Raw genomic sequence first — 54,993 nt, forward strand, 5'->3', positions numbered from 1 at the left:
GCACGGCATCGATCCGCTGACCGCCCTACGTGACCTCTTCGCCGGGCGGCCGTGGATGCTGCCCACGGCCAGCTGAGACCCCTAAATAGTTACCCCATGGCTACCCAGGCCCAACTGATCGCCGCCGTCAAGGCCGCCGGTGCGTCCGGCTGGACGATCGAGCAGCAGAGCACCGGATACCTCGTCAGCCGGACCACCGAGCACGACACCCCGGACTACATCCCCGCCGACTGGTGGCCGGAGCCGACCTTCACGCGCCTGTACCAGCTCGGCCTCGTCGTCCATGGCGGCAAGATCATCGCCGTCACCAAGCGGGAGGGCCCGGCACCCTGGGTGGGCGCGCGCGAGAACTCCATCTCCAACAAGGCCGCCATCTCTTACCTCACCGAAGCCGGGAGTCCGGACATCGTCACCTCCGGGGCGATCGCATGAACACTCCGGAGCCCACGGAGTGGACCGTCTTCTACGTTCCCGTCGACGGCAACACGTCCCTCAGCATCTGCGCAATGAGACTGTCCGGCCCGGACTTCCGCACCGCCCTGATCGCCGAGTTGCACGCCACCTGGGACGAGAATTACGGGGGCCTCGCGGACGCACTGGTGCCCCCCAGGCTCGACGGTGACGAGCTGATCGAGGAGTGGAAGGACGAGCAGCACGGGATACGCGTCGTCATCGGACACCACGAGTCCGAGGCCCTCGGAGCGTGCTTGTCCACCGGTGACGCCGCCTGACCCCTGCACGCCGCCAAGAAGCGAGCCGAAGCGGGAGGGCGAACCCGCTGCGGCCACCACGACCACCCAGCGCAAGGAGCTGACCCCTGTGCCCGACATCCTTCCGCACACCGGCCTGGCTGTCCCCCACCTCCGTTTCGCCATCACGTTGCTCGAATCTACGAGCGACCTTGCCCACTACCGGGGCGTGCTGACCTACGACGGCCGCACCATCGGCACCGTCGAGGACTCCGGCACAGGCGGGAGCCCCGTGCTCCACCACCATTCACACGCCGACCTCGGCGTTGTGCGGGACTTCGTCGCCGGGGCCCGACAAGATGGTGTTCCGGTCGACGCCGACGAGGTCTACGAAACACTTGTCCGCGAGTTCGACACCGAACGCAGCGTCCGCGCCGCGATGCGGTGCGGCCAGACCCTCGCCCGCGGTTTCGCCGAGAGCGGGTCCGTGTTGGTCTTCGTCGCCGTCCACGGGCGGCCCAGCGTCTTCGCCGAAGCCCTCGCCGACCAGATCGCCGTCCAGGCGCCGCAGGCCGTGCGCTGGGAACTGTGGACCGGTGACCGCTGGACGCCCCCGGCAACAGCGGGCCCCCGGTGAACCGGCCAGCTGTGACAGACGGCGCGGCACTCATCCTCGCCACCGCCGCCGGCGAGAACATCCACGTACGGCGTGTCGAGACCGACTGGGCCTTCGGTGTCACGTCGTACGAAGTCGCCCAGTTCGAAGGCTGGTTCACCCTCACACCCTTGCGCGGCGAGCCGGACGCCCTCCTCCTGGACTACGGCCGCCCGGTCTCCTGCACCCTCAACCGTTCCACCGGCACCCTGTGGGAGGACCGGCCGGTATTCAACGGGATGGAGGTCCGCGGAGGCTCCCGCGTGAAGATCGCCGACATGGAGGAACACCTCGCCGATCCCCAGTGGCGAGCCGAAGAGCTGTGGCACCACTGGATGAGCCGGCCGCGCCGCGTCTACCCGCGCCCGTCCGGGAGCGACCCCTGGGAGCGCAAGCAGGTCACCGACAACGCCTACCGGCGCGCCGCGTCCACCGTGGCAGCTCTCGTCCGCCATTACGCGGCCCGGGAGGACCGTGCCGAACTGAGGCACGCCCGCCACGTCGCGTACGCGCCGCTCGACATCACGAACCTTCGGAACCAGCGGGCGACCGCACTCCGGGAGGTGCGTGAGCGCCTGGAGCAGGCCCGGGAGTGCGGCCGACGGATCGCCGAGCTGCGAGAACTCCGCCCCGTACGGCCCCCCGCACGAAGCCGTCACCGGCCCGAGAGGGGGGTTGACTTCTCCCAGCCGGCTAGGTGAATTAGTACATGTCGAAACGAGGAAGGCAAGCCTCGGGATCGGCCACCACGACCGTCTCTTCACCAAGGAGTTGCATCCTCATGCCGCACCAGCCTCACGCCCACGGTTCGTGCGCGGCCTGCGTGGCCACGGGCCTGCCCGCCGTCGCGGCACGGGATCTCAGGGTCGGCATGCTCATCCAGGACAAGTTCTCCCCGGGCCCGTACACCGAATACTCGATCGGTGAGATCGGCGCGGTCAACGTCGACGAGAGCAGCTGCTTCCCCGTCGCCTGGTCCTTCCGTTGGGAGCGGGTCTACAGGGGAACCGAGGAGATCTACGCCTACCCCGACAGCAGCTTCTGCACCTACAACGTCGGGGGTGACCACGAGTACCTCCCGCTTGAGCCCGGCAGCGCCGAGCCTCCGGCCGAGAAGTACGCCAACCCGACCTACCCCTAACGGCGGCGGCGCGCCCCGGTACCTGCCGGGGTACGTGGCAGCCCACCGCGCTCCGGGACGGCAAACCCGGGGCCGCCCACCACGACCACCACCAAGGAGGCGTCCCGATGGGAGCCCGCGCCATCATCGAATGGCACCAGTCAGACAGCGATTCCCCTGTGCTCTTCCAGCGCAACCCCTGGCTGAGCCCCAGCACCTTTTTGCCCGCGCTCGCGGACTTCGTACACGCCGCGCGGGAACTCGGAGAGGCCCCCGCTGCGGACCTCTTCCGGAACTGGGCCGCCGGTCACGCCCCTCACGTCCTGGGCGAGGACGAAGGAGGCGACCGCATGGTGTTCCTGCTGCCAGGCTCTGATGTGCAGTTCCACTACCTGGTGCAACTCACGACGGGGCGGCGGCCTTCCGGGCGCACGCTGCTGGTGACGACCCGAGAGCGGGAGACGACCCTGCCCGGTGCCCGGGGCCGCTGGGACGTCACCCACCAGGCCGGCACCGACGACGAGCTCTACGACGTCGCCGCTGACCTGCTCTCGCGTCAGGCTGCCCACATCCGCCGACTGGCGGCCGGAGGCCGGGGTGGCCCCATGCCTTCGCCTGACGAAATCGCAGAGCGCGGGGAGCGAATCCGCAGCCGCGTCGGCCGGTCGGTCCAGGAGGCGGACAAGGCGGCCCGGACACCGGGCGAGGGCGCGAGCCGGTGAACAGCGTGAACACCCTCTGGAATCCTCCGCGGACGCTTCCCCTGCAACGCGAAGGCCTCGCCGTCCTCGGCCACGCCCACGGCCCGACCCATTCGCCCTGGACCGTTCAGGGGCGGGTGGCGGAGCGAACCCGGTACAGCGTCCACGCCGTCGACGCCGACCGGAACAGGATGCTCGTGTCGATCTGCGGCGTCGTCTCCGCAGACGGGGCCACCGGGTGGCCGCACCCACGGCGGGGCGTCACGGGCTGGGCCAGGCCCGCGGACTTCGAACTGATCCTCCTCACCCACCCGCGTACCAGCGGTCCCTACGACGGGTACCGATGTCATCACCACGTCGCGACCCACCCCGGCGCCCGGCCCTGCTGGCACTGCGCAGCCCGCCCGTCCGAGGACGGCTGCGACTACTTCGCCACGACGCGTTACGCCTTCCTTCCCTCCTGACGAGCCGGTCATGGGCGCCGGCCGTGCCCTCATCCACCGGGCCAAGCCTGGATAGCAGTGCAGGCTGGAGCGGGGCTCCGCCCCGGACCCCGGCCTCACTCCCAGAGGGGTGGTCCCCGTCGTCGACTGCGGCTGGTCGGTGGTCGGGGAGCTGTGGGGCCGCGCGGTGTCCCTCCGCCCGATCGACGTCCGAACCCTGCCACCCCCGGCCGGGAGCGGCAGGCCAGGCCGCTACGCGGTCGCTGCGCGAGCCCACCGCTCCCGGCCGGGCGCGGCACCCACCGCGCCGCCGACCGACCGGAGGGACACCCCGCTACGGGCAGCGCCAACCTGCGGGCGCAGGGAAGCCGCGCGAAAAGATCATGAAAACCCGCAGGTCAGGAGTTGACACCCACGCCCTGAGCGGGTAAATTAGTACATGTCGGAACGGGGAGGGCAAACCCCGGGAACGACCACCACGACCATTCCTTCCAAGGAGCGCATCATGGCATTCGAGACCACCGAGTTCACCCGTCGCGCCGCCGCTGTCATCCCGACCGACGCCGCATCGGACGCCCGGAACGCCTCTCTCGCCGACCTCGCGCAGATCCTGGAGCGCCAGCAGGCCGACAAGATCGACATGGTCGCCCCGGCCTCCGCCCTCACCGTCCACCACGGCAACATCACCGTCCAGGGCCTCCCGCCCATCCTCACCGAGCACGGCGTAACCATGGCGGACGGCACCTACCGCCCCACCACCGTCGCCGACGAGGGCATCTCCGCCAAGCTGGGCATCCCGCTCGCCTACCTGCGCCGGATGCGCGCCGACAAGGTCGACCTGTACGACGCCAACGTCTCCGGATGGCTGGCCGAGGACCCGGCCCGCAAGTTCCTCCTGCGCGGCTTCAGCGGCCAGCAGGGCGGGGAGGGCATCCTCCGCGCGTTCCTGTCCGACAGCTACAAGATGATCGACAACTTCGATGTCCTCATGGCCGCGCTGAACGGCGTCCGCGCCTCCGGCCACGAGGTCAAGATCACCGGATGCGACCTCACGGAACGCCGCATGATCGTGCGCGTCGAGTCCGAGCACATCAAGGTGCTCGCCCCCAGCCTCCTCAAGGGCTACCGCTCTCCCTTCTCCGGCCAGACCGGCGACGAACTCCCCATCGTCAGCGCCGGATTCGTGCTCGCCAACAGCGAGGTCGGCGCGGGAGCGTTCACGATCACACCGCGCATCGTCGTCCAGGTGTGCACCAACGGCATGACCGTCACCAAGGACGCACTGCGCGCCGTCCACCTCGGCGCGAAGCTGGACGAAGGCGTCATCCGCTGGTCCGGCGACACCGAGACCAAGAACCTCGAACTGATCACCGCCCAGGCGCGCGACGCCGTCGGCACCTTCCTTGACCGTGAGTACGTCGAGGCGAAGTTGACCGAGATCGAGAAGGACGCGGGCCGCGAGATCGCCGACCCCGTCAAGACGGTCGAGGTCGTGTCGAAGAAGCTCAAGTTCTCCGACAGCCTCCGCGAATCCATCCTCGGCCACTTCATCCGGGGCGGACAGACCACGGCGGGCGGAGTCATGCAGGCGATCACCGCCACCGCGCAGACGCTCACCGACGCAGATGCGGCGTTCGAGCTTGAGGGCCAAGCCCTCACCGCGATGAGCCTCGCAGCCAACGCGTAACCACCAGCCGCCGCCCGGAGCCCACCCCACCCGCTCCGGGCGGCTTCCCCGCCCGGCCCGTCCCCCCCGGACGGGCCGGGCCCCAGGGCATCAGCCGCCCCGGCGCGCAGCCGCGAACGCGGCGGCATCGAGCCGCCGCGTTCGCGAACGCCCCCGCCCGCCCCACTTCCGGCCGTACGGCGGCCGACCCCAGCCACCGCCCAAGGAGCAACACGCCATGTCCCGCCTGATAGCCGTCGACCCGATCGGGTGCGGCTGCACCGAATGCTTGATCGGCGAGTACGTCCCGCTGGACCGCGCCAGCGCTGCCCATGTCGCCGCGCTGCTGACCGGCAGGCTCCGCAACCACACCGGAGCGACGTTCCAGGTCAGCGCCGACTATGAGCTGGAGTCCGGAACCAACCTGCTCACGGCCACCCCGCACGCCATCCGCGTGCAGTGTGAGGACCTCACCTGGGAACTCGAAGCGTGGCAGGTGGCCGCGATCCCCGCCCCCTGAACCCAGGGAGGCGGACGCGGACCGCGCCGTTGGCGGCATCGAGCCGCCAACGGCGCGAACGCCCCTCTCGCTTCTCCCGCCGGCCGTACGGCGGCTGACGCTCCGTCCCGGGGCGCGGTCGCGACGGCATCGAGCCGCCGCGACCGCGTACACGACCGCCGCCCCGTACGCGACCGCGGTCCCGCCTCCACCCCGCAACCGAAGGAGTCCCATGTCCCCCGAACGTCAGCACCTCCCGACGGACCAGGCGGAGCAGCACCTCGGCTGCTACGGCCTGCTGAAGATGGAGATCACCACCGATCACGCGGACGGCACGGTCGCTTACCGGCTCACCGGTCCCCATGTTCGCGGTTCCGTGGTCCTCTCCCCCGCTACCAGGACCGCCGACCCCACGGTGCCGACCTACTCCTGGTCGCCGGACCTCCTGATCATCTTCGGCACCGAACCCGTCTCGCCGGCCCTCCCGCGCGGGGATCGGTTGACCATCAACGGCGTACCGCTCGCAGGCCCGTCCCGGGTCAACTTCGCCCGGCTCGATGAAGACAGTCCGGTCCCGACCTCCCGGCGCAACGAAGCCGGCAACCCCATACCGCTGCCGCCCGCCACACAAGCCCACGCCCACGCCGTGCTCGGTGCCGTCGTCGAGCACTGGCGGGCCCGGAGCGACCTCCCCGAACTCGAACACAGCGCGCAGCTGGCCGGCGCTCCGTACTGGCTCGCCGCCCACCAGAAGCAGCTGGCCGAACGCGAGGAGGCACTCCTCCGCGCCACGCAGGCCCGCGACAAGGCCGGCGCGCACGTCCAACAGCTCCGGACCCTGCTGGACGACCGGACCCTGGCCGCCGCTTGAGGCGGCGGCGGGACGGGCACCTGCCCGCTCCGCGGCCACGCAGGGGAGGCCGGCGCTCCGCGCCGGGTGGAGCCCGGCTGACGCCGGGCGCTGCAACCTGCCGGACCTCCGCTGCGCTGCGGTCCGGCAGGGATCTCCCCCTCCATCCCGGCTCTTCGATTGTGGGTCCGCGCACACGGACCTCAAGCGCTCCGGTCCGTGTCCTCGCCGGCCCGCTCCTTCGTGGCTATACCGGCTGCGGTACTCCCTCCCGCGCTTGACCTCCGCGCACGCGGACCCTGTTTCTTTTTTCGCGGGAGGGAGGGGGAAATGGTCCCCGGGCAACGGCACTGTGGGGCCGAGGCCGGACCCCGGCTGACGGACCGTTTGGGGCTTGGCCACACCACAGGGACACGCAGCCGCTCCGCGCCCGCCACCCCGAGCAAGCCGAGCCCGTTCATAAAACCGCAGGTCAGGAGTTGACACCCCTAACTTTATCAGGTAAATTAGTACATGTCGGAACGGGGAGGGCAAACCTCGGATCGGCCACCACGAACCACCGAGTCGAGGAGCGATCCCATGACCGCCGTCATCACCGAGGCCGCACCCGTCCATATCGAGACCGCGCCCGCCGTCATCGAGTTCGACGAGATCACCTGCGACCAGTGCGGGGATCGCTCCGGCTTCCCCGACGACGCCGACGCGGGCGCATGGGACGCCCACGACAAGGGCTGGCACATCTTCAACCGCGACGACTGCGGCTGTGCGCTGCTGTGCGGCGACTGCGCCGAGGAGTGGTGCGGCGTGAAGGACGACAGCCCCCGCCTGTTCGGGATGCGCGTCATCTGACCGGCCGGAGCGGCCCCGTAAGGGGCCGCCCCCGCCCCGCCCCCGAATTCTGCAAGCCAAAGGAAATCGCCATGTTCGCCATTTACGCCGCCTCCCTGTCCGACTACAACGCCTGAACCTATCACGGAAAGTGGATCGACGTTCAGCAGGATACCGAGGAGGTTTACAAGGAAATCGGCGACATGCTTGCGAAGTCCCGTCGAGAAGGTGCGGAAGAATTCGCCATTCACGACTACGAGGGATTCGACGGTATCCCGCTCGGGGAAAATGAGAACATAGAAGACCTGGTGATGCTGGCCGAAGCACTGGACGAATACCCCGCCGCCGTGGTCGGTCACTTCTACGGAGAGGTAGAGGCGAAGGATATTGCGGAAACTTGCCAAGGGAAATTCATCACAACCGTACACGGCCACATCGGGGCGGAATCAGCGGTAACGGAACACGCCCTCGAATACCTCTCCGACAGCGGCGCGGAAGGCGTTCCCCAGTTGTGGCGCGATCACATCGCCGCCGTTGCGGGATCGCTCGCCGTCGACTGGATTGCAGCATCCACCGTAAGCGCGATTTACGACGGAGCCGGAACCTGGCACCTGGTCCGGGGGAATTCTTGAGATGTCCAAGAATCGCGTATGCAGGAGTTGACAGCCTTACCCCGAACAGGTAAATTAGTACATGTCGAAACAGGGAAGGCAAACCCCGGGACCGGCCACCACGAACCACCGAGTCCAGGAGACGAACATGCCCGCCGTGATGCTCACCGCCGCCGACCAGCTCGACACCATCCGGGAGATCGCACAGGAGCTGTACGGCAGCCGCGCCGAGACTGTCGACCGGGTCGGATACGGCTACTTCCGCGCCGACGACTACGAGTACGGCGCGGAGTTCGTCGCCCGCCCCCTGGATTCGCTGGACAGCATCAAGGCGACCGAGTTGCGTCACGAACTGTCCCTGCACGTCGCCGAGTACGCCGACGACCCCGAGGCAGACCCGGACCGGGTCCAGGACAAGGGCGACACCGTCCGGCTGTAGCAGCCGCCCCCGCGCCCTCACCGGGCGCGGGGGCCCGCCCGCCGCGCCCCAGGACAGCCCGGGGCCGGCCGCCCCCGCACCCCCGCGCAGAACGGACCGCCAGTGAACGCCCAGCCCGTCACCGACCCGCTCATGTCCCTGCTCGCCCGCGCAGCCGCCGGAGACCGCGCCGCCATGATCGCGTTCGACGCCGAGCGCGCCGCCCGTATCCGCGCTCGCGAACGCGCCACCGAGAGCGGCCGGGCCGCCGCATGGCGCATGATCCGCCACACCGCCGAGGAGCGCACCGACCGATGAGCCCCCACCCCGCCGCGCCGCCCCTGGACCCCGATCCGTACACCGACCCCGCCGCCCACCTCCACGCGCACCGCCGACGACTCCATCAGGCCAACACCGACATAGCCGGGGCGTTCCTGTTCTCCGCAGCCCCGGACGTCCGGCTCCACTGGCCCGCCGCAGCGCGCGTCATCCTCGACCGGACCGACACCGACCGCATCCCGGGCCGCCCCGCGCGGTTCCTCCGGCTGGAGGACGCGAACGGGGCCACGGTGGCCACCCGTGAGGACATCGACGCGCTACACGGACGCCGGGCGGATCTCTGGGCGGACGCCATCAGCGAGATCACAGCCGCCGTACGCCACTGGGACGCGGGAGCCGTCCCCGGTGACCGGCTGTGGCGGATCGAGTCCCGCCACAGCTTCGAGCACCAGGCCGAGCCGCCCTACCTCTGCACGGTCACCCTTCCCCCCGCCTCCCCCATCGACCGCAGCACCCCGCCCCCGCCGCTCGCACCCGTCCGGTTGCCGCCCGGGGCCCGGTGCGCCAACTGCGGCACCCGCGCGGCCGAGCCGTTCCCCGTCGAGGCCAACGACTGGCGACAGGGCGACCGGCTGTGCGCCCGGTGCGCGGCGAGCTACATATGGCGCGCCGAGGACTGGGAGCGCATCCAGGTCGACGGCGTCACGGTCTACGTCCACCGATGAACAGCCCGCATCCACGGGGGCGGGGAGTTGACACCCCCGCCCCGGTCGGGTAGATTAGTACATGTCGAAACAGGGAAGGCAAACCCCGGGGCCGGCCACCACGAACCACCGAGTCCAGGAGTGAATCCCATGGGTTACACGCACTACTTCTCGTACGCCCCCGAGGCGGAGGGGTTCCGGAACAACTGGCTCCAGCTGCGCCTGGACGCTGCCGCGATCACCGACTACGTCAAGAAGCAGGGCGTCGCGCTCGCCGGAGGCATGGGCAAGGGGGCACCGCTGATCGACGAGGACGGAATCTGTTTCAACGGCCGGGGCCCGGACAGCCACGAGACGTTCTACCTCGGACTCAGCCCCGGCGACTACGCGCGGCGCGGAGGTCCGTTCGTCTGGGACTTCTGCAAAACGGCCGCCAAGCCCTACGACATGGCCGTGTCCGCCCTACTGCTCCGCGCCCACACCCTCAACCCCGCCCACGTCGCCATCGGCAGTGACGGCGAGTGGGACGCCGATTGGCTGGAAGCCCGCACCATCCACAAGATCCTTTTTGGTGATCCGGGCATGACCGACCCCTTCACGGACACCACCGTTGGCCCCATGGCCGTCCAGCGCTGACCAGCGGCCCCACGCCGCCGCCCGGGGCCGTCGCGCCCCGGGCGGCCTGCCCCAGGACCCCGCACATCCACCCGAAGGGCCCGCCGTGACCGCCACGCTCGACGCACCCCCCAGCGCCACCGTCTACGCCCGCATCGTCGCCAGTACCACCCTGTACGCCGCCACGTGCGACCACTGCCCGGCGTGGCTCGGCCCGGTCACCATCGACCAGGAGCAGCACAAGCGGGACGTGTGGGCGCTCGCGGCCCGGCATCCCCAGCCCCCGGCGCGCCCGTTCGAGGAGTGGGGCACGCCCGCACCCCTCCCCGCCACGCGAGGCGAAGAGGTCGGCGAACTCCCGGTGTACGGCGTCATCTGCGCGGACTGCCCGAACTACCAGGGGCAACGCACCGTCGAGCGCGAGCGGCTTACCGCGTACATCGCCGCACACGAGGCCGTGCACCAGGCCCACGAGCGCAAGCGGTACGACTGGACCACCGAGGCGCACCGGGCCCACATGGCCGCAGTCAAGGCCGATTCCGGCCGCTGGATCTAGCTCCGCCCGACCGGGGCGGGGAGTTGACACCCTCGCCCCCGATCGGGTAGATTAGTACATGTCGAAATAGGGAGGGCAAGCCCCGGGCCGGCCACCGCGAACCATCCGCTGCAACGAGGAGCACCCCATGGTCAGCACCGACCGCGCCGCCCGAGACCGCAAGGCGTTCAAGGGCCGCCTGGAGACCGCCGCCGAGGCCGGCCGGACGAACGCCCGACGCTATGCGAGCGACTGGTGGGACCGGCTCCACGCCGAGGGGCTGACGGCGGAGAGCGTCCGCATGGACAGCTTCTTCGAGACCATCACCGGCTACCAGTTCCAGATCGAGCTGTGGGCAGACCTCATTGACGCGCTGAGCATCAGCAGGGATGCCGTCGCGACGTGGCACGAGAAGATCGCGCGGGCCGAGCAGAGTTCCACCCGGACCGAGGGGAGTATGGGCAACCCCGTCGCCGACGCCCGGCAGCACCTGTGGCGCGACGCGAATGAGAAGTTCGCCCGGTACGCCGCCGACTACTTCCGGCGCGTCAGCTAACGCCGTCGCTCCCCGGTTGACGAACATGCCCAAATGAGGTAGATTAGTACATGTCGAAACAGGGAAGGCAAGCCCCGGACTGGCCACCACGAGCCACTGAGCGAGACGAGGACGTCATGCAGACCGCCACCCGCTTCACGATCGGCCCGCGCACGCTGGAGTCCACGGAGGAGAGCGCGTACGGCGAACTGAGCAGGGAGCACGTGCGCTACGTCAACGGCCAGCCCTACCGCTTCGTCTGGTGGGAATACCGCTCCGGCGACACCTTCGTTGATGTCTACCTCCCCGCCGTCTCCACTCAGGTGATGATCGACACCTTCCCCGACTTCGCCGAGATGCCCCAGCATTTCGAGTGGGAGCTACACCGTGAGTTCAGCAGCTTTATGTTCGACAACTGACCCCGAAACCAGCCGGGGCGGAGGTTGACACCTTCGCCCCGAGCAGGTAAATTAGTACATGTCGCAAAGAGGAAGGCAAGCCCCGGGCCGGCCGCTACGAACCACGAGAACGAGGAGATCCCACCCATGGCAGGCGAGACCGTCATCACCCTGATCGGCAACCTGGTCGACGACCCGGAGCTGCGCTTCACCCCGTCCGGCGCGGCCGTCGCCAAATTCCGCGTCGCCTCCACGCCCCGCACCTTCGACCGGCAGACCAACGAATGGAAGGACGGCGAAAGCCTCTTCCTCACCTGCTCGGTATGGCGCAACGTCGCCGAGAACGTCGCCGAGTCCCTGACCAAGGGCATGCGCGTCATCATTCAGGGCCGACTCAAGCAGCGGTCCTACGAGACCAACGAAGGCGAGAAGCGGACGGTCTACGAACTCGATGTCGAGGAGGTGGGCCCGAGCCTGCGCGGCGCAACCGCCAAGATCACCAAGGTCCAGCGCAACGGCAACCAGCAGCCCCAGCAGCAGGGCGGCGGCGGATGGGGCCAGCAGCCCCAGCAGGGCGGTACCCCGGCCGCCGACCCCTGGGCGACCGCGCCGACCACCGGCGACGAGCCCCCGTTCTGACGCCCGCCCCGGGTGGCCGCGCCCAGCGCAGCGCGGCCACCCGGCACCCATTACGACGCCCGCGCAGCCCGGCCGTGGCCGGGCCGGCATCGAGCCGGCCCGGCCACGCGCGCCCCGCTCGCGCCACCTGGCCGCCGCACGCGGCCTCAAGCCCGCCCCCACTCCGGACCCCCAACAGGGAGAACCGCCTCGTGACCATCAGCAGCGAGATACCGCCGCACTTCGCCGTCACCTTCCACACCGCCGCCAACGGCCGCTCTACCGCCGTCGAGGACCCCGTGAGCCTGGCGGAGACCCTGGGCATCGCCCAGCCACCCGCCGAGCCCGTACGCACCTACGCCAACGACGGAGTCACCCCGCAGCTCAGCGTCGTACCGCTCGACCTAGCCTGGCAGACCATGACCGGCGAACAGGTCCGCGAGGCGACCGCCATGCTGACCGGCACCGAGTGGTGGAGCAGCAGGCCCGGGCGCATGTCCCTCCAGCAGAGCCGGTTCACCGGCGAGGACATCGGCGAAATCGTCCGCGTCTACGCGAGCGAGGGAGAACTCGTCGCGGTCGCCCCGCACATCGTCGGCATCACGATCCGCGGCGAACCCCAGATCTATCTCCCGCACTACGCGCCAGCCGCCTGGAGCCGCGCCGAGCGCGTCCCGGCCGCCGGCGACCCGGCCGCCGTATCGGCAGCCCTCGTCCGCGCCGGCTTCCGCCCGGCCGCCGGCTCCACGGGGCAGTTCACCGCCGACGGCGGCGCCGCGTACGGCCGACCGGAGACGGTGCTGCTCACCGCCACCGGGCAGAGGTGGTTCACCGACAGCGTGGGGATGGCCAACGCCCTGGAGCGCGACGACTTCACGACCGAGCAGACCGAGGAACCCGAAGTCCGCGCCGTACGACCGGCCACCACCGCCGAGATCGCACAGCGCCGGTCCCGGGAACAGCAAGGAGCCGATCCGGTCTGGCTGCCGACCGCCGCGGTAGGACGTACGTCCCGGTGACACGGGACGCTGCGCCTCAGGAGTTGTATCTTGACGACTCGTAAGGTAAATTAGTACATGTCGAAAAAGGGAGGCAAGCCCCGGACCGTACACCACGACCACCCGCACCACGGGGCGGACACATTCCGCCCCCGGCTGCACCCGCAGCCGGAGAGTGCCCTCAGGAAGGAAGCGGCCCATGACCGCTACCACCGTCGGCGGCGTCGCCGTCATCGAAGAGCAGAGCGTGGAGTCCCCGCTCAGCACGCCCGAGAAGCCCGTCTACTTCAAGCAGACCCTGCACCTGCTCCTGGCCGACGGCACCGAACGGTACGGGTGCCGCCACTGCACCTACACCTCAGAGAGGATCGGCACCGTCCGCTCACATCTCGCGGAGCACACCATGCCCAGCACTCCGGTCAGGCGAAACGTCAAGGCGCCGAAGGCCGTCACCGCCCCCGCCCGGTCCGTACGGAACCTGAACCGGTCACGGCGGCGGGCTCCCTGGAGTCCCTCAACCTGGGCGAACTCGTCCGACAGGCCCAGGCCGCGCGAAAGATCGCCAAGGAACGCGACCTCGCCCGCAAGGAGGCCACCGTCGCACGCGAAGCCCTGGACGGGTGGATCGGTCGGGCCAAGAGGGCCGAGCAGCAGCTCGCGGCCATCGAGAAGATCCTCCAGCCGTAGCCCGAATCGCCCACGCAGGCTCCCACCCGCGTTGCGCGGGTGGGAGCCTGCGTGGCAGCCGCACCCGCCAGGAGCCCCTCGCGCCCGAGCGCGCCATCATCGACTGGACCGGCCCCGACGGACAACCGCAGGCCCGGATCTACTCCCGCTGGTCCCCGCCCGCACAGCAGATCCCCGCCCTCGCCGACTTCCTCTCCATCCACCCCGACCCGGCCGGCCGTGACCTCGCGACCTACCGGGCCTGGGTCACCGAACACGCCCCGCATCTCATCACCGCCGTCGTACCACCATCCGCCCCTGAACGATCGACAGCCATCGACTACCGCTACCGCGTCCGACTCCGCCCCCTGGCCATCCGAGCCCTCAGCCACCGTGACGGAAAGTGGACAACCACCGTCCACGCAGAGAACGCCGGCGACCTGTTCGCCGCCGCGGCCCAGCTCCTCACCGAACAGGCCGCCCGTGTACGCGTGCTCGCCGGAGCCCTGCCCCGTCCGCCCTACGCCGCCTACCTTGCCGACCCGGCCTCCCTCGAAGCCGCTGCTCGGCACCACGAGATCAACGCCGCTGCCGCCGGATGGTGGCCCGACGACCATGGCGCACAGCTTTCCGCTTGACCTCCCCCATACCGCTAGGTAGTTTAGTAAACGTCGGAAAAGGGAGGGCAGGCCCCGGACCGCACACCACGACCACGTACGGAGATCAGCCGACATGAACACCGCCCTCGCCCTGCTGCCCGACGCCACCAGCCACGTACTCCACGCGGCGGCCACGACTGCGCCCTGCGTCGCTGACGCGGTACGGCACATCGGAACCTGCCAGCACCTGCCGGACTGGCCCACGGCTCCCATCACGATGCCCGCGAACCTCCGTGACCACCAGCAGGTCGCCCGGGCCGTCCACGCAGCCGTCACCTCCGGCACCTGCACCTGCCTCCACGGGCTGCCCGAACAACTCCTCGCCGATGTCGTTCACCGCTGGGCCAACGCCCTCGACGCCGGAAGCTGGTACGGCCAGTCCGCCCACCGCTCCTCCGACGAGGTTCGCGAACACAGCCGCCGCCAGTACGACAAGGAGATCACCGACCTGCGCCGTTTCACCGACTGGATCACCAGCGGCACGGCAGCACACACCGCCCAGGGGACATGGTGACGGGCGCGCCGACGCGCAACGGCCCGAACGCGGCATCGAGCCGCGCCCAGGCCGAACCCCCGCCGCCGCTTGACCCGTCCGTCACCGCGACCAGGAGCACCAACATGACGACCCCAACCACGGCCAGCCCCGAACTCGCCTACGGCCTCTTCGACGGTCTGCGCCGCGAAGCCGCCGAATGGGCAGACGACACCTCCTGGATCAACGCCCTGTGGGACCTCGACCCCGCTCAGGCCCTCACTCTGATCGAGAACAGCAGCTACGCACCCAGCCAGATCGCCAACCCCGCCGCAGCCGCGATCCGACACCTCGACCCGACGACCTTCGACCCGCCCACCGATCCCCCGTGACGCCCCAAACCCGGCGCCCCGGCCGGCGACGGTGCGGTGCTCCCACACTCTGCTGTGTGGAGAGCACCGCACACGTCGCCGGCCTGTCGGCGTCTCCACCTCTTTCCAGCAGCCCGCGGCCGGACGCCCCGCCCGCGCACCGGCCCCCGACCAGGAGCACCCACCCATGAAGACCACCGACGAGATCAAGGAAGCATTCGCCAAGCTGCCGAAGCGCATCACCATCGCGGACATCGCCAAGGCGACCGGCCGCACGGTGTTCTCCGTACGCAACTGGGTCTACGACGAAGCGGACTTCCCCGCCGACGAGCCGCCCCCGGGCCTCCGCGGCGTCAAGTACCGCGACCGCGACAAGGTGCTGGCCTGGTACATCGACCAGCCGTTCGCCAAGAACGACACCGCCAGCGGACCCCGCGAGGTAGCCGAACGCGCACGTATCGCCCGACCCCGCAAGGCGCGGATGGACACCAAGGACCTGGCGCGCACGCTCAAGATCACCCCAAGGGGAGTGAACTACTACGCGAGCGCGTACAGCACCGACAAATCCGAGGACCCCTTCCCCGGCGCGGACGAGAAGGGAGAGCGCGACTGGCCAGCCGTACGCGAATGGATCCTGCGGAACGCAGAACGAGACCGCAAGCCGTCGAACCCCCCTACCCGCTCCCGCGACGAGAGTGGCCTCACCGCCCGCGAGCGTGAAGCCCTCGAGTTCGTCCGAGCGGCCGACGAGGCCGGCCAGGCAGTCACCCCGGAGGCACTCGCCGAGCACCTGGGCGTGAAAACCCTCGACTCAGCGAACCGGATTCTCCGGTCGATCGCGCCGCACCGCAACGCGAAGGCGAACCGCCTCCGCCCGACGGCACTCGCCCGGGAGATCGGCACCACGGCAGACATGGTGAAGTACTACGCCCGCACCTACGCCGGCGGCGACGACCCGTTCCCGACCCGCGACGAGAACGGCGAGCGCGACGTCGACGACGTCCGGGCGTGGATCAAGCGGCGCGAGGCCCTGGTCGCCAACGGCCAGGGCCAGCGCGACAACCCGACGACGGACCCGAAGTAACACCCACGGACACGACAACGGCCCCCACCCCGCACCCCGCAGAACGCCATCTGCAGAATGAACGGGCTGGGGGCCGTTCGGCGCCGACCACTACGCGGCCGCGCTCTCCCGCTCCCCCTCGTCCGACTTGCCCGCATCAGCGGAAGCAGCCGCTTCTGTCGCCACTCCGTCCGCGGTTCCGGCGGCCGACTCGGTAACCGCAGCCGCCGGGCGCACCACAACCGTCGGCTTGTTCCCCGCATCCGCCTCCACCTCCGGCTCGTCCTCACCCTGGCTCAGGTACCGGCGTATGTCGCGCAGCGAGAGCCCGAGCTCATCCGCGGCACTCTGCTGACTGCCGAACACCTCGATCGCCTCCTGGACCGCCGCCGACATCTCGGCCTCGACCCCCGCGACCTCCTTCGCCGCGTCCTTCTCGATCACCGCGATCTTCTGCTCCTTGGCGGTGTCGATGCCTTCGAGCTTCTTCTCCAACTTGTCGACCGTCTCCAGAGCCTTGAGCTGGCGCCGCTGCTTGTCGCGCAGACGCTGCTTCCGGTCGAGCTTCAGTTCGTTGTTCCGTGAAGTCATGTCGGGATCTTAGGCAGACAGGACAACTCCGAGTAAAGCCCCATAGGGCCCCACGACCTGCGGTGATGCTCACACCGCGCCTCGGGCGCACGCGGCGGGAGACGAGACCGCCGTCCCCATCGCTGGATCGCGTAGGCAGACGCCCACACGGCGTTCGCCGCCCACCGGGGCCGCGGCAGGCAATCCGACCGGACAGGCGGCTCAGCGCCCGTCCCGGCCGACGGCCACCCCACACTCGAACTCGAGGCCCGCTTCCGATGCCGCGGCCGGCCAGCCGGCCGCCAGCAGCCCGGCCGCCTGCAGCTACCCATGAGCCCTCCGCCGTGCCTGTCAACGCCCTGGTGACCGGCACCAGCCATGTTCGTACGCCACGATCCCTCGCGTCTTAATCGTTCCACCGCCTGAGCAGCACTACCTCTGACGTTCTGTCGTCCCCGCAGCACTCATCACTACCACCCGTTGATGAGGGCGGAGGCCGTCACGCTCCCTGCTCTCACGCGTTCGGCGCGGAGGTACCAGTCAGGGCTGCCCTTCATCGCCGCGGAGCTTCCGCAGCCACTCGGTGGGGTCGGTCTTGTACACCTTGCGATCGGTGATTTCGCTCAGCAGCTCGACGTTGCCCATGTCCATCGCCATCATCATCGCGCTGCCCCGTAGGGCGGAGGCGACGGTGAGCAGGTCCTCGCCGCTGTGTAGGGCGGAGGCGACGGTGAGCAGATCCTCGTCGCTGTAGTCGTTCATGCGCAGGCCGACATCGTTCATCCGCTCGACCAGCAGGCGGAGCGCACCCGCAGTAGAGACGGCCTGGCGGACAAGGGCAGCGAGTTCCTCGTTCCGATTCCCCATGTCTTCAGAATGACGCTGGCCGGCCCGATGTTCTACGCGACAGGCTGCGCCGACCACGACCAGTCCTGGCGCCCCCCACCGGCCCCTGGAGCGCGACGTCCTCGCCGACTTCGACGCCGTGGTGCTCTTCCAGGCGCACCACGGCGGCAGCGTCTCCCCGCACGACCGGGACCCACCAGAGTGGGCCGCCGCCATTGTCGCGCGACCCGAAAGTGGCAGTGCCCGGCGACATGAACGTTGTCAGTGAGACGCTGCCATCTATGGGAAGGATCAAGAAGAACAAGCCGCTCGTCGAGGCGGTTCCATATCAGCCACGGGTGATGTCGTCCGAGTCGTAGAACAGGCTGCCGACACCCTGTTCCTGCTCGTCGGTGCGGTAGAAGTACTTGTACGGGGCAGCGCTGAGCGGACCGGATTCGTACCAGCGGTTGTTGACGAAGGAGAATTTTCCTTCGGTGTGCCCGACCGCCTTGCCGTCGAGACAGCTGCCTTGCGGCCAGACCGAGGCGGTGGGGACGAGCTGTTCACCTTCGCCGGAGCTGTACGTGCGGTAGTACTTCGGAGCTCCGCCCTGCTTGCTGACGGTGACATGGCAGTTTGCTGAGCTCTGCGCTGCCGATGCCGTGGCGGTCGTCGTTGCCAGGGGCGACAGGGCAAGCGGAACGGCGATGAGGGCGGCAAAGGTGCGGGGGAGGCGCATCGTTCTCCGTACGTTCGGATGACGAGATTGGGTGGGGACACGGCTGGTCCGCAACTCTCGCGGGACGGGGATGTGGTGCAGCGGGTGCTCAAGCGTGCAGACCTCCTCGGGAGAGGTCACACGATGATCAAACGGCTCTACCTGAACCAGGACACGGGTTTACACGGAGTCTTGCTCCGTGTCGGACCGCACGAGAGTGTCGATGTCCTGCGCCCCGATCAGGCGGAGGCCATCGCCGGGAGAACGAATCCCCGCCCGGACGTTCCGGCCCGTTGAGTACCTGACGAACGCCTTATCCAGCACTCCGAGACTCTGATCACTGGCCAGCCATCACCCTAATGACCCGCCGCATCGATCGCGGCAAGCAGAGCCTGGACCCCCTGGCCCTCGCCCCACGTCACCTCGCACGCGTGTGACTGAGCACGAGAGTTGACGGGGTTCGCCAACTGCCGCGCTCAGGGTTCGCGGAGCGGGAGCCAAGGCTGTTCGGGTGTTAGGGCATGTCGCGTGGCCGCCCGGCCAAGTTGGGCAGCCTGATCGCCGCTTGCGTCACTGCCCTGTCCGTGACCGCTCTCGCTGCCGGTGTTCTGCTCGGTGGATCCGGAGTTGCGATGGCCAACCCGGATGCCGACTTCGAGCAGGGCTCCGCGGGAGCGACCCGTGGCTTCGCCAACTGCGACATCGCCGCCGCGATTCCCACGCACTTCGGCCCCGCCTTCACTTCGCCCTGCGCCAAGGACATGGAGACGGAACACGAAGCCTTCACGCAGTTCAGGGGCTGACCCCTGCCGTACCGGCCGGCCCCGGGGAATACCGGGACCGGCCGGTCCACGTCCCAGCCACGCTGACCGGTTGCGTACCCTCCAGCCGAAGCGCTCAGTCTCAACAAGCCGACCTGCTTGTTCTCCTCGCGCGACCCTCTGACCTCGCGCTTCAGGTGTCGACGGCGGCATCGACACCGCCGACGCCGCGCAGCGCCGGGCCCTCGAAGACCTCGCCGCCGCCGACATGGTCGCCCGCGGTGAGCTCGTCCACGTTCTCACCGACAACGTCGCGTACAGCCTGCGGATGCTCTCCGAGCCGTCACCGCCTACTGACACACCTCATGTCGCCGTCCGCTGACATTTCGTGTCGCCAGCCACTGACGTTCTGACGTCGTCCGACACAAGGTTCGCCTTCACAGGACAACGACATGTCGTACGCCAGTCATCGACATCTGTCCCAGATAGATCAAGCACACCATGTGCATTGCCTTTGGCATACTCCGAACGGTCGAATACGATCACCTTCATGCACGCTTCGATCAAGCCCCTCCGAGCCCCTGAACAGGGGCTCAGAGGGCAGGTCCGGAGCAGCGCGTGCTGACCATCCACCCGGTCAGCGCCGGACAGGGAATCGACTACCTCCTGAGCACCGTCGCCAGCGGCGACCGGACCCTCGGCGTCAAGGCGAACGAGGAGAACTGGGCCGCAGGAGCCGACACCCCGGGCCAGTGGATCGGCCGCGGCGCCGCCGCTCTCGGCCTGTCGGGAGGGGTCAGCCAGGAGCAGGCCGACGCCCTGTTCAAGTTCGGCGAGGACCCCCACACCGGCCGTGCTCTCGGCCGGAAGTGGCGCCAGTACAAGACGGTCGACGAACGTTACGCGGAGCGCCTGCGCCACGAGCCCAAGGCGTCGGAGGCCCGCAAGGCCGAGCTCCGCGCCCAGGTGGAACGCGCCGGCGAACGATCGGCCAGGGCAGGCTGGGAGATGGTGGTCTCCCCGGTCAAATCCTTCCAGGTCATGATGGCCGTGGCAGACGAGGAGGGCCGCGAGAAGCTCACCAAGATCGAGGAACGCGCCTTCCAGAAGATGTGGCGGCGCATCGAGGCGGACGCCGCGTACGCCCGCATCGGAGCCAACGGTGTCGCCCAGATAGCCACCGACGGACTCACCGCCGCCATCTTCACCCACCGCTCAAGTCGTGCCGGAGACCCGGCTTCCCACCGCCACATCGCGATCAGTTCAAAGGTGTACGCCGACGGAAAGTGGCTCGCCCTCGACGCGCGGCCCCTGCACCGTCAGCGCGTCACCTTCGGCGAGATCTACGCAGCCGAGATCGAGCGCGGCATGGCAGCCGACCTGGGAATCACGGCCACCGAACGCAAGGACAGCATCAGCTTCGACAAGCGCCCGATCCGGGAATTCCACAGCGTCAGCAAGAAGGTACGGAGCACATTCAGCACCCGCCGCCACCAGACGGAGCACCACCTCCGTGACCTGCTCGCCGCCTTCCGGACCCGGGAAGAACGCGAACCCACCCGCGCCGAGACCTACCAGCTCGGCCAGCGAGCTGCCCTGACGGCACGACCCGACAAAGAGCTGCGTAGCGCGGTCGACGAACGGCAGCACTGGCGCGAGCGCGCCCGATCCGCCGGCCTGCGCAACCCCGAACGCATCCTCGAAAAGGCCCGTCACGAGTCCGCTGAAGCCGCCCAGCGCACCCCGAAGACCGAAGCCGAGATCGCCCTCGCCCTGCGACGCTCCACCCGGCTCGAAGACATCCCTCGCTCCGTGGTCGCCGTCCTGGAGCGGAGTAGCGAGACCTGGACCCGCCCGAACGCAGAAGCCGAAGTCATACGCCAGCTGGTCACCTGCGGACTGCACATATCCCTCGGGGACCGCTTCGACGGCACCGTCCAGCAGCTGATCAACGCCACGCTGGCGCCCGCGTACTGCGAGCTCGTCGACATGCCCGACCTGCTCCCCGTGCCCTCCGCGTACGTGCGCGCCGACGGTACGAGCCTGTTCCACGACGCGGGCTGCACACGCTTCACCTCCCACGCCATCCGGGCAGCCGAGACGGCAGTGGTCGAGGCCGCGAAGGTCCCCGCCGCGGTGCGCATACTCACCGCCCAGCAGATCGACGCCGCCCTAGAAATCGGGCGAGCCGAACGAGGCTTCACGCCCTCCCAGGAGCAGCTCGACATCGTCCACGGCGTCTTCTCCGGCGACCGCCGGGTGCAGGCCGTCATCGGCCGGGCCGGTTCCGGCAAGACCACGATCATGGCCTTGCTACGGGAGGTGGGAGACGTCTACGGCATCCCCGTCATCGGATTCTCCAACGGCCAGGTCCAGGCCGACAAGCTGGGCGAAGAAGCTGGGATCAGGACGGAAAACATCCGGCGCTGGCTGACGATGAGCGAACTCATCGCCCCCACAGACCCCGAGTGGAACCTTCCGGACGGTGCCATCGTCATCGTCGACGAGGCGGGACAGGCCGGCTCGATCGACGTCGCGGACTTGCTCAAGCAGGCCACTGCGGTGGGCGGACGGGTGTTGCCCGTCGGCGACCCCCTGCAACTCGGCGCCCCGGGCCCCGGCGGACTCCTCGCTCAGATCGAAGCCGACGCCGGAGCGCTCTACCTCACCGAGATCCGACGCTTCCGCGACCACGACGGCACGCTGCGCACCTGGGAGATCGAAGCATCCAAGTCCCTCGCCGAAGGCGACTCCGTCACGTCGTTCGAGGCGTACAACTCCCGCGGCCGTATCCACGCCGGCAGCGCCGACGCGATGGCCGCCCAGGCATACGACGCGTGGCTCGCCGACACCCGCGACGGCATGGTGTCGATCCTCATCGCCCCGGACAACGCCGCCGCCGCCGGGCTCTCCGCCCGAGCCCGAGACGACCGGATCGCCGCCGGGCTGGTCGACACCAAGAACACCATGCGCCTCAAGGACGGGAACCAGCTCGGCGCCGGCGACCACATCGTCACCCGTGCCATCGACCGCAAGCTCCCCGTCCGGGGAGGCAGGGGCTACGTTCGCAACGGCGACCTGTGGTCCGTCACCAAGGTGCGCCGCGACGGCAGCCTCGTCGTGAAGTCGACACAGTCCAAGGCCCGCGCCGTACTCCCCGCCTCCTACGTCGAGCAGTCCGTCGAGCTCGGCTACGCCATCACCAAGGACCGCGCACAAGGGATCACGACCGACACCGCCCACGCACTGTTCGCCCAGGGAATGAACCGCAACGCGGCCTATCCCTCAGCCACACGCGGCAAGTATGCGAACCACATGTACCTGGTGGTCACCCCCGACGTCGAACCGATCGTCGGTGAGCCCGACCCCGTCCGCACCGCCCGGCAGGCATGGGACCAGATCGTCAGTCGGGACGGCACCACCCGTTCGGCAACCGTCGCCCAGCGAGAATCGCTGGACGCCACCGAAGCCCTGCACACCCTCGTCCCCCGCCTGCGCTACGTGCTGGACGACATCGCAGGGCAGCGGCTCCTCACCGTCCTGCGCGAGCGCGTACCCATGGCCGAGAGCATCGTCAACGCGGAAGCCTGGCCTGCGCTGCGCGACGTCCTGACCCGCATCGACGCCGGTGGAGCGGACTCCGTCGCAGCCCTTCAGCGGGCGATCCCCACACGCGGATTCGGGGACGCAGACGACATCGCCTCGGTCCTCCACTGGAGGCTGCACACCGACGATGCGGTGCTCGCCGCGCTCGACGCCGCCGAAGCCCGGGCCCTGGCCGAACCGGCCGGACCGCGCCTGCTCGCGCAGCTCCACCTGCTGCTCCCCGAGGACGACGGGACCGAAGAGAGCACCTACGCACACGGCCTCGCACAGGCCATCACCGCACGCGCCGAAGACCTGGCCATCACCGCGGCCGACGAGGCGACCCTCGGCGAGGGCTGGGCCGCGGCCTATGGGCCCGGCCCGGAGAGCGCCGACCAGGCGAAGGAGTGGCGCGACCGGCTGGCCTCCGCTGCGGCTTACCGCGACTTGGCCGAACACAGCGACGCCGACCCGTTGGGCCCTGCTCCAGCCGCCGGACCCGATCACCTCCGCCGCGTCTGGCACGACGGACAGCCGGCCGTCGAGGAAGCAGTGGCCATTGCCCGCGTGCTGGGCGCAGCCGAGGCAGGGGCCCGCTGGCTCGACACGCTCGGCCCCGTCCCGGCCGACAGCGACACGCGTCGCACCCTGTGGTTCGACGCCGCCATCGCAATCGACACCTACCGCGCACGATGGGAGTACGGGCGCGAGGACGTCTCTATCGGCACCCGGCCCACCGAACCTGTACAGGCCCTGGACTACGACGCCGCCCACGGCGCCATCAACACCTACTACCAGGCCACTCCCCCGCGCGGAGCAAGCAGCGAAGCGGACCGGCGCACCCTCGAACACCAGGCGCGGCGAGGTGAACTCGGCACGATCCGTGCCGCCGATGCGGCCCGTGCCAACGACGACGCGCACGCCGCCCGGCGCGAAGCGCAGTCCGCTGCACAGGCCGCCGGTGACGCCGTGAACCGGGCAGAGACGGTCCGGGAGGCAGCCCGCCAGCCCGAGAACCACCGTGAACAGCCGGCCCTCGCAGCTCGTGCCGAGCAGCTCGCCGAACTCGCCGCCCGTGCGACCGAGGCCGCGCGGGACTCCGAGCAGCGCGCCCAGGCCGTAGAAGCCGAAGCCCGGCGACACGGGGCGCGCGCTCTCGAAGCACGAGCCGACAGCCGGACCGGCCGGGATGCCGAACGCGCCCTGGACGTACTCGGCCCAGAGCCGATCCCCGGCCCGCTGGCGTGGCGGCAGCGCCCCTTCGGGAACCTCACCGACAGCGCGCTCCAGACGGCCCAGGCATCAGCACTCGCCCGTGCCCGGCTGGCCGACACCGAAGCCGACGAGGCGACGCGACGCGCTGAAGCCCTCAGCGCGGATGCGGCCCCCGGAGGCCGGATCGACAGCGACGTCACCGCGCGAGCGGAGCACGTCACCGCCATCCTCGCGCTCCGGTCGGCCCGCAGCGAGCTGGCCGGAGCCCAGACCGAGCATGCCCAGGCCGAGGATGAGGTCACCCAGGCGACTGCTCGACTTCAGGAAACCGGGCGCCTCGGCCGCCTCGTCCTGCGCGGTGACGACCGCCTGGCCGTGGAAGAACAGGCCCAGCAGGCGATGACCCGGCGCGATGGCGCTGCACTCCAGCAGTCGACACTGCACACCGAGATCGAACGGCTCGGCGACCTGGCAGGCGACGAGGACGACCACGACCGGGCGCTGACCGAATGGGAGCGGCTGGGCGGCGGCGCCGAAGCCGTCACCCTCACCGAGAAGGGCGTCGCGGCCGGAGACGCGACGCAGGCGCGAACCACCGCCGAGCGAATGCGACGCCGCGCAGAGGAGCAGCGTCGGCGGGCCGCCGGGCTGCGCCGTGAGGTCAGTGTCCGCGCCACGATGGATCCCGAGCAGAACCGCGTCGAAGACGTCGAACGGATCCAGGCGGCCCGTGATGCACAGCAGCAGCGAGCCCAGGACGGAGCGCAGGCTGCTGCGCGCCAGCAACAGGAGGAAGAGCGGAACCGGCGGGACGGCAACCGCTACTGACCGCGCCTGGTTAGGGCGGTCGACCCCGACCCTCAGCAGGACATCCGAAGCTGGCCCAGCCAGTCCGACCGGTACGAGTTCATCATCCTCGACGTGCCTGGCATCCCCAGCTGACGCGGGCGGGAGAGACGGCTTCTGCCCAGAGGTCGGGAGCACACCTAAGGCCGGGGCTGACTGTGCAACCCCGGCCCTGGAACCCTGCTTACGCCGAGCTCAGCCGGCGGCCTTCACCTTCTCAACAGCTTTCGCCAACTGCTTGTCCACCAGGCCTGGGGAGCCGGTGAACATCACGACGACGTTGCCCACCCGCACCCCTGCCTGCTTGAGGACGGTGGACGAGGCGCCGCTGGAGATGGTCATCGTGTGTGCGTACCGCTCGTCGCCGAGCTCCGGCACCGATGTCTTGGCGATCTGGATCTGCACGGGCGTGGTGCCCGACGTCATTGTGTAGCTGGGGCAGGAGGCGTACGCGTCGAACAACGCCCTGGTGCCCTCGGAGAGCTTCGCCGGGGAGTCACTGTGCAGCTCCTCTTCCAACTCGGATCCGCTGGTGCTGCCCCCGGTGTAGGCGAACGAGGCCTTCGTCTTCACGGCGAAGTTCAGGCTGCCGCCGCCGTCGCTCCCGCTCAGTTTCTCCAGGGCGGGGCAGCCGGTGATGCCGACGTCCTCGTGGCTGGAGGTGTCCTTCTCCGGCTTGACCACGTAGCCCTGGCCCAGGTTCGCTGCGGTCAGCATCCGCTGGTGCAGTTGCGTCTCATCGAGCGGCGGTGTGGTCGTATCGGGCTGGAGCGCACCGGCCTTCTTCGTGCTGTCCTGCTGGCCCGCGTCGCTTCCCGAGCTGCCGCATCCGGCTGCACCCACGCCGAGTACGAGCGCGGCCAGGGCGAGTCCGGCTATCGGCTTGTTCATGGAAACCCCCTGGTTGGTGTAGGTGGCCGACTCTACCTACCAGGTCCGAGAGCTCCTGAGGTCAGGTCCCCGGGCTGGAGCAGCACTTCGTGGCCAGGATCATGAGGCGGATCGGCATCTCGTCGCTTCCATGGATGGGACAGCTGCGCAGCAGGTGTGTGATCCCGCCGCACGGGGCGCGCGGACAGGGGCACGGCGGGTCCACCTGTCCGTTGATCAAGAAGCTGTGGATGTCAGGGAAGTCGGCGGGGCGGGGGATGAACATGGGGGCCTCTCCGTGCAGGCTCGGGCGATTTCTGAACGGCTACGCGCGGGCGGCGTACTGCTGGTGAGGAGTAGGAGCGGTCGCCCGCGCGGTGACCGAGGCCCGGGTCGGTTCCTGCTGGGCCGTGACCTGCCCGCGGATCTCGCGCCGGATGGTGGTCTCGGCGGCCCGATCCTGCGGAGTCAGCTCGGAGCGGCGTTCCACCTCGCCTTGGGCGACGTCGGCCCTGCCGCGAAGTTCGGCGGCCTGGCCGCGGAGTTCCCCGGCCTGGCCCTCCTTGTGCTCCACGTCCTCACGTTCGCTGTTGGCCGCGCGGGCGACCACGTCATCGTCGGCACCCATCTCCCTGAGCGAAGCCGCCAGCGAACCGCCGCCGGACGTCTCGTAGTTGTCACGCATCCACAGAGCCTCGCGCTCCGACTCCCCGGCGACCTTCTCCGCAGCGTTGGCAAGGCCGCGGCACTTCGCGTTCTCCACCATCAGCTCGTGGTCGGTCATGAGGGACTGCGGCGAGTTCTCCGTGATTCTGTCGGACGCCTCCTCGGCCTGCTGGGCCGAGAGCGCCTCGACGCCGGCGGCCGGCCCGAAGGCGTCCACCGCCAGCGGATTGGGCTTGGTCGGCGCGAGCTCTCCGGCCCACGACAAGATGTTCTGACGGACCTCAGCGGCCTTGTACGCGTCCACGTCGTACTGAGCGAACGCCTCGTCGGGTATCTCGGCGACCTTGCCCAGCTGCGACCTGAAGACCACTTCGCTGACGGGGTTCGGGTTCGCCGCCAGGTATTCGTCGACGGTCTCCGGGCCAAGGATCGCGTTCATCTCCGACAGATCCACGTAGTCCTTGGCCTCGGTGCGCCACGTCACCGATTCGGACTTCATCTGGACACAGTCCTGGACCGACATGACGCGGATCCCGTTCATGTCGCTCGGGTAGTACCGCATCTCCATCGGCACCATCTGGATGGTGACCGGATCGACGTCCGGCCGCTCCGGGTCGTGGACGGAGAGGTTCGCAGCCTGGTCCAAGCCCCAGACCTTTTCGACGTCCACCTGGTAGCCCGCGTCGGTGAGCGCCGTGATGACCTCGGCCCGGGCATCAATGGCCCTGACGCCGATATCGGGCATGTTGAAGATGTCGACGTCGTCCACCGGCCGTTCGGCGAGGCCGTGGGCACGCAGCGCCATGCTGCCGGCCAGCGCGTAGTCGTAGCGTTCGCCGACCGCGTCCAGCGCGATCCGTGCGATCCGCCACTTCTCCTCTTCCTCCATGGACTACTCACCGCCTCCGGCGAGCTGCGGGAAGCGGGTCTCCCAGACGCGCATGACCGGCCCCTCGGCCAGGCCCTCGCTCCACAACGTGGCGAGGAGGCTGGGATTCAAGAGGGCGGCCTGCTGCTCGGCGGTCCCCTCGGCGAGCACCACCCGGTACAGCTCCCAGGCCGCGCGGCGGTCGGAGACGTCCACCCCGGCCGGCACCGCTTCCCGGACCAGGTCCTCGGGGACGCGGACCGGTCCGGCACCGGGGCCGGACAACTGGGCGAGGTCCTCGACTACGGCGAAGCCAGCCGACGCACGCCACCTGCTCAGGCCCGGATCGCTCATCGCCTCGGCAATATCGGCGGCAAGGAGACCGCTGGCGACGGCCTGCTGAAGGCGCTGCTGCTGCGCCGCGCGAACGCGCTCCCCGCGCTCACGGGGAATCGGGGTACTCATCATGGGCTCCTCGCGAAGGGAAACGGGCAGTTCAGCGAGCCTAGGAAGCACGGAGCATCGCGTCAGGACTGGCCAACCATTGATACGCCTGCCGGTGCGCGGCGATGATGTCGGCCTCAACGAGCCCGTCGTCTTCCTCCAGGAAGCGCCACAGAAGCGAGCGCAGCTCGGCTGCCCCTGCGGCGGCTACCTTTCCGGTCGCGCGGGCGGCGCCGATCAGGACGTGCGCCACTGCGGCGACATCGGTCTGGACGGCGTCCAGCTCGATCGTCCCGGTGCGCTTACCGCGCAGCGCGCCGCCGCTCGGCCGTTCGACGGTCACCGCGGCCAGGGTCCGGGAGACGGGTGCGTTGCGGGCGGGATAGGGCACCGACCAGTGCGCGGTGAGCCAGGGAGTGATGGTCTCCGGAATACGGATGGTCCAGGAGTCCTGGGGCCCGTCGTGCTGGGCGACCGCACTCGACAAGGCCCTGCGCCGGGCCCGGTGCCATCCTTCCTCCTCGTCGGCGAAGGCGACGGCAACAGGATGGTCCGGCAGCACGGCGAACAGAGGGAAGGTCGCGGCCAGATCCAGGATGTGGAGCAGGCCGTCTCGGCGTGGCCAGTCCGCTTGTGCCGGTTCGGCGTCCGCCGTACGCCACCACTCGATCGGGCTGTTGAGCAGATGGCGGGCGAAGGGCCACGACATCACGCGGGTGAACGGGGTGCCGACGGCGTCCCGTCCGAGCAGCAGCGCAACGGACTGAGCGTACGGCGGCAGCCTGAGCCGCAGCTCAAGGTTCCGGCGGAGCTGCTCTCCGCGGTCGCCGGTCAGGTCGGCGGCCGCGGCCCAGCGCGGCCAGACACGTCCGACCGGTATCGCGTGAGGATGACGGGGGGCACCCGGGTCCGTCGAGCTCATTCCTCTACTCCTTGGCGGATCATCTCGGTCATGCCGGGATGCTTAGCTGGTGCGGTCATCTCGACCGAGGTCTTGCTGTGCAGCGTGAACACGGCGTCGGAGTCCTTGAACTCCCGCTCGACCGGCTTGGTGTGCTTCTGGGGGCCGCACTCCTTCAGCGCCAGGCGTGGCAGCGTCCGGTACAGCGCGTCGATCCACTCCACCTCGGCGGTGTCCCGCTTGCTTCCCGGGCTGTACACGCGCACCCAGGACACGAACAGCGCGGTCAATGCCTCCCGCACGTCCTTGTGTTCGTACCAGCACGGCGTGATGTTGGTGTGGGCGACCGGATAGGTGTCCACCAGCCAGTGCAACCAGGTCCTCAGCTCGGCCAGGCGCTCCCGGCGTACCGGGGGTTCCATCGCCACCCACACCCACCCGGAGAGGTCGATTTCCTCCCCTTTGAGGATCTCGCCGGTGTCGGTGTCGACGAACGCCGCACCGGTGTCCGGCTCGTCGGTGTCGAGGACTTCGAGATCGTCAGGCACGGGCCAGCTCCTTGCGTACGGGGGCTTCGTTGATGAGCTGCTGCAGGTCCTTGTCGCGGAAGACCATCCGGAGCTTGACCCGGATCGGCTTCTGGTTTCCGTACTGGACGACGGCGGTCTCGTCTTCGAGCTGCTGAAGTTCGTGGACGGGCGCCAGGTCGCGTTCGCTGGGTGACGTCGTACTGGACCGGCCGCCGTCGCTGCCCTGTGTCACCGTGGTGCGCTTGACCTCCGCGCGGCCGAGCATGGTGTTGAAATATCGGAGCGTCTCGGGGTCGGCGACGCCGGGCAGCAGCATGCGCAGGGGTGACGCGGAGAAGACCGTGTTGGCCTTGTCGTCTCCCAGCGAGGTGCGCAGCTGGCTGAGGTCGTGCCAGATGGTCAGCATCACGATGCCCTGACCTCGGCCGGTGGTGAGGACCTGAGCCAGGTCCGGGTAGCGAAGGACGTTTCCCGCTTCGTCGATCAGCAGCCCGAGCGCGGGGGACAACGGCTTGCCGGTCCGCCCGTACTGGGTCTCGGCGGCGTGGATCACCGAGGCGATCAGCGCGGTGATCAGGGGGGCGAACCGCTTGCTGTCCGACGCGGACGCCACGATGGCGATCGTGCCCCCCTTGGCGAGCACCTCCTCGGCGGTGAAGTCGGACCCCGAGCTCGTCTCCCGTACGGCCTTGTCCTGGTAGACGCGGGCGATCACGTTCAAGGTCAGTTGGACACTGCCTGCTCCGTCCGCGTGCAGGCGCCTCCACGGGGAGGCGTAGTCCTCGGCGGCCTCGGTGAAGCCGGCGTCGAGGAGAACCGCCTCGACGGTGTCGACGGCGTCCTTGCCCAGGGACAGCCATCGCCGGAACGCGGTGATCCCCTCCCCGGACACGCGAGCGGCCAGCAGGATTCCCTTGATGATGGGCTGCGCCTGCTCCAGCCACGTCTGGGCCTTGGGGTCGTTGCTGTTGGAGGACGCCTCCGCGAGCCACGTCGCCATCTCGTCGGCGTTCTCTTCGGTCTTGCAGTACTCGACCGGGGACCACCGCGCCGTCTTCCGGCCGGGGATGCCCCGGGGCGCGACGACGTGCACCGGCCGGCCGCCTGCGGCGCGCCGGGCGTAGATCATGTCGAGGTCGGAGGCCTTGACGGTGGTGATGACCAAGGGGCCGGACCACTCCAGCGCGTTCGGCAGGAGCAGGCCCATCGACTTGCCGCTGCCCGGGACGCCGAAGGCCAGGCCCGACAGGCACGGCTCCGCCGCAACGAGCTTCTTCGACGCGAGGCCGCGGCCGGCTATCAGGCGGTCGGCGCGTGCCAGCGGATCCTGTTCGGCCCGCAGCTTCTTCTCCACCTTGCGACCGCCCCAGGTCGCACCTTCCTGCTGGCGGTCCCACGGCTTGAGGACCAGCGCGGCAACGGGGGCGGCCACACCGAGCAGGGCCCAGGGGGCGTACTGCACCAGGCCCCCGCCGAACGTTGCGGGCAGTTCGATCATGAGGTGCTCCACGGGGCGATGGCGGGGGGAAGAGGGGAGGGCTTCGAGCGGGCATCCTTCGCAGCAGCCAGGGCGGCGCGGGCGCGCGCCGCACCGGCGGCACTGGCCGCCGGATCGGCGGAGGGGCCCAGGTCAAGGGAGTCGTACGGCGGCGGGAGCGGGGTGGCAGGCGGCGGCGCCGACGCGCTGGCAGGTGTCGACGAGGCGGCTTCAGCCCGGGTGCGACGCCGGTGGTCCTCCCGGCGCTCGGCGCAGCGCGGGCAATCCTCCCCGCTGTCGAGGCGCGTTCCGTCCTCACACACCGGATCGGGGCACTCCCCCGGCCTGATCAACGTGATGGCCACGCCCACGGGGCTGGTGAGTGAGCCGTTGGCCGCCTTGGCCATGTAGCCGTGGCCCCACCACCGGCGCGGGATCCGCGCGCAGATGTCGTCGACGGTGCGCCCCGCGGACAACGCAGTGCGTACGGCGGCGGGAATGGCTGCCGGCAGTGGGCTGGGAAGAAGCGCGGTCAACTGTCCGGGCAACGCGGCGAGGACTTCGCGGACGGCCGCCGAGGTGGCCTGCCCGGAATCCTCCGGCAGCGAGCTGGCGGTCACCGTGGCCGGATCCGTCGAGGGGGCCGGCACGGCGACCTCTGACGCGGCCGGGGGGCCCGGCTCCAGCGTCAGCACCGCGGCGTCGGCATAGCGCATCCGGACGGCTTCGAACTCCTCCATGGTGGCGGGGGTGTCGTACGCGAACAGGTCCGTGCCCCACCTGCCGGTAAGCGCCTGATGCTTGGCGCGCACGAGGTACCCGGCGCCGATCAGGGTCCGGGTGGCCTCGTAGAGCTGCTGGGGGTGCTGCCCGCGCTGGGTGGCGAGCCGGTCCATGGTGATGCTCTCCCCGTCCCGGCAGCCCAGAAGGACCGCGAGCAGACCGACCGCCGCCACGTCCAGGTGCTCGTCGTGCGAGGTACCGGCCGGGACGGTGACATGGCCGGGCCGACCGTGGAAGACCTTCACGCGACACCTCCGGCGGGATAGACCGCGTAGCCGTCGCGAAATGCCTTCAGCACACACGGCTGGGACCAGAGCTTGAGGGCGTAGGCGGTCAGCTCCTCTTCGCTCGCATCGAGCGGTATGTCGGTCAGCGGGTCGTACTGCTGCTCGTGGCAGCAGTGGCAGGTGAAGAACGCCCACCATCCGCCGGGCACGGCCGGGTCGTAGCCGTGCCCGGCGGGAGGCTGGGTCTGCTCGAACACCATCTGGCCGAGCAGCGGGGCACCAGGCGCGTGGTCGCGCGCGCCTGCGGAGGCGGGAGTCGTCATGAACAGTCCTCAGCAGATCGTGGTCAGGTCGCGGTGAACGCCAGCTCGTCCGAGGTCTCGTCGAAGGCGAGTTCGGACATCGCGTTGGACGAGAAGCACAGCTGCTCCTCGGTACTGGTCAGCAGGTGCTGAACGCCGGGGTAGACGGTCTCGCCGACCTTCCACAGGGCGACGCCACGGCGCAGCCTCGGAATGTGCTCGGCGGTCCAGGACGGCAGGTCGAGCCGGTTGACGACTTCGCGGGCCTCGTCGGCCTTCATCGAGTACACGACGAGGGTGTCCGCCATCTTCAAGGCGGCGGCCGTCTCGGTCGAGTCGTCCACGTCCGACAGATGGTGGACGATGAAGATGCAGCTCAGGCCGTATCCTCGGGCGAATTTCAGGAACTTCTCCAGCAGCTTGGCGAGCTGTGGAGTGCCGAGGATGTGCCAGGCCTCCTCGAAGATGAGGATCCTCTTGACCTGGTTGTAGCTACGGCAGCCGGTCTCCGGGTTACCGCCGCGCTTCCACGCGCCCGAGGCGGTGTCGGTGGTGATCCGGACGTGCGCGTCCGGCGGGGTGCCGCACTCGCACTCGCCGCGCAGCCAGACCTCTTCCAGGAAGACCGAGATCACGGCCATCAGGATGGTCATCGCCGCGCCGCCGGAGGGGACGCGCGCCAGGTCGAAGACGATCATCAGGGCGTCGAGGTCGACGCTCAGCGAGGTGGGTCCGTCGAGCATGCCGACCAGGTCCCCGCCGCCGGCCGCATCGTCCTCGGTGCCGCCGCACAGCCGGTCGAGGACGTAGGAGGATTCGAGGCCGTCCGCCAGGAGTTCCGCCACGGTCCGCTTCTTGGCTGCCGCGTCCTGGTCGGTCGGGTGTCGAAGGGCGTAGGCGACGTCGGGCAGGACCGCGACCCGCTCTTCGGCCGTCGCGCGGTCGTTGGCGCGGCGCACCGCGATCCGCAGTGCGGAACCGGCGAACTCGTCCAGCGTGCGGCCGAGGCCCAGCTCGACCACGGTTCGGACCAGCTCCACCTGACGGCGGCCGGAGATCGCCGGGTCCAGAGGGTTGATGGAGGCCGAGCCGGGGCCGCCGCCCGGCACGAACTTGATCGGGTCCGAGCCGGTCAGCGCCCGGCATACACCGGCCCACTCGCCCTCGCCGCTCTCCTTCTGCTCCTTGGTGTCCAGGACGGCCAGGCGGCGGCCCATCCTGGCCTGCCGGAGCGCGTAGGTCTTGTTCAGGGCCGACTTGCCGCGCCCGGTGTCGCCCATGACCAGCATGTTTCCGCCCGGCAGTCCGTCACCGAAGATCGAAAATGGGCAGTAGATGAAGGCTTTGCCGCCCACCAGCTCCCGGCCGACGACCACGCCGGCGGTGCCGAGAGTGGGGGGTGCGATCGGCAGGTACAGGGCCTGGGAGGCGCGGGTGGTCGTGTAGAGCGGACGACCTGCGGACTCCTTCGCCGGTCCGAAGATGCTCACTTGATGCCTCCTGCGAAGGGCAGCGTGTTGGCGAACGCCCGATCGTGCTCCAGGTCGAGCCACTCGATGCCCAGGTGAGAGGAGCGCGCCTTCGCCGAGGTGTCGCGCTTCGCCTTGGTCAGTTCCTTCTCCGTACGGGCGGAGACGGTGATGTAGCCGACGATCGCTGATCCGGCCGCGCCGGAGGCGGCCAGCTCCATGCCCCGCTTGGCCGTCGCCTGAGTGGCGATCAGGTCGCGGGGGTCGATGTTGCGACCCATCCGGGAGTTGCGCTGGATCTCGGCCTGGTTGTTCGTGTCCTCGCTCAACATCCGCTTCACGGCGGCGTCGTTCGGCTCCAGGTGGGACGTGATCGCCACGGTGCGGATGATGTCCGGCAGCCCGATGAGCAGGGGTGCCATGAAGTCCGGGCCGACGGGTGTGGTCGGCCAGCTGACCACCGCGGCGGTGGAATGGAGCCAGCCGTCCGGTGAGTCCGCGGCGCGGGAGCGGAACCAGCGGTCGTCCCGCACGTCGACCTGGCGGGGGAACGCGTGCTGCATAGGGATCGAGTCGTCCCAGATCAGGTGGTCCGGGTCGTACGAGTTCCTGATGACGGCGGTGAGCGTGCCCAGGTTCATCGGGGCGACGACGCGCAGCTCGGCGTCTTCGCAGCGTGTCCACAGCTCCTCGGCCGCCGCCGACATCACGGCGGCCACGCCCTCGTCGCCCTGGCCCTGTTCGTGCGATTCGGCCGCGAAGTCCTTGTTCCAGGACGCGTAGGCGATGACGTAGTACCGGTGTTCCTCCGCACTGGTGCTCACCGCGTTGGACAGCGCGTCGTAGGACTGGGTCAACCACTCCGGGACCTTCGCGGTCGCTGGCGACTGGGAGCGCATCGTGATGTGCTGCTGGTGCGCCTCCGGGTCGGACTTGAGCTGGCGGGCCAGCACCGAGATCCGGTCGATCGGGGCGTCTGCGGAATTCCCGAAGGAGTCGAGGAGGTCGCCCCAGCGCTCCAGCGCGAGTGCCTGCTCGGCCCGGTCCTTGCCCGCGTGCCCCCGGGACGCGATCTCCAGGGCGATCGTCACGCAGCCCAGTTCGGGCTGGAGCACGACTGCGATGTCCTGGCCGCGCACCGAGGCGGTGATCGGCCGCATCCGGTTGATGCCCGGCGCCGGGGTCATCGCCTTGTCCGGGGCGGTGCCGTCACGGCGTACCCCGGCCTCGACGGCCGGAGAAGTCCACACGCCGCCGGTCGCCTTCAGCGTCCGCTTGTGGTCGCGGTTGATGCGCCACCACTTGTAGAAGGTGCGGCGTGCCGCCGCGCCCTTGGGCTTGTACGGCACGAACACCGCTGCGGCTGCGGCGCCGACGGGCAGGATGATCGCCATCACCGCGAGGAGCGGTACGGCGGAGAAGATCCAGCCGAACAGGACCGCCGCCGCCGCCGCGCTGACGAGCAGGACCTGCTCGCCCAGGTCCCGGTTGCCGACCAGGCCGGTCGGCCTGGCCTTACCGAAGACGTAGGTACGTTCTGTAGCCATTAGCTACCACTTCCTCGGGGAATCGGAGGCCGCGGGGCCGCGGACGGCGTCGGAGTCGTAGGGCTGGAGGGGATGGTCGACGGCATCGCCCGGGAGGCTGTGCCGGTCTGGCTGCTGGAAGCCGGGGCCGAGGGTGCCGGGGTGGAGGGGGGTGCGCCACCGGGAGTAGGTGCGCCGCCGGAAGTGGGCGCGGGTGAGGGGATGGTGGAAGGCCCCGCCGGGGCGTGTGGTACGCCCGTGGGCGCGGGGCTGCCCCCTTCATCGCCACCGCTCGGCACGACCGAGGGCCCGTTCGGGCTGGCGGTGCCGTTCCCGTTCGGGGAGGGAGCCGCCTGGGGCGAGCCTTCGCCGCCTTCGCCGCTCGGTACGACGGAGGGCCCGCTCGCGGTCGAGGACGGGGTGCCGCTCGGTGTCCCCGAGTCCTGTCCGCTGCCTCCCGTGCCTCCGCCGGGGGTGCCGCCTTCGCCGGAGTCGCTCGCGCCGTTGTCGGCGATGGTGTCGGCGCTTTGCGCCTTGTTCTTGGCCATGTCGAACCCGGCCTTGGCGACCACGGCCGCCGCGGCGACGGGGCCGCCGGCTGCTGCCGCGTTGCTGGCACCGCCGCCGACGACGGAATTCGTCATCCGTGCGTTCATCGCGGAGTTCGCCGCCTGCGCGGGCCCCGGAACGGCTGCCGCCGGCCCGGACTGCGCCGCCGCCTTGCGGGTGTTCATCAGGTCGCCCATCTGGTCGCCGAAGGACGGCAGCCACTTGTAGAGCGAGGCGGAGCTGAAGACCGCGAGGAAGAGCAGCAGGGCACCGACCAGAAGGGTGTTGACCGCTTCCGCGCCCGAGTCCTTCTCGGAGTTCATGATCGCCGCGGCGAGTCCGAACAGTGCGAACAGCACGGGCTTCGACAGTTCCAGGGCCAGGAGGAGTCCAGCCCACTTCTTCGTCCGGCCCCACAGGTCCCGGTCGACGAGCCCGGCATTGACCAGCGGGCCCAGGGCCGCGCCGATGTACAACGCGCTGGCACGGATCAGCAGCTCGATCCACACGAGCAACGCGGCCAGGATGATCATCAGGAAGACGATGATCATCACCACGGGCGCGTTGGTGCCCTGGGTCGTGGCGATGACCTTCGTCAGGTTCTCGATGAACTCCTTGCCGTCCTGGATGGCGCTTCCGGCGAAGACCTTGGTGATCTCGTCGACCAGCTGTGTGGTCAGGACAAGGATGGCCGGAGTGAAGCCGTTGACCAGGACCTGGATGAGGAGAAGGCCGACGGCCTCGGAGACCGCCGTGCCGATGGAGATGCCGGCCATCGCGCGTTTGGCGACCGCGATCAACCACAGGATGAGTGTGAGGATGGTCGAGACGGCGAAGATCAGGCCGTACTGCTTGAGGAACCCCGGGTTGGTGAAGTCCACCTTGGTCGTCGCCTCCATGAGGCTGACGATCTTCTCCAGGAACCACTTCGCGGCGTCGCCCATCTTCTCCGCGATGAAGCCCAGCGGGTCCGAGACGAAGTCGGAGACTGCGCCGACGGCCTTGATGGGGTCGCACACCAGGGAGGCGCCGGGCAGGTCGCACGGGTCGGGCAACGCCTGGGCGGGCGGAGCCGTGAGGATCAGCCACAGGGGCGCGAGGAGCGCCGCGGCGAGCCCGCCCTTGAGCCCACGCGACAGCCAGCGACGCCGCGGTGCCTTCTGGGATCGCTTAGTTCGCGAACGGAGCAGCATCCGCGTCACCTCCCAGTTCCCGGAAGGAGTTCGGGGAGGTCGGCTGACCGGTGGTCGCCTGGGGGACGAGGCCGGCCGACCGCGTGATGTTCACGGTCTTCCAGTCGCCCTGGTCCCAGCGCAGGGTGTAGTTCCACTGGTTGAACTCGCTGGTGGGCGGCATCTTCGAGTCCGAGTCGGCCACGCCGGTGACGGCCGCCGTCCACAGCTCGATGGTGGCCAGGTCCTTGCTGTAGCTGGTCACCTGGGCGGACAGCGTCGCCTGGCGGTTGATCAGCGGTGCGCCGCTGCCGGTCCTGCCGTTCTTGAGGATGCCGAGCTTGTCCATCGCCGTCTCGGCCTGGCTGTCCAGGGTGGCGAGGCGCTGGGCGACCGCTTCAGGAGCCATGACGACAGCGGTGACCTTGTGGCGGGTCTCCTTGTCGGCGAGGAAGCCCGCGGTGGACTGGGCCGCCTGGAAGTTCGAGGCGGCGGCCTTTGCGCCGGCCTCACTGCGCGGGTACCCAACGGGCACGCCGTCCTGGAGGTGCAGGCCGGCCGGGGCCGCGTCCTTGTCGCCTCCGCCGTTGTCTCCTGTCGTGCCGGAGGAGGTGTGCGAGTCGGAGGAGGGAGCCGGACTGCCGTTCCGGGAGCTGGCGAAGTTGGCGATCAGCAGTCCGACCAGGGTCACCGCGATCACCGCGATCACGGTGATCGTCAGGCCCTTGGAGACGCGGCGGGGAGCGGGGGCGGCCGACCACGGCCGCTCTTCGTTCTTGGTGTCGTTGGTCATGGGAGCGGCCTCAGATACCCATGCCGTAGACGAGGGTGAAGATCGTGGCGGCGGACGCCACGAGGAAGATCCCCACGAGGCCGCCGACGATCTGGCCCTTGCCGGTGTCGGTGTGCATCGTGCTATTGCCGGAGCCGACCCAGCCCTTGCTCTTGGCGATGCCCAGGAGGAAGGTGCCCGCGCAGACCACCAGGACGAGCGCGGCGATGACGCCGATGATCACCTTGGAGGTCGCCCCGAGCGCCCCGAAGGGGCCCCAGGTCGGCTTCACTCCGCCGATCACGTCGCCGACGCCGTCGGCCAGGGTCGTCCACTTGCTGTCAGAAGCCATGGTTGGTGCGTCCTTTTCAGAGGAGGTCCCGGCCCGATGCTGGGCCGAGCAGGAAGGGGAGGAGAAGAGTGAAGGGGAGGTCAGCCGATGTGCCGCATCGCGACGACTTGGCCCTCCCACCAGGACAGGGGCTTGATCCGGACGTCCAGACCGGTCCGGGGTGCCTCGATCACCTGGGAGTTGCCGATGTACATCCCGACGTGCTCGGGGACGGCCGCCGAGCCCACGGAGAACAGCAGGTCACCGGGGCGGAGCTGGGACATGGCGCCCACGGCGCTGCCCGAATGCACCTGCTCGTAAGTGGTTCGCGGCAGGTTCACCCCGGCCTTGCCCCAGGCCATCTGCACCAGGGAGGAGCAGTCGCAGCCCTGCATGCCCCGGTAGGGGGACTGGCAGGTCCCGCCCCACTGGTACGGGGTGTCCAGAGCGGTCTTCGCCGTGGCGATGGCCCTGGCCGCGCCGCCCGAGCCGGCGGGCAGCGGGACCTGGCCGTCGGCCAGGGCGGCCCACTTCGCAGCCGTCTCGGTGATGATGTCGACGTAGTGCCGGGTCTCGTCGTACGGCGGGACGCCGTTGTACTGCTGCACCGCACCGGGCCCGGCGTTGTAGGCCGCCAACATGTTCTTGACGGAATCACCGGGGACGTTCTTGACCAGGCCGACCAGGTAGCAGTCGTAGGCGACCGCGGCCGGCACGGCATCCGCAGGTTCGAGCGGATCCTTCTTGCCGTCGCCGTTGCCGTCGACGCCGTGAGTCGCCCAGGTGCCGGGGATGAACTGGGCGATACCCAGGGCTCCCGCGCCGCCGTCCGGCGGATTCTTGCGGAAACCGGACTCCTGGAAGAGCTGGGCGGCCAGCAATGAAGGGGTGACCTGCGGGCAGCCCTTCTCCGTCGCCTTCTGGATCAAGGGGCGCAGCCAGTCGGGCACCGGGGCGTCGGCGGTGATGCTTCCGCCGGGGCCGTTGTTCGCGGCGCTCGCGCCACCGGCACCCGCGAGCATCATCGTCATGCCGAAGATCAGTACGAAGCACAGCGCCACCACTGCGGCGCCCGCGCTGACGAGCTTGTTCACGGCCGCCGCCTACGCGTAAGGCAGCGCGATGACGCGCCACTCGCCGTTGGTCCCGCGCTCCAACTGGAGGGCGACCTGACTGGTGGTGCTGGTCGGCTTGCCCTTGGCCGGGGCGGTGGTGAGCCGATAAAGCACGCGGGCGAGCGCACTGGTCTTCGTCGGTGCCGGGGCCCCGTCGGGGACCGAGACCTTCAGAACCGTGGCGGTGACTGTGGTCTTGTCGCCGGTCCACTGCTGCCACAGCGCGTTCGTGCCGGGGCGTGGGGTGCTGATGGACGCCCCCAGGTCCTCGGAGGCGAAGGCGGAGGCGCGCTTGCCTGCGTCGGTGTACGCCTTGTCCTTGCCGGGGCGCGCATCGTGGGAGGCCCAGGCGGCGGTGAAGTCGGCCGCGGTCTTCGCGATGTCCTTGGGCAGTTCGGTGCCTTCGGAGGCGGCCGGCCCGTCGGGAACGGGGATCGTGCCGTTGCCCGGGACCGCAGGGCCGCCGGTCGCCGAGGCCGACGCCGACGGTGCCGACTCCGGCGCGGAGTGGACGGTGGACGAGGAGGAGCCGCAGGCGGTGAGTGCCGCGCTGAGGGCGGCGATCGCCACACCGGAGACCGCCACTCTTGGACAAATGCGGATGGAACGTATTTCAGAAGGCATGAGATTTCCGCCTGCGGGGCTCGTAAAAGGCACGGATGAGGGGCGGAGAAGGGGGCGAGGTGCCCTCCCCGGGAGCCGCGTGGGTCAGCACGGGCTCCCGGGCCACTGCTTCCGGTGCCGGGCGGGGTCAGCGCGGGGCGAGCCGGAAGGTCATTGCGGACCGAACAGCAGACGCAGCCGCCGGGCCGCGTACCGCAGCACCGTCAGGACTGCTCGGATGCAGCGGCCTTGCGGCGGCGGGTGGCCACCAGCACGCCACCGCCCACCAGGAGCAGCCCACCGGCGGCGGCAGCCAGCGGTGTCGTGAGATCGGCGCCGGTGTGCGCCAGCTCGCCGCCGGACGGCGGGGACTTGGGAGCCGGCGGTACAGCGCTGGGCGACGTCGGAGGCGTCGTCGAAGGCGTGGCCGGAGGCGTCGTCGGCGGGGCGGTCGGCTTGGGAAGGGCACTGTCCAGAACGGTGATCACCGTCTGCTCGCCGGCCTTGACCTGGAAGCGCTGGGGCTTCGTGTCCAGGTCATAGCCCTGCGGGGCCTTCGTCTCGACCATCCAGTAGATGCCGGCCGCCAGGTCGACCGGAGCGGACTTGCCGTCCTGACCGGTCGTCACCGTGGTGACCACGTCCCCGGGCGAGTCCTGGGAACCGGTCTCCTTGTTGGCGCGGATCTCATACGTGGCGGGCGCGCTGATCGGCTTGCCGGTCGCCCGGTCCTTCTTCTGCGCGATGACGATCGACGCGGGCTGGAAGCCGATGTTCCCGGTAACGGCCAGCGTCTTCTTCTCGGCCGCGAAGTAGATCAGCCGTTGCATCGGCTGGTCGGCGACCTGCTTGTCCGTCACCCAGAACGTGGGGGTGTTGACCGTCACGTCGGCGCCGAACGCAGCTCCGGCCTTCTTCCCCGGCTTGGCGGGGGTGAAGGCGAACTTCGTCTCGCCCCGGGTGTCGGTCGTGCCGACGGCTCCCGGGGCCTTCGGAGCGGCGATGTTGTCCAGGGCCGTGGTGTTGACGGCGACGCCGGAAACCGGCTTGCTGCCCTGACTCACTTTGACGGTCAGGCTCTTCTGCGACGGCGTGCGCTCGTACGGGAAGGTCTCGCCCGTGCCGGGGACGCTCAGCGTGTAGGGGGCGGCGTCGATGTCGCCGACCTCGGCGCGCAGCCGGTTGAACTCCGCGACGATCGGCGCGGAGTCGATCCCCGAATCGGCGCCGTACCCGGTCACCACTCCCTGCGGCATGCCCTTCTGCAGCCAGGTCTTCCAGGGCAACGGCTCGCCGTTGTAGCCGTCTTCCTTCACTCCGTCGCGATCGGCCAATGCCCAGCTCAGCAGTGAAGCGGCGGCCGTGGTGTCGCGTCCCGCCGCGGAGTCGGAGAGCTTGCCGTAGCGCGCGGCGATGTAGGCGAGTTGGGCCTTGGTGTCCTCGCTGAGGGTGGCCGGCGCCTTCTCGGGCTTGTAGCCGTTGTCGGTGCCGTCCTTGGGGCCGTAGAGGTTGAAGTCGAGGCAGAACGCGGCCGCCCCGGTGCCCAGGAGGTGAGTACCGCCCCAGAAGGCGCTCTGCTTGCCCGTCTTCAACTGCCAGCCGACAGCGCGGCCTTCGTTTCCCTCGCGGTCGGCTGCCGCGGCGGGCGAGGCCAGGAGCGCAGGTCCGGCCAGTGCGGCGGCCACGGCGGCCGTACCGGCAAGGGCCGAGCCTTTGCGCATGAGTGATCGCATGAAAAACTGCCCTCATCCAGGGGACTGGACCGCGGCTTCCTACGGCGAGACGGTCCAGCTCCCGGTGAACCGCGACCCCTGACAGGGGGCCGCGTCCCGGTGCTCGGGGGGACTGCGATCCCTCCGGGCACCGGTCTTCCTGACGGGGCCCTGCTCCGCGACAGCAGCCACGGTTTCGTTCCCCCCGCCTCCCAGCCGTCCAGGTACTACCGGGCGTAGTGGATTAGACGTTTATGCTCAACCACTGCCGCCCTTCGTATCTAGAATGCTAGATCAGGCGTGACCGAACATACGTGGCACCCTCGGGGGGCTGTCAAGCTTGTTAGATCTAGTTCGCCGGTTCATGTGACACGCATCATCTAGTTGGGTAAATAATGGAGAGTGGTTCAGAAATGAACGAAGACCGGCAGCGAGCGAGGAGCAGTGATCACGGTGACGGGTGAGGACAACCCCACCGACCGGCAGACCATGGCCGGGCGTCTCGACTTCTTGATTCGCACGATCCACCCGGCGGGGCGAGGGCCCTACACCTACGCGGAGATCGCGGAAGGCACCAGGAAGCAGGACGGCCCGTCGGTGTCGCACGGGACCGTCCAGACCATCCACCGCGGGACGAACACCAACCCCGGCGTGGAATCGCTCAGGGCTGTCGCCACCTTCTTCGGGGTGAAGGCGAGCTACCTCGTCGACGGCGAGAACGCTGGTGCGATCGAGGCGCGGATCGAGACGCGCATCCGTGAGATGCGCGAAGAGCTGGACAAGGCGGCCGCGCACGACGAGTTCGCCCAGGTCCTGGAGGACGAGAACGTCAAAGCCGTCGCCTTTCGCCTGAGCGGCCTGTCCGCCGGTGCCATGCGGAGCGCCACGGGCTTCATCCGCCAGCTTCGCCAGGCCGAAGGCCTCCCCGACGTCACCGCTCCCAAGCGGCGCCGCCGGAAGGGAGCCTGAGAGACACATCACAGCCAAAACGGGCGCGAATCGGGGTGAGATGGTGTAGCAAAACGCCCCTTTTCGTCCCTGGCGGCACTTCCGTTTAAGCTACAAACCGATCGACAGTGCGACGGTTAGTGGCGAACGGCTCGAAACGGATGATCTACCTTCCGGGTCCCGGAACGGTGAGGAAGAACATGCGCTGGTGGAATCGGGTCGATGACGAGTGCGTCGCCATCGCCGACCAGCTCCAGATCCCCCAACCGTTCGACCTCGAGCGCTTCTGCGACAGCATCGCCGAACAGCGAGGCCGGCCCCTGCTCCTGCTCCCCCTCGACGGACCGCCGGATCCAGAACTGCCCTGCGGGATCTGGATCGGCCTCGACGTCGCCGACCTCGTCTTCTACGACGCGGTCGCCGCCGAGATCCTCAAGGTGCAGATCGTCCTCCACGAGATCTCGCACATGCTGCTCGGGCACGTGGCTCCGGAACTCGAAGCGGCGGAAGACGCCACCGAGCATGACGTCGTCCGCGTAGCCGAGCACTTCCAGCGCCTTCTCGCCCGCACCAACACGGCCATCGCGGGCATCGACCGCCCCGAACTGCCCGTCGCCGCGGTCATCCGCGCCGAGGCCGCCCGCATCCGGGCCATGGCCAGCATGACGGAGCCGATCGACGACGAACTCGGCCTCGACTTCGGTCGCATCGCCCACCTCGCTGGGCGCAGCAAGTTTTCAACCCCGAAGGAACGGGCTGCAGAGACCCTGGCCACGCTCATTCACGAGCGGGCCAGCCGCTACACGGCGCACTCCACCTCCGCCGAGGCCGCGGACCGCCTTGTACGCCTCCATGACGCACTCGGGCATCCCGTGAGAAATACCTGGTCGTGAAGTGAAAAACCTTGAAACCGCCGTCCTGATCATGCTCTGGACGGTGACACTCTGGCGCGCCCCCTCGGCCGTGCGAACCGTCAAACAACGGGCCCTGTGGGTCGCCTTCGCAGGCCTGACGCTCTCCATGACCCTACGCATCCCCGCAGTCATGCACGGGCTCGACCACGGCACCGGAATCATCAACCTCAGCACTCTGATCAAGCACTGGCTCGGGATCATCGCGGCCGGCGCCGTCCTCGACTTCGTCATCGCCATCGCGCGCCCCGAGAACGGGCGCCGCTTCCGGACCCGCCACGCCATCACGCTGATCGCCATGGCGCTGATGGCTGTGCTCTTCACCTTCATACCCCGCAGCACCGAGGCCACGGACTTCTTCGAGGAGAACGTCGGCGTCTTCTCGGCCACGGCCTACTACACGGTCTTCGTCGTCTACCTCGGTATCGCCATGGCCACGGCCACCTGGCTGTTCTGGGGAAGTGCACGGCATGCCGTCACACGCTGGCTCCGCACCGGCCTTCGCCTTCTCGGCACAGGAACCGCCGTAGGTGTCCTCTACACCCTCGTACGGGCCGCCTATATGGCCTTGCGCCTTGTCGGGATCACGACCAACACCACCGACGCAACCGCCGACAACCTGACGGACCTACTCAAAGACGTCGCCATCGGACTGATCCTCATCGGATCCAGCATCCCGGCCTTCGGCGTCGCCTGGCGCACGGTCCAGGACTGGCGCAACCTCCAGCTGCTCCGCCCGCTGTGGCAGGACCTCATCGCCGCAGTCCCCGACATCGAGCTCGTCGCCCGGCTCCCCCGCGGACCCCGCATGCGCCTTCACCGCCGTGTGATCGAGATCCTAGACGCCGGCCTCGCCCTGGCCCCGTACGTCACCGACGAGCTGCGCGAACTCGCTCAGCGCGAGGCCGAGGCCGCGGGCCTGAACGACGACGGCGCAGCCGCAGAAGCACTCTGGCTACGCGCCGCCAGGCAGTCCAAGGTCGATGGCCTCACCCCCGTGCGCGCCGCTCCCGAGGAGACCGCCGAAGGCATCGACGACATCGACTTCGACGCCGAGGTCGAGCGGCTCCTTCACCTTGCTGAGGCGTACCACTCCCCCGCCGCAGAAGACTTCCTCATCACGGCACGACAGGAGGCCGCGTGACCACCGCGCACACCCAGCCAGCCGAGTCCCGGCCCGCCCGCATGATCACCGACGGCCTGGACCCGAAGACATGGATCATCGCCGACACGATCCTCATCGGCTGGCACGCCGGCCGCCTCGCGGGGATCGCCTGGGGCCTGCTCGGCTGCCTGTTCGCGGCCGTCATTCCGGTGCTGTTCATCAAGTACGGCATACGCAGAGGCCGGTGGACTGACCGACACCTCGGTCAGCGCCAGCAGCGCGTCTTCGTGATGATCTTCATCATCGCCTCGGTCGCCACCGGCATCGTCCTCATGGCGGTCTTCGGAGCTCCCCGGATGATGATCGCGCTCATCGCCGCGATGCTCGTCACCCTCGCAGTGCTGCTGGCCATCACACCGGCTTGGAAGGTCAGCGTTCACGCTGCGGTGTCCTCCGGCAGCGTCGCGATGCTGGCCCTGGCCTATGGGCCATGGGCATTGCTTGGGTACGTACTGGTCCTCCTCGTCGGATGGTCTCGGGTCGAGCTCAAGGACCACACGCCCCTGCAGGTGGTTGTCGGCACCGCGCTGGGCGCGGTCTCGGCGGCGACTACCTTCGCCTTGATGAGGTAGCAACGAGGGCATACGAGCCGCGGGTACACGAACAGAGGGCCCTGGGCGCGGAATCTCAGTGATTCTGCGCCCAGGGCCCTGTCGGTTCTTCGAGGGCCTGCTCAGCCCCTCTTCGCCTTCTTCGTCTCAGGCAGCGAGACATCGAGCGGCGGAAGGAAGTCGTCCAAGAGCGACTCGACGAACTTGGACCGGTTCGGGAAGCCGTGATCCTGCCAGATGGGGTCTATTACGGCCAGGTCGCCATAGGTGGGCCGCCACGAAAGCTGATCGGTCTTCCGCTTGGTCCTCTTCGTCCGACGCCCAGGCGCGTGGAGCGACAGCAGCTGACCAGGCTCTTCCTCCGGCTCAAGGGCATTTCGCAGCGTCCGGAAGCGGCTGTTCGCGAACGCCGTATTGAGAGCCTTGAGAACGACGTAGGTGTTCGAAGGCTCCTCTCGGGTGCTGATCTTCTCCCGGAGTTGGTACTGCTCGAAGCGTTCAATCACATCGACGGCCACGAGCGAGGTCACCTGGGTAAAGCGGTTGTCGCCGGACGCTGACTGTGGGCGAGGCTGAGCATTCTCGTCGGGTTCCGGATCCGTGCGGCGATCCTTGGCTTCAGCGGCGGCCTTCTCCTTGGCTTCGGCGGCGGCCTTCTCCTCGGCGTCGGCGGCGGCCTTCTCCTCGGCGTCGGCCTTGGCTTCGGCGTCGGCCTTGGCTTCGGCGTCGGCCTTGGCTTCGGCGTCGGCCTTCTCCTCGGCGGCGGCCTTCTCCTCGGCTTCGGCGGCGGCCTTCTCCTCGGCGTCGGCCTTGGCGTCGGCGGCGGCCTTCTCCTCGGCGTCGGCCTTGGCGTCGGCGGCGGCCTTCTCCTCGGCGTCGGCCTTGGCTTCGGCTTCCGCAGCGGTCTCGGTTCCGGGCTCCTGTGTCTCAGGATTAGCCGCTTGCGCCGGGACGACAGCCTCTGCCCCTTGGGCTTCTGCTGGCTCGTCAGGCGGATCTACGGGTGTGGAAGGGGCACCGAGGGCCTGTGCAGCCATCTGAGCGAAGATGTCCAGCCCGTCGTCATCAGGCAGCCCGCCCTGCTTGGCGCCCTTGGCCTGCCTATCTGCCTTGGTGGCCATTACGCCCTACCTCCCTGGTTCGCCTTCGTGATCGCCTGGAGGACTTCCATCGACAGCGACTGGTAGTCGCTCGCCAGCGCCTTCACGGACTTCATCACCGAGGGGTCGACATCGACCCCGGTGGCGTTGCGCAGCTCCTGGGGAACGAGGCCGGCCGTGCGGCAGGCCACAGCCGCTGCTTCGACGTGACGGATGGCCGTACCGAAGACGTCAGCGCCACCGCGGAGATCAGCGGTCAGCAGATCCCGGATGTTCTGCTGCACGCGTGTGGCGCTGGAGTTGGTGCCGAACAATGCCACCCCGAGGAGGCGCAGCATCGGATTGTGGGGGTAAACCTGCCCGATCCTTGCGGCCACGGTGCGCAGGCCCTTGCGAGACGAAGGGTCTGATTTGGCGGGGATCAGCACCATGTCACCGGCAGCCAATGCCTGGAGTTGCAGTGGGGCAGAGCCAGGTGCAACGTCGAGGATCACCAGGTCGTGCGACTTGCGGAGAGGCTCTATAGCCGCCGCGTACATGGACATCCACGCGTCTCGGACCTGCGGGTCGTCGCTGCGCTTGGCGAGACGCCTCTGGATGTACAGCTCCTCGATTACCTCTTCGAGGACTTCGCCACCCGGGATGACGTCCAGGTTGGTCCGCGCCTGCCCGGTCGGAACGAGCGTCTTGCCGTTGAGGATGGCGTCCGCCTGGGCCTGCCCGCCGTCGTCCAGTTCATTGCCGAGGAAGCCGAGGTCCTCGGCGTTGTTTCCCTGGGGGTCCAGCTCGGCGAGCGCCACCTTGTAGTTGATGGACGCGAAGGCCACTGCCACAGCAGCAGCCAAGCTCGACTTCCCGACGCCGCCCTTGCCGTTGATGATGACCAGGACCTTGCGCTGATACGTCGACGACTGCGCGGCAGCGAGCCTGCGCTCCATCACCGCTTGCAGGGCAGATAGCTCTGCAACCTCGAATGTGGCTGTCGTGGTGGGCAACACGGTCTCCTCTCGCTACGCGTGATCTAAGGGCTGAGCACCGGCCAGGCAGACGGCCTACGGGGGCCCTGTCAACATGCGTTGAGAGGTTCCGTCACGCGCGTCCTGAACGGCAGCCGTTAGCGTAAGGGCTTACCTCGTGCGGTCCCTGAGCATACAGGCGTTGCAAGTCAAGGAAGAGGAGGTGCCGCCAAGTATGTGACAGGTTGGAGAACCTCACGGGAACGACACGCGCTGAAGCTGTGCGTTGTCCAAGCAAGCCGACGCGAGGAGCTTCAAGGTCGACCACTCCAAGACCTCTAGTGGCCACGCTAGTGCAAGGTCTAGTGCGCTAGACGTTGAAAGCCCTAGCGCTTGACTAGTTCTTTGCTTTTGCCGCAATCCTGGTAGTGAAGCCCATCGAAGCGGTCCCTGCCGCCTGGGTCCTCCGTGCCGTGCAGTCAGGATAGCGTCCCGGCGAGGAGATTTATGGGGTTTGACCTGCGAAGACACAGAAACTTACGGGTAACTTAAGGGTGTCGAACAACCTGCTGGAGAGGGGCGTCCGGAGGCTCCGAATACGCGTACATCACCAGTCTGGTGATGCTTTGAGTCAGGATATGAGCCATGCCCCTCGGACGTCCCGAACCCCTCGGTCCCATTAGCATCGCCCAGATGGTGGCCGATCTCTATGCCCTTCACGACCGCGCTGATGACGAGGAGAAGGAGAAGTTCCCGGCACCAGAGGACCTTCTGGGAGTTCTCGCCTACGCCGGCCGCCGCGCCATGGCGCTCCGAGATAGCGACGCTCGCGTCGAGAGCACGCGTCTCCGTCTGATCCTCGTGCGCTACATCCGGGAGTCGCTCGATCCATGCGAGCTGAAGGCGATCACCGACGGGCGGAGCATCAAGGAGGGGCGGAAGAGGAGACTCCCCTGGGAGAAGCTGGCGCCCATGATGGGGGTCGAAACCGCGAACGGGGCCATGTGCCGGGCGCAGAGGCTCGAAGTCGCGGCCGATCTTCAGCCCGATGAGCGTCGAGAACCGGAGACCCTGAGAGTGCGCAAGAGGCGGGCCCACGTCGTCGCGGATCGACACACGATGCTCAAACAAGCGGCTGAGGCCATGCTTGCGCGCAAGAGCGACCTGGCCACGGACGAAAGCGTAGAGGAGGACCTGGAGGAGATCGCCGACCTCCTCCAGGTGCCGAAGCACACGGAGGTACAACGGAACGCCCTGGCCTCCCGCCTTCGACTTCTCCTCGGGGACATCCGAGACTTGGCCGAAGCGGACGACATCCCACCCGCGCGAACGGCGGCGGCTGCGCAGGCAATGGCTCGTGTCGCGGAACTGACGACGGACTAGCGGGCGCCCGACCACGGAGTGGGCACTGCGAGTTCCGGGTCCGGGTCACCGGCGACGCGCCGTCGTATTCGCTCAATCAGCCGGTCACAGGATGTGCCATGGCAGATGGGCGTCCTCGTGATGGAGACCCTCGATGCGGCGCTCGACCTCCGCCAGGCTTCCTGGAGTATGCGCAGTCTTCCTCGCGTTGGTCGTGATCATCCGCAGCTCGCGGAGGTCACGCAGTGTCGGGTATCCGGCCCCCCGGGACACGTCGTAGCCGTAGGCGTTTGCGAACTGCTGATAGTGGAGTTGACCGTAACCGAAGCGCCTGCAATGGACTTCGACAGTGACCAGGTCCCATTCGGGCTGGCCGAAGGCGACGGTGTCCCAGTCGCACAGGACCGCGTCATCTCCGTCGTGCAAGGCGTTGCGGTGCTGAGGGTCACCTTGAAGAACGCCTTCGGGAAGCGTGAATTCTACTGTGGCCAGATCGGCTTCCAACCGGTCGACTCTGTCGGTGAGGAACTGAAGAGTGCTTGCAGGCAAGGAGGTCGTGGTTGCGATGGACGCGCGGATCGCCCGCACGTTGTCGTGGTGCCCGAGCTGAAAGGTCGGCGCCGGAAGTGTGTGTAGCGCGTAGAGGGGCTTGGCGATCTGCGCCGCCGAGACCGGGCGCTCGGGTTGCGGTAGGTAGGTCCAGAAGGTCACCGGGTGGCCGTCGATGACGACTGGCTGCTCGACCCCCGGGTGCAAGGGGACGGTGGGGAACCCACCATCCATCAGCCAGCGGACGAACCGTACGGTGCGCTCGACATCGTCGGCGCGCGAACCGCGGCGGGCGATCTTCACGACGACCGGCGCGTCGGCCAGCAGTATGACGGCATTGGTGTGGCCGCGGAGCAGCCGTGCGATGGTGCTGTCGAGTCCTACGACCGCGCACGCGCGGTCCAGGACGTGATGCATCTCGGACTCGTCGAAACCGCCGTGGATCGGCGCCGGTGCTGTCATAGCGTCAAGGCTGGCTGACCGGACGCCGGACTGTCACATCTGCCCCGGCGGTAAGGCCAGGATTTCGTCGAGTTCGCGAGCGGCTCGGCTGCTCCTTATTGCAGGTGGGAGCACTCCGATGACCTGTCTGGCACGCTCCTCAAGAATGGGTGTGCGATGCGCCGGCGGTACTCGAAGATACGTAGCCCCGGCGAGCTGGCAGGCCTCGGTCGGGCTCCGGTCCTGTGCCAGACAGATCGCCGCTTCCAGGTGGAGAAGCGCTGGATCGATTCCCGAGCTTCCCGTCGGGTAGAGGGCGAGCGCTTCGGCCTGCACCTTTCGGGCCTGCCTGCTGCGCCCCAGGGCCGTATACGTCCCGCTCAGATAGAGGAACAGCCTTCTTTCTGGGAAGGCGAAGGCATCGTTGTCATCTCCAGGTTCGACCTGCTCGAAGGTGGCGAGGGCGTACCGCACCGCGGCCTCGGCACCCATGGAATCGCCTTGCTGTGCGAGCGCGCGCGCCTCTGCAGCCGCGGCGAACGCACCGGTCGCGGTGGGGCGACCACGGGAGATCAAGCGAGCTTCCCGAGCCAGTGAAACGGCTGCCTCCAGCGGACCGTAGTAGTACGGCAGCATGGCCGCCTGCGCCCTCACCCGTGCTCTCAGTTCGACGTTTCCGCTGTCGTCAGCGGCGTTTCGTGCCGTGTCGTACCAAGCGCGCGACCGAGGCAGGCTCCCCAGCTTCATCAGGGCGTCGGCGACGAGCGTGGACAGGAGCGCCGTCAGTTCCGAGAGCCGCACCTGCACCGCTGCGGGCTGCCGATCGGCGGCGAGATCCTTCACCTCATCAAGATGGTCGAGTAGCACCTGGAGCATCGGCGCCGGCGGGGTGTACACGTACTGCTGGCGTACCCACAGGATTCGTTCGTCGAGCATGTCCAGTTGTCCGACACTCACGCTCGATGCGGCCAGCGTGCGGTCGACCGAGCGGCGGGCAGCGTCCACGCGTGCGGCGAAGGGGTCTGCCTGACTAGCTGCGTAGTCCTCGGCGGGTGCCACCGGCCCGAAGCCAGCGGGCACGAGTACCCCCTGATGTGCCGCCGGTTGTTGATGCCGGCTCCTGGGATCGGGGCCGGGCCCGAGCCCCAAGCCGAACGGGTCGCTCTCGTATAGCTGGCACAAGAGGTCCACCGCTGCCGCACGAGGCTGGTGGCCACCCGTCTCCCACAGCCGGAGCTGATCGGCATCTGTCCGGGGGGCACCGGGACCTGCGCTCTGCGCCAAGGTCCGAAGTCGGTCGACTGCTTCGCGCTGCGTCAGGCCATTCGCCAGCCGGTGCGCGCGTAGTTTGCTGACGCGGCAGCACTCGTGAATGGCGAGCGCTGTCTGCCCCACCGTCCATGCCTTCTGTGTGGCCGCCTGGCGTATGCGCTTGGCGCAGGACGGGCCGTGCGGCGTCGAGCGCTGTTCCATCTCTCGGGCCCTTCTCCGGGTTGGCTCCTTGGTGAGCGTAGTGATGAAGTCGACACGCTGTGTCAAGAACCCGTGACTTCCTCACGGTTCACCGCAGAAAACCGTGATTACCCGGTCTGCGAGTCACGGAACCGCGACTCCTCACGGTTGAGGCGAAGCCCCGGCTCGGTGAATGTTGCACGTCTCGGATCTCCTCAGGACCGTGCTTGCCAGCCGCTCGAAGCGGCTGGTTCCCGTTGGCGGGCTGAGGAACCGGTACTGAAGCGCTCAGGAGAGGGACACACATGGTTGCCGCAGCCCTGGTGGGATCGCACACCTCCCATGAATCCTCTTGGGCTGTACCCCGGCATGTGGGCATACCGCCCCGGGAGCGCGGCTCCGGATGTCGGCAGGTGACGGTATGAACGCCATGACGATCACCCCCGCAGAGTTCATGAGCGTCCTGACCTTGGGGGAGGACACGGAACTGGCTGCCGTGGATGTCGAATGCGAGCCGCGGTCCGCAGGCGTTGCGCGGCGGTTCGCCCGCGACCATCTCAAAGGATGGGGGCTGTGCGAAGGCCGGGACGCGGATGTCTTCGTGGACCGCGTGGTCCTGGTGGTCAGCGAGTTGGTCAGCAACGCGATCAACCACGCCCGCACCCGGCCTCCCGGAGAGAGCGAGCTAGTCACCCTGACGCTCGTTCTGCGTAAGGGCATGGCCCTCGGCGTACTGATGACCGACAACTCGCTGACACCTCCGATGATCAAGTCCCGACCGCCCACAAGAGCTACAAGCGGACGCGGCTTGTACCTCGTCAGCAAACAGGCCGATGCCTGGACCGCAGAACCGCGCAGAGGTGTTTCGCGGACCGAGACGAGCGCGACAGGGAAGGGCGTCTGGGCCTTCTTCCTTCATCCCGGGGCGAGCTGTCTCCGGCCGTCCGCCTGAGCCCCACAGCCATCCGCACGACTACACAACCGATGCAACACGGGGGAAACGTAGATGATCGTCGCTCTGGCCGGCCTGCCGTTAACGGGGAAGTCGACCATGGCCAGGCACCTGGCCGGGAAGCTCTCAGCCGTTCTCCTTGACAAGGCCGCTCTGCGCGAGCACCTGTTCCCATCGACGCACCTCATACCCTCTCCCGAGCAAGGCGAGTACGTCTTTGAGATCGTGTTGCAGGCGGCGGTGTGGCATTTCGAGACGAAGCCAGCCAGTGTGGTGGTCCTCGATGGTCGGCCCTTCACCCGCGCCTGCGATGTCCGTGCACTGCGGCAGTTCGCCTCGGGCCTCGGCCAGCCGCTACGCATCATCGAGTGCGTTTGCCCGAAGGCGGTCGCTATCGAGCGATCGGTGGAGCGCAGCCGTGCCTCCGTTGTTTCGGCAACTCCGGAACTCAGTGCCGACCGCTACGACGAGATCGAGCAGCGAGCCGAGACGATCCCAGAACCAAAGCTGGTATTGGACACCACGCTGCCTCCCGGTCGATGTCTGACACTCGGGCTCCGCTTTCTCGGCGAGGTCAGGCGTAGCGACTGCCCTGAGCCACAGGGTTCACAGCGGTGAACACCCGCGCGCGTCCTCGCGCCTACCGTCTGGGTCCCCGATGTGCGGCCGTGGTCTGTCTGCATCGGCCAGCTATCTCCCCTGTCCGTCTCGTGCCACCGATGGCCATCCGCGTTCCCTCGGCAAAGGAGTTGATCATGAGCATCCGCGAACTGGCACGCGCAACCGCCCGAGGCCGCGGTAAGAGCGCTCCCCCGGGGACCCGTTCTGTGGTCATCTCCGCCAGGGAGACCATCGCTTTGGTGCTCGACGAGGAATCCGGCGTTCCGGAGTGCGATCAGGACGTCCACGATCTGGTGCTTCGTCTGCGCGGTCATCTGATGCAGCTCGGACCAGTCTCCGGCGCAGCGACGGCCTGCAGTTCGCTCGCCGATGCCATCGAGGCCGCTCGGAACCGGGCGGGCGTCGAGGCACCCGACGACTTCATGCAGTCGCGTGTTCACCTACGCACGCTCGCGCAGGAAGTCCGGGTCGTGCTCGCCGAAATGGGCAAGATCGGGCTGGCGTGCTTGCATCAGCCGGAGTGTCCGCCTGCCAGTGCCACAGATCACGCGGCGGCGCAGGTGCTCGCACATCATCCTGAGCTCGGTTACAGCCTTCTGTGCAACGGGGTGCTTTCCTTCGATGACACAGGGGCCATTCTGCCGGACGGGCGAGTCATCTCTCCCAGACGGCCCCTCCCGCACGTTGGAATTGGACCAGCGGAGGTGAACAAATGAACCTCAGCGTCCGTCTACTTCCTCCCGAAGAGGCCGTCGACTTCGAGCATTGGGCCCGCCGACTTGCCAATCCGGGTTTACTGCGGGACGCCGTCGCCGTCGCGATCTATCGGCTCCCCCTGCTGGCGGTTCCAGTGGGTGAAGGGCGCCGAGGTGGTGAGTTGCACGTTCTCGGTGAGAGATTCGCCAAGGACACTGTGATGGTCTTGACGGGCCGCTCGGGCTTCCCCGGGCTCTCCAGCCGTGGCGCAGTCGTCGAGTGGGGCGACCGACCGCCGGCGCACTACAACGCATGGGGTCGCCAGCGATTCTACGGCCTACGCGACCCGGACGAAGACGCTGTCAGCAGTTACCTGACACGACCTACTTCCGGGCGCCGAGGGTACGGCTCGAAGACAGGGCGCTGGCCTCCCGCAGGGCAGCCTCGAACGGTTCCGGACCCTAGTAGGACCGGATCGACCGTCACCGCCGGTGGCCTCTCTCTAGCCGACCGATGACGTACGGATCCACGTGAGTCCGAAGACGATCGGCACGCCCCAGCGGGAACGCCGTACGAATCATCACGTTCGCGCCTGCCCTGACCACGATCATCCTGGCCGCCCAGCTGCCGCGCTGACCGAAGCCGTCCGACGGAAGCCCCGTCCTGACCGGAGAGCTGATGACTCCTCCCCTATTGAGCACTCGCCACCCCTGGCAGTTGCGCTTCGGCGAGACGCCCCTCCCACCCACACTGCCGCGCGACTTCGACATCGTCCGCGTCAGCATGGGGCTCGGCATGTCCGCGATCGACACCATGATCGACACGGCGCAAGGGGTCGGACCACTGCTGTGCTGCATCGGCCACCGGATGCTGCTCGTCCCGGTCGAGTCCGGCACCGCGGACCGATGGGGCGCCGCGCATTCGGTGTGCAGCACGGGATCGACTCTGCAGTGCGTAATGCACGGGTATCAGTCTGTCTGTCACAACCGTTTCTGGGTCACCCCGCCCGAGCCGCTGGCTTCCCCGACCACCGCCCCGGGGGCATTGCGCGACCGCCTCAGCCTGATGCGTGCGCGGATGCGTACTGCGGTACGCCAACCGTTCAACGTCCGCGCCCGGGCGGTTTGTCATGTCTGACCATGCCTCGCAGGCCACAGCCGCGACTGCCCGTCGTCACCGGGCGCACGCCAGCGACACCTTGCGTCTCCCCCCGGCGGCTACAGCCAGCGCCCTCTCGGGCGCTGCCATGGGGAGTGGGTGGCTCCTCGACAGCCTCAACGTACTGCCCGCTCCGATCGGCATCTTCGCGGCGGGTGCCGCAATGGGAGGTCTCCTGTGGTGGGCCGGCGCACGCTCGCTCAGTGCCCGCAAGGTGGTAGCACGCACTGAGGAGATCCGGGCCGAGCGAGACGATACCCTCGCAGCCTTCAGCGACGTCATCACCGCCGTCGAGAAGGGCATGCAGGGCGTCCGCTGGGCTGCCGACCAGGCCCAGCGGGGTGTCGCGCACACCAACTTCACGCTGCCTGTCGCACACCCTCGTGTGGGCGACCTGCGCATCGACGCAATGAACCTCCTGGAGCAGGCCTTCGCGCAAGCGTGGCAAGCCGTGATGGTGGCCGCGACGCGCCAGCACCGGAAGCTGAACGACGAGGCGGAACTCGCCGAGATCTTCAAGTCCATCGCTCCCCGTCTCCAGAGCCTGGTCAACCGAAGCCTCACCATGATCACCGAAGTTGAGAGGAACGTCGAAGATCCGGAGCTGATGGACGAACTGTTCCGCGTGGACCACCTGCTGACCCAGATCCGGCGCGCCGTGGAAAGCCTGGCCGTCCTGGGTGGCAACCCGCCGTCTCGCGACAGCGCACCCATCTTGGTGGCCACCGCGATCCGGCGTGCGGTCCAGGAGATCCCCGACTACCAGCGGGTCCGTGTGGCGCTTACTCAGCAGACGGCGGCACTGCCCGGCTACGTCAGCCCGAATGTCGTACACCTGCTGGCAGCACTGATGGAGAACGCCACCGACTTCTCCAGCGACAAGGTGGAGGTGCACACC

The 54,993-nt window shown here is 68.7% G+C and carries 62 protein-coding genes (1 of these 62 only partly in view); 39 read left to right on the top strand and 23 right to left on the bottom strand.

The window, feature by feature from the left end; genetic code table 11:
- Nucleotides 1-96 precede the first annotated feature (96 nt).
- The 26 genes from AC0Z36_RS20215 to AC0Z36_RS20340 all read left to right on the top strand — a co-directional run bounded on the left by AC0Z36_RS20215 (nt 97) and on the right by AC0Z36_RS20340 (nt 16,414).
- Nucleotides 97-432 (top strand): hypothetical protein, encoded by a 336-nt coding sequence (locus tag AC0Z36_RS20215; protein ID WP_485464371.1) that lies wholly within the window; start codon nt 97-99, stop codon nt 430-432.
- The gene (locus tag AC0Z36_RS20220) at nt 429-731 is read left to right on the top strand and encodes a hypothetical protein (protein WP_485464372.1); all 303 of its coding nucleotides are present in this window, start codon (nt 429-431) and stop codon (nt 729-731) included. The genes AC0Z36_RS20215 and AC0Z36_RS20220 overlap by 4 nt, the downstream gene beginning before the upstream one ends.
- Before the next feature lie 88 nt (nt 732-819).
- A complete protein-coding gene (locus AC0Z36_RS20225) occupies nt 820-1,326 on the top strand; it encodes a hypothetical protein (protein WP_485464373.1) in 507 nt (168 codons plus the stop codon).
- Nucleotides 1,327-1,337: 11 nt separating this feature from the next.
- On the top strand, nt 1,338-2,045 hold the full coding sequence (locus AC0Z36_RS20230) for an urease accessory UreF family protein (protein ID WP_485464374.1): 708 nt from the start codon (nt 1,338-1,340) through the stop codon (nt 2,043-2,045).
- Between the two features lie 80 nt (nt 2,046-2,125).
- Entirely contained in the window at nt 2,126-2,485 is a 360-nt protein-coding gene (locus AC0Z36_RS20235; protein WP_485464375.1) for a hypothetical protein, read from the top strand.
- 107 nt (nt 2,486-2,592) lie between these two features.
- The gene (locus AC0Z36_RS20240) at nt 2,593-3,186 is read left to right on the top strand and encodes a hypothetical protein (RefSeq protein ID WP_485464376.1); all 594 of its coding nucleotides are present in this window, start codon (nt 2,593-2,595) and stop codon (nt 3,184-3,186) included.
- Nucleotides 3,187-3,191: 5 nt separating this feature from the next.
- Entirely contained in the window at nt 3,192-3,629 is a 438-nt protein-coding gene (locus tag AC0Z36_RS20245) for a hypothetical protein (protein WP_485464377.1), read from the top strand.
- Between the two features lie 484 nt (nt 3,630-4,113).
- The gene (locus AC0Z36_RS20250) at nt 4,114-5,295 is read left to right on the top strand and encodes a DUF932 domain-containing protein (RefSeq protein WP_485464378.1); all 1,182 of its coding nucleotides are present in this window, start codon (nt 4,114-4,116) and stop codon (nt 5,293-5,295) included.
- A gap of 217 nt (nt 5,296-5,512) precedes the next feature.
- Complete coding sequence (locus AC0Z36_RS20255) at nt 5,513-5,794, top strand: hypothetical protein (protein WP_485464379.1); 282 nt, start codon at nt 5,513-5,515, stop codon at nt 5,792-5,794.
- Between the two features lie 211 nt (nt 5,795-6,005).
- Complete coding sequence (locus AC0Z36_RS20260; protein ID WP_485464380.1) at nt 6,006-6,644, top strand: hypothetical protein; 639 nt, start codon at nt 6,006-6,008, stop codon at nt 6,642-6,644.
- 558 nt (nt 6,645-7,202) lie between these two features.
- Nucleotides 7,203-7,472 (top strand): hypothetical protein, encoded by a 270-nt coding sequence (locus tag AC0Z36_RS20265; RefSeq protein WP_485464381.1) that lies wholly within the window; start codon nt 7,203-7,205, stop codon nt 7,470-7,472.
- Between the two features lie 134 nt (nt 7,473-7,606).
- Nucleotides 7,607-8,083, top strand: a complete 477-nt coding sequence (locus AC0Z36_RS20270; RefSeq protein WP_485464437.1) for an antirestriction protein ArdA — start codon at nt 7,607-7,609, stop codon at nt 8,081-8,083.
- A 127-nt stretch (nt 8,084-8,210) separates the two neighbouring features.
- Complete coding sequence (locus AC0Z36_RS20275; protein WP_485464382.1) at nt 8,211-8,501, top strand: hypothetical protein; 291 nt, start codon at nt 8,211-8,213, stop codon at nt 8,499-8,501.
- A 102-nt stretch (nt 8,502-8,603) separates the two neighbouring features.
- On the top strand, nt 8,604-8,798 hold the full coding sequence (locus tag AC0Z36_RS20280) for a hypothetical protein (RefSeq protein ID WP_485464383.1): 195 nt from the start codon (nt 8,604-8,606) through the stop codon (nt 8,796-8,798).
- Nucleotides 8,795-9,484 carry a hypothetical protein gene (locus tag AC0Z36_RS20285; protein WP_485464384.1) on the top strand — a complete coding sequence of 230 codons (690 nt, stop codon included), beginning with the start codon at nt 8,795-8,797 and terminating at the stop codon, nt 9,482-9,484. The genes AC0Z36_RS20280 and AC0Z36_RS20285 overlap by 4 nt, the downstream gene beginning before the upstream one ends.
- 129 nt (nt 9,485-9,613) lie before the next feature.
- Nucleotides 9,614-10,099: a hypothetical protein gene (locus AC0Z36_RS20290; protein WP_485464385.1), complete on the top strand. Its 486-nt coding sequence runs from the start codon at nt 9,614-9,616 to the stop codon at nt 10,097-10,099.
- An 85-nt stretch (nt 10,100-10,184) separates the two neighbouring features.
- Nucleotides 10,185-10,634: a hypothetical protein gene (locus AC0Z36_RS20295; protein ID WP_485464386.1), complete on the top strand. Its 450-nt coding sequence runs from the start codon at nt 10,185-10,187 to the stop codon at nt 10,632-10,634.
- Between the two features lie 127 nt (nt 10,635-10,761).
- Nucleotides 10,762-11,169, top strand: coding sequence for a hypothetical protein (locus AC0Z36_RS20300; protein ID WP_485464387.1), 408 nt, complete (start codon nt 10,762-10,764; stop codon nt 11,167-11,169).
- 116 nt (nt 11,170-11,285) lie between these two features.
- A complete protein-coding gene (locus AC0Z36_RS20305; protein WP_485464388.1) occupies nt 11,286-11,567 on the top strand; it encodes a hypothetical protein in 282 nt (93 codons plus the stop codon).
- Between the two features lie 126 nt (nt 11,568-11,693).
- Nucleotides 11,694-12,185 (top strand): single-stranded DNA-binding protein, encoded by a 492-nt coding sequence (locus tag AC0Z36_RS20310; RefSeq protein WP_485464389.1) that lies wholly within the window; start codon nt 11,694-11,696, stop codon nt 12,183-12,185.
- A 191-nt stretch (nt 12,186-12,376) separates the two neighbouring features.
- Nucleotides 12,377-13,183, top strand: coding sequence for a hypothetical protein (locus tag AC0Z36_RS20315; protein WP_485464390.1), 807 nt, complete (start codon nt 12,377-12,379; stop codon nt 13,181-13,183).
- Between the two features lie 315 nt (nt 13,184-13,498).
- Nucleotides 13,499-13,849 carry a hypothetical protein gene (locus tag AC0Z36_RS20320; RefSeq protein WP_485464391.1) on the top strand — a complete coding sequence of 117 codons (351 nt, stop codon included), beginning with the start codon at nt 13,499-13,501 and terminating at the stop codon, nt 13,847-13,849.
- Nucleotides 13,783-14,466: a hypothetical protein gene (locus AC0Z36_RS20325; protein ID WP_485464392.1), complete on the top strand. Its 684-nt coding sequence runs from the start codon at nt 13,783-13,785 to the stop codon at nt 14,464-14,466. The genes AC0Z36_RS20320 and AC0Z36_RS20325 overlap by 67 nt, the downstream gene beginning before the upstream one ends.
- Before the next feature lie 94 nt (nt 14,467-14,560).
- Entirely contained in the window at nt 14,561-15,001 is a 441-nt protein-coding gene (locus AC0Z36_RS20330; RefSeq protein WP_485464393.1) for a hypothetical protein, read from the top strand.
- 104 nt (nt 15,002-15,105) lie between these two features.
- Complete coding sequence (locus tag AC0Z36_RS20335) at nt 15,106-15,351, top strand: hypothetical protein (protein WP_485464394.1); 246 nt, start codon at nt 15,106-15,108, stop codon at nt 15,349-15,351.
- Nucleotides 15,352-15,517: 166 nt separating this feature from the next.
- On the top strand, nt 15,518-16,414 hold the full coding sequence (locus AC0Z36_RS20340) for a hypothetical protein (RefSeq protein ID WP_485464395.1): 897 nt from the start codon (nt 15,518-15,520) through the stop codon (nt 16,412-16,414).
- Between the two features lie 90 nt (nt 16,415-16,504).
- Here AC0Z36_RS20340 and AC0Z36_RS20345 read toward each other — a convergent pair whose 3' ends face one another.
- The 3 genes from AC0Z36_RS20345 to AC0Z36_RS20355 form a co-directional block, all read right to left on the bottom strand.
- Nucleotides 16,505-16,984 carry a hypothetical protein gene (locus AC0Z36_RS20345; protein WP_485464396.1) on the bottom strand — a complete coding sequence of 160 codons (480 nt, stop codon included), beginning with the start codon at nt 16,982-16,984 and terminating at the stop codon, nt 16,505-16,507.
- A gap of 519 nt (nt 16,985-17,503) precedes the next feature.
- A complete protein-coding gene (locus tag AC0Z36_RS20350) occupies nt 17,504-17,830 on the bottom strand; it encodes a hypothetical protein (protein ID WP_485464397.1) in 327 nt (108 codons plus the stop codon).
- A gap of 307 nt (nt 17,831-18,137) precedes the next feature.
- Nucleotides 18,138-18,530, bottom strand: a complete 393-nt coding sequence (locus AC0Z36_RS20355; RefSeq protein ID WP_485464398.1) for a hypothetical protein — start codon at nt 18,528-18,530, stop codon at nt 18,138-18,140.
- A 563-nt stretch (nt 18,531-19,093) separates the two neighbouring features.
- Between AC0Z36_RS20355 and AC0Z36_RS20360 the strand changes: the two genes are divergently transcribed.
- Both AC0Z36_RS20360 and mobF read left to right on the top strand, forming a co-directional pair.
- Nucleotides 19,094-19,312, top strand: a complete 219-nt coding sequence (locus AC0Z36_RS20360) for a hypothetical protein (protein WP_485464399.1) — start codon at nt 19,094-19,096, stop codon at nt 19,310-19,312.
- A gap of 576 nt (nt 19,313-19,888) precedes the next feature.
- A complete protein-coding gene (mobF, locus tag AC0Z36_RS20365; RefSeq protein WP_485464400.1) occupies nt 19,889-24,898 on the top strand; it encodes a MobF family relaxase in 5,010 nt (1,669 codons plus the stop codon).
- Nucleotides 24,899-25,111: 213 nt separating this feature from the next.
- Here mobF and AC0Z36_RS20370 read toward each other — a convergent pair whose 3' ends face one another.
- From AC0Z36_RS20370 to AC0Z36_RS20445, 16 genes are all read right to left on the bottom strand, one after another.
- Entirely contained in the window at nt 25,112-25,807 is a 696-nt protein-coding gene (locus AC0Z36_RS20370; protein ID WP_485464401.1) for a hypothetical protein, read from the bottom strand.
- A gap of 304 nt (nt 25,808-26,111) precedes the next feature.
- Complete coding sequence (locus AC0Z36_RS20375; protein ID WP_485464402.1) at nt 26,112-27,341, bottom strand: hypothetical protein; 1,230 nt, start codon at nt 27,339-27,341, stop codon at nt 26,112-26,114.
- A 3-nt stretch (nt 27,342-27,344) separates the two neighbouring features.
- Nucleotides 27,345-27,785: a hypothetical protein gene (locus AC0Z36_RS20380; protein ID WP_485464403.1), complete on the bottom strand. Its 441-nt coding sequence runs from the start codon at nt 27,783-27,785 to the stop codon at nt 27,345-27,347.
- A gap of 40 nt (nt 27,786-27,825) precedes the next feature.
- A complete protein-coding gene (locus AC0Z36_RS20385; protein ID WP_485464404.1) occupies nt 27,826-28,686 on the bottom strand; it encodes a hypothetical protein in 861 nt (286 codons plus the stop codon).
- The gene (locus AC0Z36_RS20390; RefSeq protein WP_485464405.1) at nt 28,683-29,213 is read right to left on the bottom strand and encodes a hypothetical protein; all 531 of its coding nucleotides are present in this window, start codon (nt 29,211-29,213) and stop codon (nt 28,683-28,685) included. Before AC0Z36_RS20390 ends, AC0Z36_RS20385 begins: the two co-directional genes overlap by 4 nt.
- Nucleotides 29,206-30,693 carry a type IV secretory system conjugative DNA transfer family protein gene (locus AC0Z36_RS20395; RefSeq protein WP_485464406.1) on the bottom strand — a complete coding sequence of 496 codons (1,488 nt, stop codon included), beginning with the start codon at nt 30,691-30,693 and terminating at the stop codon, nt 29,206-29,208. The genes AC0Z36_RS20390 and AC0Z36_RS20395 overlap by 8 nt, the downstream gene beginning before the upstream one ends.
- Entirely contained in the window at nt 30,690-31,700 is a 1,011-nt protein-coding gene (locus AC0Z36_RS20400) for a hypothetical protein (RefSeq protein WP_485464407.1), read from the bottom strand. The genes AC0Z36_RS20395 and AC0Z36_RS20400 overlap by 4 nt, the downstream gene beginning before the upstream one ends.
- Nucleotides 31,697-32,005, bottom strand: coding sequence for a hypothetical protein (locus AC0Z36_RS20405; protein WP_485464408.1), 309 nt, complete (start codon nt 32,003-32,005; stop codon nt 31,697-31,699). The genes AC0Z36_RS20400 and AC0Z36_RS20405 overlap by 4 nt, the downstream gene beginning before the upstream one ends.
- 23 nt (nt 32,006-32,028) lie before the next feature.
- On the bottom strand, nt 32,029-33,474 hold the full coding sequence (locus AC0Z36_RS20410; RefSeq protein WP_485464409.1) for an ATP/GTP-binding protein: 1,446 nt from the start codon (nt 33,472-33,474) through the stop codon (nt 32,029-32,031).
- Complete coding sequence (locus AC0Z36_RS20415; RefSeq protein ID WP_485464410.1) at nt 33,471-35,000, bottom strand: SCO6880 family protein; 1,530 nt, start codon at nt 34,998-35,000, stop codon at nt 33,471-33,473. The genes AC0Z36_RS20410 and AC0Z36_RS20415 overlap by 4 nt, the downstream gene beginning before the upstream one ends.
- Nucleotides 35,000-36,721: a hypothetical protein gene (locus AC0Z36_RS20420; RefSeq protein WP_485464411.1), complete on the bottom strand. Its 1,722-nt coding sequence runs from the start codon at nt 36,719-36,721 to the stop codon at nt 35,000-35,002. Before AC0Z36_RS20420 ends, AC0Z36_RS20415 begins: the two co-directional genes overlap by 1 nt.
- Nucleotides 36,699-37,493 (bottom strand): hypothetical protein, encoded by a 795-nt coding sequence (locus AC0Z36_RS20425; RefSeq protein WP_485464412.1) that lies wholly within the window; start codon nt 37,491-37,493, stop codon nt 36,699-36,701. Before AC0Z36_RS20425 ends, AC0Z36_RS20420 begins: the two co-directional genes overlap by 23 nt.
- A 10-nt stretch (nt 37,494-37,503) precedes the next feature.
- The gene (locus AC0Z36_RS20430) at nt 37,504-37,824 is read right to left on the bottom strand and encodes a hypothetical protein (RefSeq protein ID WP_485464413.1); all 321 of its coding nucleotides are present in this window, start codon (nt 37,822-37,824) and stop codon (nt 37,504-37,506) included.
- An 80-nt stretch (nt 37,825-37,904) separates the two neighbouring features.
- A complete protein-coding gene (locus AC0Z36_RS20435) occupies nt 37,905-38,897 on the bottom strand; it encodes a C40 family peptidase (protein ID WP_485464414.1) in 993 nt (330 codons plus the stop codon).
- A 9-nt stretch (nt 38,898-38,906) separates the two neighbouring features.
- Nucleotides 38,907-39,488, bottom strand: a complete 582-nt coding sequence (locus AC0Z36_RS20440; protein ID WP_485464415.1) for a Cif family virulence factor — start codon at nt 39,486-39,488, stop codon at nt 38,907-38,909.
- A 257-nt stretch (nt 39,489-39,745) separates the two neighbouring features.
- Nucleotides 39,746-41,254, bottom strand: coding sequence for a SpaA isopeptide-forming pilin-related protein (locus tag AC0Z36_RS20445; protein ID WP_485464416.1), 1,509 nt, complete (start codon nt 41,252-41,254; stop codon nt 39,746-39,748).
- Between the two features lie 423 nt (nt 41,255-41,677).
- On the opposite strand from AC0Z36_RS20445, the gene AC0Z36_RS20450 reads away from it, so the two are divergent.
- The 4 genes from AC0Z36_RS20450 (at nt 41,678) to AC0Z36_RS20465 (ending at nt 44,829) form a co-directional block, all read left to right on the top strand.
- A complete protein-coding gene (locus AC0Z36_RS20450; protein ID WP_485464417.1) occupies nt 41,678-42,202 on the top strand; it encodes an XRE family transcriptional regulator in 525 nt (174 codons plus the stop codon).
- 179 nt (nt 42,203-42,381) lie between these two features.
- A complete protein-coding gene (locus tag AC0Z36_RS20455) occupies nt 42,382-43,074 on the top strand; it encodes a hypothetical protein (RefSeq protein WP_485464418.1) in 693 nt (230 codons plus the stop codon).
- A 1-nt stretch (nt 43,075) separates the two neighbouring features.
- Entirely contained in the window at nt 43,076-44,236 is a 1,161-nt protein-coding gene (locus tag AC0Z36_RS20460) for an MAB_1171c family putative transporter (protein WP_485464419.1), read from the top strand.
- Nucleotides 44,233-44,829 carry a hypothetical protein gene (locus tag AC0Z36_RS20465; protein WP_485464420.1) on the top strand — a complete coding sequence of 199 codons (597 nt, stop codon included), beginning with the start codon at nt 44,233-44,235 and terminating at the stop codon, nt 44,827-44,829. Before AC0Z36_RS20460 ends, AC0Z36_RS20465 begins: the two co-directional genes overlap by 4 nt.
- Nucleotides 44,830-44,930: 101 nt before the next feature.
- On the opposite strand, the gene AC0Z36_RS20470 is transcribed toward AC0Z36_RS20465, so the two are convergent.
- Both AC0Z36_RS20470 and AC0Z36_RS20475 read right to left on the bottom strand, forming a co-directional pair.
- Nucleotides 44,931-45,929 carry a hypothetical protein gene (locus AC0Z36_RS20470; RefSeq protein WP_485464421.1) on the bottom strand — a complete coding sequence of 333 codons (999 nt, stop codon included), beginning with the start codon at nt 45,927-45,929 and terminating at the stop codon, nt 44,931-44,933.
- Complete coding sequence (locus AC0Z36_RS20475; RefSeq protein WP_485464422.1) at nt 45,929-46,903, bottom strand: ParA family protein; 975 nt, start codon at nt 46,901-46,903, stop codon at nt 45,929-45,931. The genes AC0Z36_RS20470 and AC0Z36_RS20475 overlap by 1 nt, the downstream gene beginning before the upstream one ends.
- 654 nt (nt 46,904-47,557) lie before the next feature.
- On the opposite strand from AC0Z36_RS20475, the gene AC0Z36_RS20480 reads away from it, so the two are divergent.
- The gene (locus AC0Z36_RS20480) at nt 47,558-48,247 is read left to right on the top strand and encodes a hypothetical protein (protein ID WP_485464423.1); all 690 of its coding nucleotides are present in this window, start codon (nt 47,558-47,560) and stop codon (nt 48,245-48,247) included.
- An 84-nt stretch (nt 48,248-48,331) separates the two neighbouring features.
- On the opposite strand, the gene AC0Z36_RS20485 is transcribed toward AC0Z36_RS20480, so the two are convergent.
- Nucleotides 48,332-49,237, bottom strand: a complete 906-nt coding sequence (locus AC0Z36_RS20485) for a phosphotransferase (RefSeq protein ID WP_485464424.1) — start codon at nt 49,235-49,237, stop codon at nt 48,332-48,334.
- Nucleotides 49,238-49,270: 33 nt separating this feature from the next.
- The gene (locus AC0Z36_RS20490) at nt 49,271-50,689 is read right to left on the bottom strand and encodes an NsdA family TPR-like regulatory protein (protein WP_485464425.1); all 1,419 of its coding nucleotides are present in this window, start codon (nt 50,687-50,689) and stop codon (nt 49,271-49,273) included.
- Between the two features lie 400 nt (nt 50,690-51,089).
- On the opposite strand from AC0Z36_RS20490, the gene AC0Z36_RS20495 reads away from it, so the two are divergent.
- The 6 genes from AC0Z36_RS20495 to AC0Z36_RS20520 all read left to right on the top strand — a co-directional run.
- Nucleotides 51,090-51,620, top strand: a complete 531-nt coding sequence (locus AC0Z36_RS20495) for an ATP-binding protein (RefSeq protein ID WP_485464426.1) — start codon at nt 51,090-51,092, stop codon at nt 51,618-51,620.
- Between the two features lie 54 nt (nt 51,621-51,674).
- The gene (locus AC0Z36_RS20500) at nt 51,675-52,238 is read left to right on the top strand and encodes a P-loop nucleotide/nucleoside kinase family protein (protein ID WP_485464427.1); all 564 of its coding nucleotides are present in this window, start codon (nt 51,675-51,677) and stop codon (nt 52,236-52,238) included.
- A 137-nt stretch (nt 52,239-52,375) separates the two neighbouring features.
- Nucleotides 52,376-52,957 carry a DUF5999 family protein gene (locus tag AC0Z36_RS20505; protein WP_485464428.1) on the top strand — a complete coding sequence of 194 codons (582 nt, stop codon included), beginning with the start codon at nt 52,376-52,378 and terminating at the stop codon, nt 52,955-52,957.
- Entirely contained in the window at nt 52,954-53,454 is a 501-nt protein-coding gene (locus tag AC0Z36_RS20510; RefSeq protein ID WP_485464429.1) for a DUF6302 family protein, read from the top strand. Before AC0Z36_RS20505 ends, AC0Z36_RS20510 begins: the two co-directional genes overlap by 4 nt.
- Nucleotides 53,455-53,630: 176 nt before the next feature.
- The gene (locus tag AC0Z36_RS20515) at nt 53,631-54,074 is read left to right on the top strand and encodes a hypothetical protein (RefSeq protein WP_485464430.1); all 444 of its coding nucleotides are present in this window, start codon (nt 53,631-53,633) and stop codon (nt 54,072-54,074) included.
- On the top strand, nt 54,067-54,993 hold the 5' portion of the coding sequence (locus tag AC0Z36_RS20520) for an ATP-binding protein (protein ID WP_485464431.1). Its footprint extends 591 nt past the window's final position; only the first 927 of its 1,518 coding nucleotides appear in the window; it begins with the start codon at nt 54,067-54,069; the stop codon falls past the right edge of the window. The genes AC0Z36_RS20515 and AC0Z36_RS20520 overlap by 8 nt, the downstream gene beginning before the upstream one ends.

The sequence above is a fragment of the Kitasatospora sp. UYEF31 genome (assembly GCF_057291755.1).

Excerpts from the sequence above, each read along its gene's own strand:
- AC0Z36_RS20480 (WP_485464423.1), top strand. The coding sequence starts at position 47,558 with ATGGTGGCCGATCTCTATGCCCTTCACGACCGCGCTGATGACGAGGAG.
- AC0Z36_RS20305 (WP_485464388.1), top strand. The coding sequence starts at position 11,286 with ATGCAGACCGCCACCCGCTTCACGATCGGCCCGCGCACGCTGGAGTCC.
- AC0Z36_RS20265 (WP_485464381.1), top strand. The coding sequence starts at position 7,203 with ATGACCGCCGTCATCACCGAGGCCGCACCCGTCCATATCGAGACCGCG.
- AC0Z36_RS20415 (WP_485464410.1), bottom strand. The coding sequence starts at position 35,000 with ATGGCTACAGAACGTACCTACGTCTTCGGTAAGGCCAGGCCGACCGGC.
- AC0Z36_RS20425 (WP_485464412.1), bottom strand. The coding sequence starts at position 37,493 with ATGACCAACGACACCAAGAACGAAGAGCGGCCGTGGTCGGCCGCCCCC.
- AC0Z36_RS20330 (WP_485464393.1), top strand. The coding sequence starts at position 14,561 with ATGAACACCGCCCTCGCCCTGCTGCCCGACGCCACCAGCCACGTACTC.
- AC0Z36_RS20490 (WP_485464425.1), bottom strand. The coding sequence starts at position 50,689 with ATGGAACAGCGCTCGACGCCGCACGGCCCGTCCTGCGCCAAGCGCATA.
- AC0Z36_RS20285 (WP_485464384.1), top strand. The coding sequence starts at position 8,795 with ATGAGCCCCCACCCCGCCGCGCCGCCCCTGGACCCCGATCCGTACACC.
- AC0Z36_RS20445 (WP_485464416.1), bottom strand. The coding sequence starts at position 41,254 with ATGCGATCACTCATGCGCAAAGGCTCGGCCCTTGCCGGTACGGCCGCC.
- AC0Z36_RS20375 (WP_485464402.1), bottom strand. The coding sequence starts at position 27,341 with ATGGAGGAAGAGGAGAAGTGGCGGATCGCACGGATCGCGCTGGACGCG.
- AC0Z36_RS20355 (WP_485464398.1), bottom strand. The coding sequence starts at position 18,530 with ATGCGCCTCCCCCGCACCTTTGCCGCCCTCATCGCCGTTCCGCTTGCC.
- AC0Z36_RS20340 (WP_485464395.1), top strand. The coding sequence starts at position 15,518 with ATGAAGACCACCGACGAGATCAAGGAAGCATTCGCCAAGCTGCCGAAG.
- AC0Z36_RS20505 (WP_485464428.1), top strand. The coding sequence starts at position 52,376 with ATGAGCATCCGCGAACTGGCACGCGCAACCGCCCGAGGCCGCGGTAAG.
- AC0Z36_RS20510 (WP_485464429.1), top strand. The coding sequence starts at position 52,954 with ATGAACCTCAGCGTCCGTCTACTTCCTCCCGAAGAGGCCGTCGACTTC.
- AC0Z36_RS20250 (WP_485464378.1), top strand. The coding sequence starts at position 4,114 with ATGGCATTCGAGACCACCGAGTTCACCCGTCGCGCCGCCGCTGTCATC.
- AC0Z36_RS20370 (WP_485464401.1), bottom strand. The coding sequence starts at position 25,807 with ATGAACAAGCCGATAGCCGGACTCGCCCTGGCCGCGCTCGTACTCGGC.
- AC0Z36_RS20310 (WP_485464389.1), top strand. The coding sequence starts at position 11,694 with ATGGCAGGCGAGACCGTCATCACCCTGATCGGCAACCTGGTCGACGAC.
- AC0Z36_RS20300 (WP_485464387.1), top strand. The coding sequence starts at position 10,762 with ATGGTCAGCACCGACCGCGCCGCCCGAGACCGCAAGGCGTTCAAGGGC.
- AC0Z36_RS20255 (WP_485464379.1), top strand. The coding sequence starts at position 5,513 with ATGTCCCGCCTGATAGCCGTCGACCCGATCGGGTGCGGCTGCACCGAA.
- AC0Z36_RS20485 (WP_485464424.1), bottom strand. The coding sequence starts at position 49,237 with ATGACAGCACCGGCGCCGATCCACGGCGGTTTCGACGAGTCCGAGATG.
- AC0Z36_RS20470 (WP_485464421.1), bottom strand. The coding sequence starts at position 45,929 with ATGGCCACCAAGGCAGATAGGCAGGCCAAGGGCGCCAAGCAGGGCGGG.
- AC0Z36_RS20260 (WP_485464380.1), top strand. The coding sequence starts at position 6,006 with ATGTCCCCCGAACGTCAGCACCTCCCGACGGACCAGGCGGAGCAGCAC.
- AC0Z36_RS20405 (WP_485464408.1), bottom strand. The coding sequence starts at position 32,005 with ATGACGACTCCCGCCTCCGCAGGCGCGCGCGACCACGCGCCTGGTGCC.
- AC0Z36_RS20345 (WP_485464396.1), bottom strand. The coding sequence starts at position 16,984 with ATGACTTCACGGAACAACGAACTGAAGCTCGACCGGAAGCAGCGTCTG.
- AC0Z36_RS20215 (WP_485464371.1), top strand. The coding sequence starts at position 97 with ATGGCTACCCAGGCCCAACTGATCGCCGCCGTCAAGGCCGCCGGTGCG.
- AC0Z36_RS20380 (WP_485464403.1), bottom strand. The coding sequence starts at position 27,785 with ATGAGTACCCCGATTCCCCGTGAGCGCGGGGAGCGCGTTCGCGCGGCG.
- AC0Z36_RS20235 (WP_485464375.1), top strand. The coding sequence starts at position 2,126 with ATGCCGCACCAGCCTCACGCCCACGGTTCGTGCGCGGCCTGCGTGGCC.
- AC0Z36_RS20395 (WP_485464406.1), bottom strand. The coding sequence starts at position 30,693 with ATGATCGAACTGCCCGCAACGTTCGGCGGGGGCCTGGTGCAGTACGCC.
- AC0Z36_RS20420 (WP_485464411.1), bottom strand. The coding sequence starts at position 36,721 with ATGCTGCTCCGTTCGCGAACTAAGCGATCCCAGAAGGCACCGCGGCGT.
- AC0Z36_RS20290 (WP_485464385.1), top strand. The coding sequence starts at position 9,614 with ATGGGTTACACGCACTACTTCTCGTACGCCCCCGAGGCGGAGGGGTTC.
- AC0Z36_RS20240 (WP_485464376.1), top strand. The coding sequence starts at position 2,593 with ATGGGAGCCCGCGCCATCATCGAATGGCACCAGTCAGACAGCGATTCC.
- AC0Z36_RS20335 (WP_485464394.1), top strand. The coding sequence starts at position 15,106 with ATGACGACCCCAACCACGGCCAGCCCCGAACTCGCCTACGGCCTCTTC.
- AC0Z36_RS20430 (WP_485464413.1), bottom strand. The coding sequence starts at position 37,824 with ATGGCTTCTGACAGCAAGTGGACGACCCTGGCCGACGGCGTCGGCGAC.
- AC0Z36_RS20385 (WP_485464404.1), bottom strand. The coding sequence starts at position 28,686 with ATGAGCTCGACGGACCCGGGTGCCCCCCGTCATCCTCACGCGATACCG.
- AC0Z36_RS20455 (WP_485464418.1), top strand. The coding sequence starts at position 42,382 with ATGCGCTGGTGGAATCGGGTCGATGACGAGTGCGTCGCCATCGCCGAC.
- AC0Z36_RS20500 (WP_485464427.1), top strand. The coding sequence starts at position 51,675 with ATGATCGTCGCTCTGGCCGGCCTGCCGTTAACGGGGAAGTCGACCATG.
- AC0Z36_RS20495 (WP_485464426.1), top strand. The coding sequence starts at position 51,090 with ATGAACGCCATGACGATCACCCCCGCAGAGTTCATGAGCGTCCTGACC.
- AC0Z36_RS20220 (WP_485464372.1), top strand. The coding sequence starts at position 429 with ATGAACACTCCGGAGCCCACGGAGTGGACCGTCTTCTACGTTCCCGTC.
- AC0Z36_RS20275 (WP_485464382.1), top strand. The coding sequence starts at position 8,211 with ATGCCCGCCGTGATGCTCACCGCCGCCGACCAGCTCGACACCATCCGG.
- AC0Z36_RS20350 (WP_485464397.1), bottom strand. The coding sequence starts at position 17,830 with ATGGGGAATCGGAACGAGGAACTCGCTGCCCTTGTCCGCCAGGCCGTC.